Raw genomic sequence first — 56,101 nt, forward strand, 5'->3', positions numbered from 1 at the left:
CACCCCCCGGCGTAATCGCGGTGCGGCGGCGCCCCCGAGGGGCGGGGGGGCCCGCCGCCGTTTACTGCCAGATGCGCGCCACCAGGGCGGGCAGCTCTGCCAGCGTGTCGATGGTGTAGTCGGCCTCAGGGGCCCGGCCAAAGCCGTAGCGGGCGTGGATGAAGGGCACCCCCGCCCGGTGGGCGGCGTCGCAGTCCATCTCCGTGTCCCCCACGTAGAGCACCCGGGAGAGCCCCTCCCGCCGGGCCACCAGGGAGATGTTGTCCCACTTGGGCAGCCCGGTGTGGCCGGCGTTCTCGCTGCCGGCAAAGTAGTGCCCCAGCCCGTGGGCGGCGTAGAAGGCCTCGATATACCCCTCCTGGCAGTTGGAGACCACGTAGAGCGGCCAGCGCGCCGAGAGGGCGGCCAGGGTCTCCTCCAGCCCGGGGTAGAGGGTGCCGCCGGTCCGCTCGAGGTAGGCGTTCTCCTCGTCGCAGCAGCGGGCCACGATCTCGTGGGCCCGCGCCACCGATACGCCGGTGAAGAGGGCCTCGCCGATCTTGGGCAGGGTCTTGCCCATGACCCCCTTCATCTGGGCCTCGGTGATGGGGCCCACCTCGGGGAAGTGCCGCAGGGTCAGGTTCCAGGACTCCACCACCTGGGCCGCCGCGTCCCAGAGGGTGCCGTCCAAATCAAAGAGGATGCCGTCTTTTTGCACTGTCTCTCCCCCTATCTGCCCAGGTCAAAGCGCAGCTGCGGATTGTAGAGGTAGTCGTCGTTGTCGTAGGTAAGCTCCAGGTTCTGCGAGCCCTTGGGCACCTCGTAGCAGAGGGTGGTCTCGATGGTCCGCCCGGCGGCCAAGGTCTGGGTGGTGAAGAGCTCCTGGCGATTGCCCTGGCTGTCGGTGATGTAGGCGTCGTCGTCCTCGGAGAACTCGAAGAGGTCGTCGCCCCCCTGCAGGATGAAGTCGGGCCGCCAGAGCAGCCGGTCCTCCCCCGAGCGGTTGGTGATCTTGATCTGCACCACCAGGTACTCGTCGTCCTCGTCGGGGGTCAGGCCGTACTCGCTGCCGTCGCGCACCCCGGTGACGGTGAACTCCATCTCCTCCCAGCTGGCGGTCTGTCCCACCGCGTAGTGGGTGGCGTCGGGGGTCCGGCGGTTTTGGTGGTCGCCGCTGTTCCAGCCGCTGGGGGACTGCTGGTCAAAGTAGCTCCCGCCGTCTCCCTCGTCGCCGTAGTCGTAGTCGTCGTAGTTGTCGCCGTCGTCCCAGCCCCCCTGGTAGTGGTGATAGCCGTTCCCGTAGTCGCTGCCGCCGTCGTTGCGGGCGGCGCGAAAGACCGCCGCGATCGCCGCCCCGTAGCACAAAAACACCACCAGCACCGCCGCCACCGCCACCGAGGCCACGGCGATGATGGTGTTGCGCAGGTTTTTGTACTTTCGCTCCCGCACCGCCGCCACCGGGCAGCCGCAGCAGGGGCAGACCGGGCTGCCGGCGGGGATCCGGTTGCGGCACTGGGGGCAGCTGGTGGTGCCGTAGGGCTGGGTCGGGGGGGTGTAGTAGCCGTTCATAGAGAACTCCTCCTCATCGTCGGGGCGGCAAGACTGCCCGCCCTTCTCTCTCTTCTGTTTTAGTGTATCGGCCGGGGCCCGGTTTGTCAACGAAAAAGGTCTCATTTGCCCCGGTCTTCCCAGGCGTCGAATTGTGAAAAAAGTCGCAACAAATTGTAAAGAGAAGGTGGACAAGTCCGGCCCGGTGTGGTATCCTGAGGACAAAGTTGATAGAGGCGCGGTGCGGATGAGTAGCCGGTGGGAGGGGACACCCTGGGAACCCGGCAAAAGGCCAAACCGCCGAAACGGCTGGGCGGGTGCGCCCCGCTGTTGGGCAGGGGGAGAAGATCTCCCTGACTCCTGTTTTTTAACAGAGGCGCTATCGGTGATAACTTTGCTCGTTTGAAAGTTGCACTGATGGGGTGCAACTTTTTCTTTTTGTCCGCCCCGGCGGGCGGGACGACACCGAAAGGAGTTACACAGATGAATCAAACACCAAACACCACAAAGGCCCAGGCGCTGGCCTCTGAAAAGACCGAGCTCAAGCGGGAGGTCGGCCTCTTCGGCGGCGTGTCGGTGCTGGGGGGGATCATGATCGGCTCGGGCATCTTCTACCTGGGCAGCATCGTGCTCCAGCGCAGCGGCATGAGCATGGGGCTGGCCCTGCTGGTCTGGGCCCTGGGCGGGCTGGTGGTCCTCTTCTCCGGCATCTGCTATGCCGAGCTGGGGGCCATGATGCCCAAGGCCGGCGGCGGCTACGTCTACCTGCGGGAGGCCTACGGCGAGCGGGTGGCCTTTATGAGCGGGTTCTCCAACTTTATCCTCGGCTCCTCGGGCTCCATCGCCGCCCTGGCCGTGGCCTTCCCCGAGGCCATCGCCAGCCTGGTCCCCCTCTCCCCCCTGGCCTGCAAGGCCATCGCCATCGGGATGATCGTGCTCCTCAGCGCCATCAACCTCTTCGGCATCAAGCTGGGCAGCCGGATCCAGAACTTCTTCATGATCCTCAAGCTGCTGCCCATCGTCCTCATCATCGTCTGCGGCATCTTCATGGGCCAGCAGACCCCCAACCTCTCGCTGGTGCCCGACCCGGCCATCGCCGGGACCCCCTCCCTCTTCAAGATCTGCGGGATGGTGGCCTTTGGGGTGGTGGCCACCCTCTGGGCCTACGAGGGCTGGACCAACCTGAACACCATCAGCGAGGAGATCAAAAACCCCAAGCGCAACCTGCCCCTGGCCATCATCCTCTCCATCGTCGGGGTGATGCTCATCTACGTCCTCTTCAATTTCGCCATCTACCGCACCCTGCCCTATGAGACCATCACCGCCATGCTCGCCAGCGGCGACCTCTTCCTGGGCACCGCAGCGGCCAACACCCTCTTCGGCAGCGCCGGCAAGATCATCGTCGGCTCCACCATGATCGTGGCCATCTTCAGCGCCCTCAACGGCTGCGTCATGGTCTTCCCCCGCACCTACTACGCCATGGCCCGCGACGGCGCCTTCTTCAAGAGCGCGGCCAAGCTGCACCCCAAATACAAGACCCCGGTCTTTGCCATCGTCCTCTCCGGGGTGGTCTCCATCGTCCTGGTGTGCATGCAAAACCTCAGCCAGCTCACCAGCCTGGTGGCCTTCTGCGGGATGTTCTTCAACACCATGACCTTCTACGCGGTCATCCGGCTGCGCAAAAAATACCCCGATCTGGAGCGCCCCTACAAGGTGTGGGGCTACCCGGTGATGGTGGTGCTGGTCATCCTCATCACCATCGGCCTGCTCATCAACACCCTGGTGGAATCCCCGGTCACCTCCATCATCGGCCTGTCTGTGCCCGCCGTGGGGCTGCTGCTCTACGAGCTGGTGTTTAAAAAGAGCCGCGAGGCCGTGTTGGCCGCCCAGCAGGCGGAAGCCGAGGCCCAAGCCACCGACAACAAGGAGGAAGCGTAACATGGACAGCTGCGTCATCGTCAACGGAAAGGTCTACCTGGAGCGGGAGAGATTCGCCCAGGCCGTCTGCATCGAAAACGGGATCATCAAGGCCGTTGGCACCAATGAGGAGTGCCGGGCCGCCGCCCCCGCCGGCGCCCGGGAGTACGACGCCCAGGGCCGCACTGTGGTGCCCGGCTTCAACGACAGCCACATGCACCTCTACTTCGTGGGGGAGAACCTGGAGTCCATCGACGTGCACGGCTGCACCTCCATGGCCGAGGTCAAAAAGATCGCCCGCGACTTCATCGCCCGCACCCAACCGCCCAAGGGGACCTTTCTCCACGGCTCGGGCTGGAACCAGGACTACTTCACCGACGAGGCCCGGATGATGGACCGCCACGACCTGGACGAGATCACCACCGAGTACCCCCTGGTGCTGGAGCGGGCCTGCGGCCACGCGGTCAGCGCCAACTCTCTGGCCATCGAGATGGCCGGCATCACCAAGGACACCCCCCAGCCCGAGGGGGCCCACTTCGACGTGGACGAAAACGGCGAGCCCACCGGCATCTTCCGCGAGACCGCGGCCAACATGGTGATGGCCCTGCAGCACGAGCCCACCGTGGAGGAGATCGAGCACACCCTGCGCACCGCCATGGCCCACGCCGCCGAGTGGGGCATCACCTCGGTGCAGACCATGGACGTCCGCCCCGGGGGCTGGCGCGAGACCCTGCAAGCGTATGAAAACATCCAGTCCAGCCACCCCACCCTGCGGGTCTACCACCAGTGCAACTTCATGGACCCCGCCAGCTACCAGGCCTTTTTGGACGAGGGACACAAGACCGGCGCCGGCGACAGCTACAACAAGATCGGCCCCCTGAAGCTGTTTGTGGACGGCTCCCTGGGCGCCCGCACCGCCACCATGAGAAAGCCCTATGCCGACGACCCCTCCACCCAGGGGATCCAGACCCTGACCCAGGAGCAGACCGACGCCATGGTCAAGCTGGCCGACGAGAACGGCTGCCAGGTGGCGGTGCACGCCATCGGCGACGCGGCCATCGAGCAGGTGCTCAACAGCTACGACACCGTCTGCGACGGCAAAAACCCCCACCGCCACGGGGTGGTCCACTGCCAGATCACCGACGCCCCCCTGGTCGAGCGCTTCTGCGAAAACGACATCCTCGCCTACATCCAGCCCATCTTCCTGCACTACGACATGACGGTGCTGGAGAGCCGGGTCGGGAAGGAGCTGGCCTCTACCAGCTACGCCTTCCACACCATGAACAAGCTGGGCATCCACACCTCCTTTGGCACCGACAGCCCGGTGGAGGACCTGAACACCATGAACAACCTCTACTGCGCCGTGGCCCGCAAAAACCTGGACAAAAAGCCGGAGGGCGGCTTCTACCCCCACGAGTGCATGGACATCTACGAGGCCGTGGACGGCTACACCGCCGGCAGCGCCTACGCCAGCTTTGAAGAGGGCGTGAAGGGCCGCATCAAGCCCGGCTACTATGGCGACCTGGCCATCCTCAGCCAGGACATCTTCACCATCCCCACCGACGAGCTGCTCACCACCGTGGTGGACGCCACCGTCCTCGGCGGCGAGTTCGTCTACGAGCGCTAGCTCGCGCTCCCCCCGCAAAAAAGAGAGCGCCGGAACAGGACCGTCTTCCCTGTTCCGGCGCTCTTTTTCTTCTGCTCGCTTGTCCGCTGTCCCCTTCGCGCGAAAGGAGGCCTTTCCCCAGCACGCAGGCCGGGGCAGGCGCGCCTATTGTCCCGGGGCGGCAGGGCGGTGTGTCTCTCCCCAGCGGCACATCTCCCGCAGGAGCGGCAGCAGGGAGCGGCCCCGCTCGGTGAGACCATACTCCACCTTGGGCGGGATCTGGGGATAGGCGCGCCGGAACACCAGACCATCGGCCTCCATCTCCTTCAAGCTGGCGCTGAGGGTCTTGTAGGTGATCCTCCCCAACAGCCGCTGCAGCTCGTTAAATCGGATCACTTCCCCCTTGCCCAGGTTGTAGAGGATCAGCAACTTCCACCTGCCGTTGAACAGGGAGAGGGTGTAGCCAAAGGAGGTGTCCTCCGAATCGGCGATCTTGGGCAGCCTGTCCGACATCTTCACTATCCTTTCTGATAGTACCCATCCAACCGGTGCGTACTTCCTTTTTTTCACCTTTCATTGTAAACTCAAAACACAGCCTCTGTAAAGGGGCAGAGAGGAGACAGCACCATGAAGATCATTGCCCTGAACGGCAGCCCCCGCAAGGGGTGGAACACCCATCAGATGCTAGAGGCCTTTTTAGAGGGGGCCCGAGCCGCCGACGCCGAAACAGAGACCGAGCTGGTCCATCTCTTTGACCTGTCCTATACCGGCTGCCGCAGCTGCTTTGCCTGCAAGCGAAAGGGTGGTCCCTCCTACGGCCGCTGCGCCTACCCCGACGGGGCGCGGGAGCTGCTGGCCGCCCTCGCTGCCGCCGACGGGATCGTATGCGGCTCCCCTATTTATTTTCACGACATCACCGCCCAGTTGCGGGGACTGCTGGAGCGGCTCTTCTTCCCCTTTCACTCCTTCCGGGCCGGGGAGACCACCCTTGCCCCCAAGCCGCTGCGCTCGGCCATGATCTACACCATGAATGTGACCGAAGAGGAGATGCGGGCCGCGGGCTATCCGCAAAACCTGGCCACCACCGAGGGGTACTTTTCCTACACGTTCGGCCATCCGCCCGCCCTCCTCTACGCCTGCGACACCTGGGAATTTTCCGATTACAGCCTCTATGAGGCCAGCATCTGGGACGAGGCCGCCAAATGGCGGCGGCGACAGGAGCAGTTTCCCCGCGACCTGGCGGCGGCGCGGGCGGCAGGGATGGAGATGGTTCGCGCCATCTCCATCGACCACCCTGTCTGACGCCAACTCCGCGGGCTGAGGCACACAAAAAAGAGAGGGGAGCTCCCTCTCTTTTTATCTGCCCTATCTGCCCTCCCGCCAGGCGCGGGAGAGCGCTTCCAACTGCCAGGGGATATCCCCCCGGACCGCCCCGCCGTGGTGGCAGAGGACGGTCTGCAAGTCTAACCGGGCCAGGAGGCGGACCGTCTCCATCCCCTCTTCCATGTCCAGGGTGTAGCGGGGGTTGGGGCCGGCCAGCCGCCCCTCCTCTGCCGTGAGGGCGTCGCCCGCTATCAGGGTGCGCTCCTCTTTGCAGTAGAGGGCGATGTGGCCGGGCATGTGGCCCGGGGTGTCCACCACCCAAAGCCCCTCCCAGCCCGGGAAGGGGGCGTCTCCCTCCAGGGCGACGGCCTCGGGGACCGGGTCGTCCACCGGGGCGGGCCGCCCCGCGGCCACCGAGCGGGGGGAGGCCGCCTCCCCCGCCACAAAGGGCCGCTGCACCGCCGAGCAGTAGACGCCCAGACCGGGACAGCGCCCGGTCAGCTCCCGCGCCAGGCCCATGTGGTCGTGGTCGCAGTGGGTCAGCACCAGGGCCTGTAAGTCCCCCAGGGACGCACCCGCCCCGGCCAGGGCCTCTTCCAGCCGGGGCAGGGTCCCGGCGCAACCGCAGTCCACCAGCAGCGCCCGGCCCCCCTCTTCCCGCTGCAGCAGCACCGGCCAGATGGGGGGCGACCCCTCCCCCGGGCCCGGCAGCCGCAGCGGCGTGATCCTGTTCATCCGTGCTCCCCATCCTCTCTCCCCCGTTCAGGGGGCGTCGGGGCCGGCAGGCAAACCTAGTCGGCCCAGTGGATGACCCCTTCCCGCCGGGGGTTGGCTGCCGGGGTCTCGGCCGGGTGGCCCAGGGAGGCAACGCCCCAGACGATGTGCTCCGCCGGCACCCCAAAGCCGTTCAGCACGGCGCGGACGCCGGGCTCGTCGCTGGTCTCCTTGAGCTGGTTGATCCAGACGCTGCCCAGCCCCAGGGAGTGGGCGGCCAGGAAGATGTTTTGCAGCGCGCAGGCGCAGTCGGCCAGGCCGTTGCCGTTTTCCCGGTCGTTGGAGGCCAGGATCAGCGCTGCCGGGCGGTACATGTCATACCCCTCTTTGCCCATGGCCTTCCCCATGGCCTCGCAGAGGGCGGCGATCTTCGCCCCGTCGGTGACGGCGGTGAACTGCCAGCTCTGCTTCCCCATCCCGCTGGGGGCGTAAGAGGCGGCCTGCAGCAGGGTCTCCATCTCCTCCCGGGCAATCGGCTCCCCGGTGAATTTGCGGACGCTCCGCCGCTCCAAAATCGCTTTCAACACTTCGTTCACAGCAATTTCCTCCTTTGCCTTCTCGGCTTTTTCTACTATATTAGTATACTACCGCCGCCAGAGGCGGTCAAAGGGCAGTTTGTAAACTTTTTCCCTGCCCTCCCTCCCCCTGGCATTTTTCTCAAAGGTGTGCTATACTGTCCCAAATTTGGCCCGGGCACAGGGTCCGGGCCACCGGCCAAAAAAGGAGGGGATGCCTGTGTTTCGCCACTGGAAAGGGCTGCTGGCAGCCGGGTTGGCCGCGCTGGTGGGCGGGACCGCCTGCTGGGCCCGCTTTGGGGAGACCAGCCGCCTGGTGCTGCGCCGGGAGGAGGTCGCCCTTCCCGCCGCGCGCCCCTTTGCCATCGCCCTCTTTTCCGACATCCACCTGGGCCGCAACGGCGGCGCCCAGTTACTGCGCCGGGTGGCGGCGCTGATTGATGCCCAACAGCCCGACCTGGTGGTCTTTGCCGGCGACTTTTTCGACGCCTATCGCCGGGACCAGGAACTCCTGGACCTGGACGAGCTGGCCGCCATCCTGGCGGAGATCGAGGCGCCCTTCGGCAAATACGCCGTCTGGGGCAACCACGACCGGGGCGGCGGGGCCCACCGGGTCTACGGCGAATTGATGGAACGGGGCGGCTTCATCCTGCTGCAAAACCAGGCGGTGGCGCTGCCCGACCTGGGGCTGGTCCTGGGCGGGCTGGACGACGCCCTGCTGGGCCGCCCGGACTTCTCCCTCTCCCTGGAGGGGGAGGAGCTGCGCGTCCTCGTCGCCCACGAACCCGGCCCGGCGGCCGAACAGGTCCCCGGGGCCCACCTGATCCTCTCCGGCCACACCCACGGCGGGCAGTTGGGGCTGCCCCTGGTGCGGGACCTCCTCCTGCCCCCCGGCTCCGGCTCCTACGCCAAGGGGAGCTACCCCCTGGGGAAGGGCCGGTCCCTCCAGGTCACCAGCGGGGTGGGGGTCACCAAGGTGCCCGCCCGCCTCTTTGACCCGCCCGAGGTGGTGTTGCTGCAGATCGTCCCCGGCCAGAAAAGCCCCTCGTAAAGCGGGGGGCTTTTTTGCGTCCCCATCGGGCGAAAGCCCCCGTTTCGGTTGGAGGTCAGCCGCCCCGCTGGACATTTCTACCCCGCTGCAAAAGGCATCTTCTCCAATGGAGAGTGCGCCTTCGGAGCAAGGCTGCAGCGGCGAGCAATCGGCGGCAGGGGTATCCTCCCCCGACAACGGGTGGCCATCGCCTCCCGCTTTTGCGGCAAAACACTGTCCCCTCTTCCCCGTGGGACAGGGCGCTTTTAAAGGGGGGAGGCCCCCTGGATAAAGGCCGCGCGGGAGTTCCCCTGGGAGGGCACCTCTTTTCTCGGGCGCTGGCAAACAAAACCCTCGAACAGGCTGGGAAGCAGCGCTCCCTCTCCCCGGCCTGTCGGCGGGGCCCTCTCTTGGGTGCAGCCGACAGAGCCTCTCCCCTCGCCCGAGGCGGAGAAAAGGCCCGCCCGCAAGGCTGGCCCGCCCGGAAAAGCCGGGGGAGTGCGCTTCCCCTATCGGCGGCGCGGACCGGTTTCGCGCCGCCTTTTTGCGCCCTTTTTGATGGGGGCAAAGTGCTCTCTTGTCAGGCGGAACACCTGGGGGGAGAGCAGCAGCAGCGCCAGGAGGTTGGGCACCGCCATCAGGCCGTTGAGGGTGTCCGACAGCTGCCAGACCGGCCGCAACTCCACCGTGGCCCCCACCATGATCAGCACCAGAAAGACCACCCGGTACCAGAACACCGGCCCCTGCCGGCCACGGCTGAGATAGGCCATGGCGCTCTCGCCGTAAAAGCACCACCCCAGCATCGAGGAAACGGCGAAGAACAGCACCGAAATGGCGATAAACCCGCTGCCCCAGCGGCCCAGTACCGTGTCAAAGGCAGCGGTGGTGAGGGCCGCCCCGTCCAGCCCCGAGTCCCACATCCCGGTGGTGAGGATCACCAGGGTGGTGAGGGTGCAGGTGACAAAGGTGTCGGCAAAGACCTCGAACATCCCCCAAAAGCCCTGCTTGACTGGGCTGTCGGTCTCGGCCGCCGCGTGGGCGATAGGGGCGCTGCCCAGCCCCGCCTCGTTGGTGAACACCCCCCGGGCGACCCCGGTGCGCAGGGCGGCCTGCAGGGTGTAGCCCACCACGCCCCCCGCCGCCGCCCGAACGCCGAAGGCCGAGCGGAAAATCAACCCAAAGGCCGGGCCCACCTGGTCGCGGTGCACCGCGATCACCCAGAGGGAGGCGGCGATGTAGAAGATGCTCATCAGGGGGACAAATTTTTCGGTGAAGGCCCCGATCCGCTTGAGTCCCCCCAGCACCACCAGGGCGCAGAGGACCATCACCCCCACTCCGGTGGCCCAGTAGGGGATGGAGAAAGACTGGCGCAGCGACTGGGCGATGGTGTTGGACTGGGTCATATCCCCCATCCCGAAGGAGGCGCAGACACACAGCAGGCAAAAGACCCCCGAGAGCCAGCCCCAGCCCCGGCCCAGCCCCTTTTTGATGTAGTACATCGGCCCGCCCCGGTGGGTGCCGTCGGGGCTGGTCTCCCGGTAGTGCACCGCCAGCACCACCTCGGCATACTTGGTCATCATCCCGAAGAGGGCCGACAGCCACATCCAGAAGATGGCCCCCGGCCCCCCCAGGGTGAGGGCGGTGGCGATGCCGGCGATGTTGCCCACCCCCATGGTCCCGGCCAGGGCGGTGGTCATGGCGGCAAAGGGGGAGAGGTTCTGCCCCGTCCCCCCCTTCTTCTTTTGAAACAGGCTGCCCAGGGTGACCTTGAACATGTATCCCAGTTTGCGCAGCTGCAAAAAGCCGGTGCGCCAGGTGAAGTAGACCCCCACCCCCACCAGCACCGCCAGCATCACCGGCCCCCAGACAAACCGATTGACTGCTCCCTCCGCCGCCCAGAACCACGGCATTTGACCGTCCCCTTCCCGCGCCCACGGGCGCAGGAAATGGATATGCCAAAAAAATATGCCATATGCACAAGGGGCGCTTTTTCGCCCTGGCAGCACATAAGCTACGCGGGCCTTTCTTCGGCAAAAAAACGCCCTGTCGGCAAAAAATCACCGTCAGGGCGCCTGTCTTGAAATTATTTTCTCCACTTTTGGATGAACAGCCGCCCCAGTACACAAAGGACGATGCCAATGCCAAACACCCACAGGTATTTGTGTACCACAAGTTCCCAATTCACGTCGTACGCCGTGCTGAATATCGTCCATCTGCCCTTTGCCGGCTCTTCAAACATCTGTCCCGCAATGCCGTATCCCACTGCAATCATCAAAGGGATGGAGGTAGAGCGCAAAACAGCGATCAAAAAGTAGCACAACCCCCACATAAAGACAATTTGCACAGTGGTTTTCACTAGATAAACGCCAAATCTCCCATCGACCAAGAGCAGCAGCCCACCAACCGTCCAAAAATGGAGGAGATACCACACCAGGGTGGAAACATCGCACCAAGACCTTCTTCCCCTTTGCCCCATGTGTACAAAGAGCAATTCGCTTCCAGCCCCCTCCACCTCTTCTTTTAGGGAAAGGCAGGGCCACCAAACAGCAAACAGGGCCCCCATCTGCTCCACATATTCGGCGGCACCGAACAGGCCGGTAGCCGCGCCCTCCATCTGCTCATAGGACAGCCAGCAAAGCAGGGGGAGCACCCCCCACAGAGCCAGGGGCACCACAAAGTAGAGCTTTCCCATCGAGCGAAAGCGAAGGTATAAAAGCTTTCCCATCCCGACAGCCCCCTATACCCCTTTGATAATCGTCATGTATCCGTCTTCCACCGTAGGTTCTGCCGGTTCTCCCCCCTCTATGGGGGCCGAAGAGAGCACTCGCAGGCGAACGCCATCCCCCTCTTCCGACCGTTTCTCCACATAGCTCGCCGCCGGCAAGCTGGTATTTTCACAAACCCAAAACACCTTGTCTCGCGCCCCCTCACGCAGCCCTGAGTCTGTGCCCGAATAGGCGATCAGTCCTTCCCTCATCACCAGGATATGATCGCAGAGGGCCTCCACGTCCTCAACGATGTGGGTGGAGATGAGAATGGTCTTTTCCCGTCGAATGGAGGAGACGATATTTTTAAACCGCATCCGCTCCTCTGGGTCCAGTCCGGCTGTCGGCTCGTCAAACAAAATGACCTGCGGATCGCCCAAAATTGCCTGCGCGATCCCCATCCGCCGGATCATGCCACCCGAAAAACTCCCCACCCGATCGTACAGCCGGTCGCTGAGATTGACCACTTCAGCGCTTCGCTCGATTGCTTCCCGCTGCTTGCCTTTGGGAATGTTCTTTAAAGTCGCAAAATATTCCAGCATATTGTAGGCCTTCAGTTCCCTAAAAAGGCCAAATTTCTGGGGAAGATACCCAACCCGGTTCAACACTTCACTGTGCTTGGCCAGATCCATCCCGTCATAGGCAATTGTGCCGCCCTGCAGGCGGTAAAGGCCAACCATACAGCGCATCAAGGTGGTCTTGCCCGAACCGTTGGGGCCCAGTAGACCGTAGACTCCCTGGCCCAGCTCTCCGTTGATCCCTTTTAGAACTGTCTTTTTGCCAAATGATTTTTTGACCCCGTCCAGCTTGATCACCGTCTACTCCCCCTCCAACAAATCCTGCAAAAACACCTGCGCGCTTCGACTGTCCTTTGGGTTGGTAATATATTGGCCGGCTGCGCGGCAGAGGGCGTCCTCTCCCAACTGTTCGCTTGCCCGGATGAAAAGTCGGTATGCCTCCTCGTCCTCTCCCATAAAGCGCCAAGCCATCCCCATGCCGTTCCCACCGCCAAACTCCGAAATGAATATCTGCCGCATGGAGGGGTCAAAGAGGTAAGAAATCGCCGTCGCAACCGTCTGCTTTTCTGCATTGTCCCCTGCCAACATGGGGACAAACCGAAACACATTTCCTCCAAGCCTATTGCGCACAAGGACGTGGTCGCTCATCTGCACATAGGAAGAGTGCCCCAGGGCATTGCCAAACTGGCTGGTGTCTACACAAAACAGGGGAGTGCGCTCCAAATACCCCGCCAGATCCGTCCCCAAAGCCGCGTCTAGCTTTTCCACTGCCGCTGCATCCTCCTCACTAAACGAGGCCAATCCGTGGTGGTACAGGGGGCGCACGATTGAAACGCCCTCTTCTTCCGTTTCCTCCAAAAAGCCCGCCATGATGGTGGGGCCGTTGCAGAGACCGCTGTACACCCCCTCCTCCACCTGGGGCAGAGAGAGGTAGAGGGGGTGTTTGCCGTAGGCCAGCCGCACGGTAAACGGCTTTTCCTCATTCAGTAAGGGCGCATAGATGAAATCGCCCGCATTCATCTTTTCATCCGGCTGAATGGAGAGCAGCCGAAACCCCTCCACCGGGTAATAGGGCACGTCCCCCGGCAGGTAGATGCCTTGATTGTTGGTGTAAAAGGGTCCGGCGTTGCCGCTGTATTGCAGAGCGATCCGCTCTGTATCCATGGCTTTGGACTTGTCCACCGTCAAATAGTCGCCATCCTGCGCAAAGGGAAGGGGGGTTCCGTCTTCCGCCTGCACCTTTTTGACCCGATAGCTGTGGTAGAGGGTGAACTTCAGCTCCTCTTCCTTCTCTGCATCTGCCAGCCCGAGGGAGGCGGTCATCCTCATCCCGTCGCCGACATGCAGATCCAGGTCGTAGTCGGAGATGGAAAACGCGGCCTTTTCCTCTTTTCCCCTGTTGAAGTAGTAGTAGCTGTAGGTGCTTCTCCCATCGATTCGGCCGTCCTGGGGAACGTAGCCCTGTTTCCCCAAAAAGGCTACAAGGCAGAGGACGGAGAGAATCAGACACCCTCTCTTTACCCATCTTTTCTTCCGCGTTGCAACCCCCGCGGTGCCCAGATAGCCAAGCCCCAACAACAGAAAAAACCAAAAGCCCCATCTCGCGATCCGGTACCACTCTACGGGGAGGCCGTATATCCCATTGCTCAAAGACTCACCAACATCGGAAACGGCAATCACATCGCGAAGCCAGTACCCAATAGGCCCCATCGTCGCCTGTGCCATAAAAAGCGGTTTGTACAAAAGCTCGGATGCCAGGTACCCCCACAGGGTGATCACCGCATAGGCGGGCACCCGCCCAACGTACAGCGCCAGGGCAATGCCCAGGGCAATGGCCAGCAGACCCGGCAGCAGGAGATAGAGCAAGATGGCTGCTACAATATTTCCAAAAATCGCAAGATCGACGCCCCCCACCAAATAGATGCCGTAAAATATGTACCCACCCACATTGATGACCGAGAGCGCCAGTACTCCCAACAACACCAGGGCCTGGCTGCCCAGGACTCGAAGGGTGCCGCCAGGCATAGCCCGAAATGTCTCTAACAGGTCTCTGCTCTTATTCCTCACAAAAAACTCATAGGACAAAAACGCCATGAACAAAAAGCAGATGGTCGGCGTTTGCCTAAATACAGTGGCCGCATATTGAAGAACATCTCCAGTCAAGGTCAGGTCTTCGAGAAGAAAGGCGATGCGCGGCGAGAGGATGGCGTGGGGAAAGACGAGGATTGCGGCAAGGCCGACCCACATGAGGGGAAAGCGAAAAAAGGCGGTCAGTTGATTTTTGTATAGCGACTTCATACTGCGCTGCTCCTTCCGGTTTTGAGCGCTATTGAAACAAACGACTCAAACAATAGGAACGTCCTCGCTTTAAATAGATTGAGAACAAATGGGCCTGGCAGAACCAGGCCCATTCCTTTTTCTTACCTACCAGGAAGCAATAGTACCGTAGCCAACATTATAATCTAACAGACAAAGTCGATACGCATCTGTTCTAACTCCTTGTGGGGGAAACTTTCCTACTTGACCCACACCCAGATAGCGCGTATAAATGGGCTCTAAATAATTAAACCCATCTACATAAACGAACATTAGTCTACCACTAGGGCTGCTGCCTTGTCCTGTACATTCACTGTAAACTTCCAAATTATCATTTGGATTCAAATAATCTTTTTTTACCTGCTCACCAGAGGTGGCTTTATATGCTGTATAAGTCGAGAACGACCGTGGCTGCACCTGTGCCAGTGCCACTGCTGAAACTGTCAACACCATCGCAAACGCCAAAAGGCCTGAAAAAACCTTTTTAAAACCGAACTTCTTCATTTTTTCCATCCTTTCCTCTACGATACCCGTCAGCCTTCTCCTACAGCCGACCTAGGCCATTGGAGACACCTCTTCATTTATTTGTATCTGCCATTATTTTACTATAAATTTCTTCTTTGTAAATACAATTATATGCATATCTACTTAGTTGATAGTTTTAAATATATGATTTATACAACTTTAACATTTTTGATAGTTTAAAAAATATTCCTATATAATAATTTGATTGTTTTTCTTTATATGCTATACTAAAATTATACAGATAGCTGCTTTCACTTGCGAAAGGGGGGCTTTTCCATGGATAAGAAAAGGATACGCATCTGTATTCTAGCTGTTTTTCTCGCAGCCTGCCTGATTGGCGTCGGCTTATTTCTTCTAAACAAAAAGAGTACCTCCCCTCTCAGGCCCGGCGAGGCAAAGTACGACTTTGCCCCCAGTCGGGAGCACTGGGCCCAACTGATGGCTGAAACGGAAGGTCGCCCCGTCCACTCCGCTACCGGCCTTATTCTCGGAAAGGGCGGATTTGGCGGGCCTTTTTCAGTGGCGATTGACGCTCGCTTTCAAAAGAGCAGATATACCGATGAGGATTTAAAAATTATGGAGCAGCTGTCAGAAAACGACCACAGCTTTGTGTATTCCACACTCTTTTATACCGATATGGAAGAACTGAACGGAGAACCGCTCTTTTACCTGGACCCCTGTCTGTTCAACCTCTATTATTTTACCTATGCCAGCGAAAACACCCCCGTCACCGTCCACTGGGTGGACGACGACCGAGGCAATCACCTGCTCCTGGAAATCGAGTCCCCCGAGATGGAGGAGGCCTACCGCGCCTTCTGGCTGGAGCAGAACGAAAAGAAGGGTGTCCGCCCCGAGATCGACGAGCTGAACATGGGCCTCAAGGGAGACATCATCGACGAATAGCGGCCGCACAACAAGAGCGCGCGCCTTTTCGCACCGAGCGAAAGGACGCGCGCTCTTTGGCGGTCTCTCAATTCAATATTGTCCCTACCACTCGATGCGCTCCACCAGCCGCACCCCGTTTGCCTGCATCGAGGCGGCGAAGACGGCGTTGTAGAAGTCGCGGCCGTGCACCCCGGGGATGTCAAAGGTGTCCACACAGTCCAGGGGGACCACCACGTCCAGCTCCCGCCCCTCGGCGTTGGCGTAGGCCTTGCAGGTGGTCGCCAGCTGGTAGACGCAGATGTCGGTGACACAGCCGGTGACGATCAGGTGCCCCACCTCGTAGCGGTCGAGGAGCTCCTTGACGTACCAGTTGAGAAAGCCGTTGGTCGAGGCCTTCTCCACGATCTTGATGCCCGGCACCGCGGCGATCTGCTCCACCACCTTCTCCTCCCCGCTGCCCTTGACGCAGTGGGGCGGGTAGGCGGAAAATTCGGGGGAATCGTCCCGGTGGCAGTCGGTGTAGGCCAGGGTGTAGATCTGTCTCTCGGCGCAGGCGCGGGCCAGGGCCGCCGCCCGGGGGACCACCGCATCGGCGTAGGGGCTGGCCAGGGCCCCCTGGCGGCAAAAGCCCACGTTCAAATCCACCACCGCGCAGACGGTCCCCTCGGCGGGGAACTCGTCAAGGTGGGCGGTGGGCAGGTCGCGCAGGCTCCCCTCCACCTGTTTGGCGGCCTCGGCAAAGGCGGCCTGGTAGTCAATGGCGTGCAGATCCATGGGGCATTCCCCTTCCGTTTTTTCTTTTCAGTATACCCCTTTCACCTCCGCTTTTCAACCGACTGCGCGCCTGCGCCGACCGACTGCGCAAAAGCGGTGGACGGCCCCGTCCCGCCAGGGTATACTGGTACCAGAACAAAAAAGGAGGGATGGCCGTGGAGGTGGAGATCAAATTGCAGCCCGGTCTGGCAGGGCCCCGGGCGGTGATCTACTGCGGCGAGATCACCCCCGAGGTGGAGGCGGCTGCCGCCCGCCTCGCAGGCGCCACCCGGCGTCTGGCGGGCCGGCGGGAAGGGCGGGTCTACCTGCTCGACCCCGGGGAGATCACCCTCGTCACCGCCGAGGGGCAGCAGGTGTACGCCCTCTGCCAGGGGGAGCGCTACCTCCTCAAAGCCCGGCTCTACGAGCTGGAGGCCCAGTTGGCAGGCAGCCGCTTCGCCCGCATCTCCCACTCGGAGATCGCCAATTTCGACTGGGTGGAGAGCCTGGATATGTCCACGGCCGGCACCATCCACCTGCGCTTCAAAAAGGGGGGCGGGGCCTTTGTCTCCCGCCGGTATGTGGCCCGCATCAAAGAGCGGCTGGGCCTGTGAGAGAGAGGAGGGCTTGTCTGTGAACTGCGCAAAAAAAGCGGCCGGCCGGGCCGTTGTCGGCTTTGGCTGGGGCGTCTGCACCTCCACCGCCATCTGCTACTTCATCTCCCTGGGGGTGGGGGAGTACTGGCCGGTGACCCCCGAACTGCTGGCGGCCTTCGGGGGCGACCTGTTGGCCGCCGTGGGGCTGCAACTGCTCACCTCCGGGCTGCTGGGGGCCGTCTGCGCCGCCATCTCGGTCTTTTTTGAAATCGAGCGCTGGAGCCTGGCCCGGCAGACCGCCCTGCACGGCTGCTGCTGCGCCGCCGCGGTCATCGGCACGGCGGCCGTCAACCGCTGGGTCACCTTGAGCGCCGCCGGGCTGGCGAGCTACCTGCTCCTCTTTCTGGCCATCTACCTGGTCATCTGGCTGGCGCTGGCCCACCACTGGCGGCAAAAGCTGCGGGCCATCAACCAAAAACTCAAGGGGCTTTAAGGGCCCCAGATGCAGAGCGGGGCTGTCGGGCAGCCCCGCTCTTCTTCTGTTTGGGGGAAGGGGAAGCGAGCGGATCAGGGCCTTTACCGAAAAGTTTGTCCCCTTGATGAGCATCTTCTACATCACCGCCTCTCTCTGGGTGATCGCAGTGCACCGCGACCAGGTGGGCCCAGTCTTTGAGTTGATTTTCCGCTCGGCCTTCGGTGTTCGGGCAGCGGCTGTTCGGGGTGTGGCGGCGAGACGAGGGCCGCCTACCCAGCGCTCGAATTGCCTCGAGCGCCCCCAAGCTGAGCGGGGACAGGGTCTGGCCCGACAGGTCCGCTGGGTCCACGGCAACCCCTCGGTTCCTTCGCCCGCCGACAGGCAAACAAGGCCCTCCCCCGCCTTCTCAGGCGATTTGCCCGGCGGCCCGGCTCCCGCCGATCCACTGACGGCGGCGGGGCGATAAAGGCATGACCGAAGAGGTGCAGCGCGCTGTCGGCAACCTGTCTGAAAAGGAGAATCGGATTGGCAGCGATACCCTTTGGCCAAATCAGTTCAGAAATCGTATTACTGGCCGCTCCCAGGCATCGCCGCAAGCTCGCGGTACATAACTCGGCGGCGGCCCGCGCGAAGTCGCCTGCCCCCAGTCGATTCCAGCCGAACAATTCTGAAAAGTCGTTTGGACAGATGGGCCATCCCCGCCCTGTCGCCCTGCACCGCGCCCAGGTTGCGCCAAAAAGCCCTCGCCCATTCCTGCAATCTGCACGAACGGGCGAGGGACATTTTTCCCTTGGCAACAGCACTTTCAGCACAGCGGCACAGAACTAGACCCGGCCGCCCCCCTCGTCGTCCCCGAAGGGGAAGAGGCCCAGCTGCTCATCCCGCTTGCCCACGGCCTTGGGCGGCTTGCGAAACCGGCTCAGGGCCACCAAAATCAGCGCCACCACGGCAATCACCGCGACAAAAATCAAACCGTACTTGATCCACAGAGCAACACTCACAACAGTTCCTCCTCTCCGCCGCGCTGGGCGGCAGTCAACCCCGCCGCTGGGCTGGGCCCAGCAGGCGGGCGATGGCATAGCCCAAAAAGAGGGCCATGACGATGAGTCCCGCCGTCACGTACCAGCGGCCCAGGGGGGCGCCGAAGGCGGCGGCGATGACGGCCGGGGCAAAGACCGCCGCCACCGCGGCCCGCAAGATGACCGCCGCGTCCATCCGCCGGACATAGTAGCCCCAGTCGCTGTTTCCGTCGTAGCGCAGGGGGGTGCCCCAGAGGGTCAGCTCGGGGCGCTGGTAGATGGGCTTTTGGGGCTTGCCCTCCGGCTCGGGGTGGGCAAACACCGCCGTAAAGCCCTGAAAGACCGTCAGCGCCAGGTAGGCCACCCCGCCGATGCGGGCGGAGGTGGGCAGCCCCTCGGCCGCCACCCGCTGCCAGTTTATCCCCAGGCAGAGGGCGCAGAGCCCGAGACAGGCGAGGCCGCCGGCCTCCCAGATGCGCTGAAAGCGGTTGTAGCGATAGCGGATGCGCACGGCCTCCCCTCCTCTCTCTGTTTCGTCGGGCGGGCTAGTGGGCGCCGCCGGGCTTTTGCCCCCTCATCTTTTTGAGGGTGCGGTCGATTTCCCGGTCGGTGGGCTCCTCGTAGTTGGGGCCGTAGAAGAGCTGTTTGCCCGGCCGGTCTGTCCGGTCCAGCGAGCGGGGCGCCCCCTTGCCGACCCGGCCGATCAGGCTGGGCAGCAGCACCAGGGCCACCAGGGCCAGCACCAGCACGGCGAGGTAGAACCACTCCTTCCCGCTCAGGCCGGCAAACCAGGAGAGGGAAACCCCGCCCTCCCCCAGGAGCGCCGGCGCCAGCAACAGCCCCACCCCGAAGAGGAAGCAGAGCGCGATGGCCGCCGTCTTCAATGCCTTTTTCATTTTGAGCCCTCCTTTTTTTCCGGTCTCTTCTCAAAATGGGGTCTCCCCCTATTTTGTCTCTCCACCCGCCCGGGCGCATAGCTGTCGTACCCGTAAAAGGACCAGCCCTCGCCCTTGGCGGCCTTGCCGGCGGGCAGCTCCCTGCCCTGGGTGGCCCGGCCGATGAGCCCAGCGATGACCAGCAGGAGGAGCAGGATGCCGCCGATGCCCGCCACGATCCCCAGCAGGCACCGCCACTGCTCCCCGCTCAGGGGGACGCCGCGGTTTTCCTCCAGCTGCACCGTGTAGAGCAGGTAGCCAAAGCCCGTCAGCGCACCCAGCGCCACCAGGGCCAATGCCGACCGAACGATCCACTTTTTTGCCTTCATCGCGAAACACCTCCCGCCAATCTGGGCAAGCTGCTGTTGTCCGTGGGTTTCTAGCTTCAGTATATACCCATTTTTTCCAAAAGGGTATCTCTTTTGCCCCGAATCAGCGCTTTGTCCTGAAGGGGTGTCACAATTTGTCGATTTTGCCGACACTGCCGCTGTCCGCACCCAGTTGCGGCGCGGGCGCACAGCCGCGCTAGCCCCCCTGTCGCCCGGCGTGGGCCGCCAGCGCCAGCAGGGCCAGCAGCAGCCCGGCCCCGATCGGCTGCGCCGCGGCGAGGGACAGGGGGAACAGGCCGCCCCCCAGCCGCCAAAAAAGCAGGGCCGCTCCCCCGACCCTGGCGCCCCAAGCCAACAGGCGGTGCCCCCTCTTTTTCATCCGTCCATCCCCTCCTCGACCGGCACCAGGCCCTCTCTGGGGAGAGTTTGTCCCCTCCGGCGGCAATCATACCCCGGCCAAAGGGGGGCAAGCTATCTGCAAAGGCCGCCGCAGCACCCGTCCAAAACGGCGGCCTATTGGCGGAGAGGAGGTGAGAGCATGACCGAGAGAGAGCGGGAGGAGCGGCGCAAAAAGGCCGCCCAAAGCCGCATCATCACCGACCCTCAGGGCTCCTGGACCGGCGTTCCCCTGAACCCGGACGAGATACCGGTGCAGGACGCCGACGACCTGTAATAGAGCACTATCACTAAATCAAAATGTATTTCTTTAGCTCTTTTGTGCATATACAATACCCCGCAAATTTGCTATACTACAGATGCAGAAACAGATTCCGATGAAACGGAATCCTCCTATTTCTCACCTTCTTTTCATACTTTTATCTTTTCATCCCACAGGGAAAAAGGCCCCACTCCGCGGGGCCTTTTTCCTTTTGTTTTTTCTCCGCCCCCTCCGGCGGGGAGCGCAGACGCCCCCCCCCACACAGGGTCTGGGGGCACCCTTTTTGGGGGAACGGCTTTCCACCAGCTACCACAGCACTTCGCCGCCCCTTCCAGAACAGAGGCCGGCTGGTTGCCGCCCCCGCGGCGCACGGCAAAGGCCAATCCGTCTACCCTCGCCTCCCCGGCCAGGACCAGCTCCTCCCCGCAGGGGGGATTTTACCGCCAGAAGCTGCCGACGGGAGACACGCGATTTGAAGGAGTGGCCCTACACCAGGTACCACACCCAAATCCAGCACTTCACTGCCCCTTCCAGAACAGGGGCCGGCTGGATGCTGCCCCCGCGGCGCACGGCAAAGGCAAGGCCGTCTTTCCCCGCCTCCCCTACTAAGGTCAATTCCTCCCCGCAGGGGGGATCGCACTGCCAGACACCGCCGATGGGGGCCGAACGGGGGGGCAGGGGCAACCCGGCGAGCCGGAAGCCGGGCTGGCAGTCATCCAGCTCCACCTCCCCGGCCAGGGCCACAAAGTCCCCCTGACGCCGCCAGATGCAGGACTGCCCGGTCACCCGGCAGCCCTCCCCCGCAAAGGCGCAGTCGCCCCCCGCGGCCGGGGCGTAGTCCACCCCCGGCCGGGCCGGGAGGGGGACGCCGGCGGAAAACCAGGCCAGCCCCTCCACGTCCGCCCCCAGGGCGGTCGCCCGCCGCGCGCCCTCCAGCACCGGCCCCTGGGGTCCGGCGCCCCAGGTGTAGGGGTAGTGCTGCAGCTTCTGCAGCCACTGGGCGGCATCCAGGCCGGCGCAGTCCGCCGGCACCGCGAAGAGGAGGGCGCAGTCCAGGTATCCCCGCCCCGACACCACCGTAAAGGTCAGGGGGGCAGCCGCCGCGGCCTCCAGGTGGAGGAGCCCGGCGTAGAGGGTGAACTTGGCGTTGATCCGCCCCATCTCCACCTGGCAGTCCCCCGCGGCGGCAAAGAGCCGTCCCACCCCCCGGGCCACCGCCGTCACCAAATAGTCCCCCGGCTGCCAATCCAGGTCGGCCGCCGTCTCCAGGGTGTGCCCGATCCCCACCGCCGCCCCGTAGCGGCCGTGCAGGGGACTGGGCTGCTCGCTGCGCTCGGTGAGCGTCCAGCCCTCCTCCCCCTCTTCAAAGCTGGGGTTTTGCAGCAGATTGCCCGGCAGGACCCTGCCCTGAACCAGGGCCCCGGCGGCGCTTTCGGCGGCGGATGCGGCGGTGCAGGCAGCGGTGGCCGCCGATTGGGCAGCCGCTGCGTCCGTCTGGGCGGAGTTGGCGCAGAGCTGGCTCTGTTCGGCCGCCTCGGCGCAGTTCTGGGCGTCGGTGGCCGTCTGGGTCTTCGCCGTCTGGGCCGCCTGGGCGGCGGCCACCACCTCCTGCCGGTCGTCGGCGCAGAGCTGCTGGTACTGGCGGGCCTGGTTTTCGCTCTCGGCGGCGCGGGCGGCCGACTGGTTGGCAAGACTGCCCACGTTCGCCACCGCCTGCTTGGCGTTCTCGGCCTCCAGCGCCGAGAGGGAGGCCGCCTCCGCCGCCGTCTCGGCCCGGCGCTGGGCAGCGCTGACAGACTGCAAAAAGCTCTCAAACAGGCTCTCCCCCGCCTGGGCGATGGCCTCGGTCCGCGCCCCGGGCACAAAGCGCAGGGCGGTCTTGCGGGTGGCCAGCACCCGCTGCCCGTCCCGCCCCTCCAAGGAGAGGAGCACCTCATCCCGCAGCCCTTCCAAAGAGCAGTTCAGCTCCAGCACACAGCGCACCGCTCCCTCCACCCGCTCCGAGCGGGCGGCGGCCAGCTTGTGGCAGCCGGCGGCGCTCTCCAGGTTGGCGGTGAAGGAGAAGTCGTCCAGCGCCATCCCCCGGTAGGGGTCGGGCAGGGTGAATACCAGCCGGTCCACCCCCTTCTCCCCCTGGATCAGGGGCGGGGGCGTCCCCACCTCCAAGCCCTTGTCCTCCCGCACCGCAATTTGGTAGTCCATCTCGTCTCCCCTTCCCTTTCCCCTGTCTGCAACTCAGTAGAGCCGTCCCAGGGCCTCTTCACTGGTATAAGCTGTCGGTATTTTCAGGTAGTTTGCCAGGGCCCTCGTCTTCTGCGGGTCCCCGTCCACCTGGGCGTAGAGCCAGCGCACCTGTTGCTGGTAGCCAAAACTCCTGCCCCGCTCCTCCCCGCCGCTCTCCTTTCCGCGGCTGTAGCCCAGCAGGTACTGCTTGTGGCTCTCGGCGGCCAGGGAGCGAAACTTGCCGCTGGTCTCGTCAAAGGCGGCCGGCGCCTTTTGGCCGGCGCCGGAGCCCTTCTTGGCGGCGCTGGAGCCGGCACTCTTCTTGGCAGAGCCGGCCCCCCCGCTCGACGAGCGGCCGCTCTTTTTGCTGGCGGCCAGCCGGGCGGCCTCCACCTTGGCCTGGGCGCGGATGCGCTCGATTTCCAGCTTGTTTTCCTCCTTGATGCGCAGTTCCTCCTGGCGCTGGGCCTCCTTTCGCGCCCGCTCCTGGGCGGCGGCCTGCTCGGCGGCGGCCTTCTGCTCCTCTTTGAGCACCTTGTCTTTCAGCCCGTCGCGCTCCTTTTCCAGCCCGGTCACCCGGGCGTCGTAGGCCTTTTTGGCCTGCTGGCCGTACTGCTGGCGCAGGGCGCTGTCCGCCTCGCCCCGCTGCCGCTCCAGATAGGCGCGCATGGCCCGGCCGTAGCTGGTGTCCGCCCCGGCGGCCCGGGCCCGGTCGTCGGCGGTGGCCCCGTCCTGCCGGGCGGCGGTCTGCTCCTTGCCCGCCTTTCGCCGGCGGATGTAGGCGGGGTCGTCGTCCACCGCATAGGTGAACTTGGTCTCCTCCAACTGTTTGAGGACCCGCTTCAAATCCTCTTTATATCCCATCTTCCATCACCTCGACGATCCGCCCCTCCTCCACTCGCAGCCGGGTCCCGCCCAGCCGCAGCTCACCGGTGTATCCGGCCGCCTCCGCCGCGCGGGCGGCCGCCCAGTTCACCGGCCCGCCGTTTAAGGTCTGGGCCAGGGTGGGACTCAAATTCCCCGCATCTAGGTTTTGCAGGGCGTACTCCAGCTCCTTGCGCAGCCGCAGCACCGTGTTTTCCAGGGCGGCAATGCGCTCCTCCGCCCCGCCGGAGGAGAGGCGCGCCGGCGACAGGTTCACCATCCGCTCTCCCCCCCTTTGACCTCTACGGCCAGCCCCGCCACCTCGGCGTCGGGGCCGCAGCGCAGGGTGAAGAGCCCCGGCTCCCTGCCGCCCCGGGCCACAAAGCAGCGCAGCAGGGCAAACTCCCGGCTGCGGCTCTCGCCCAGGGGGCGGCCCTCCCAGGCGGCGGCCACCTCGCCCCGGCACTCCACCCGGTACTCCTCCCAGCTGCCGCCGACAAGGCCGGTCTTGACCCCGACTTCGTAGGCCTGCCGGGGGCCGGCGAGAAACTGCCAGCAGACCCCCTCGCCCCAGTCCAGGCCGTAGACCTGGCCGCCCTCACAGGAGAGCCGGTCGCAGTGCAGCTCCTCCTCCAGCTCCAGCAGACAGCCGTCCTGCCAGAGGTAGACGCTCTCCCCCGCGGCGATGAGCAGCCCCCCGCCAAAGGCCTGCAGGGCGCAGTCCTCAAACCGCCAGCCCAGGTGTCCGAGCAGGTCGCTGACCCCGCCGCCCTGGTAGAGCCAGACGCGGTTTTGGGAGAAGAAGTAGAGCCGGTCGTCAAAGGCCGTCAGGTGCCGCGGCTCCTTCACCCCCAGCCCCGCCACCTGGGTGAGGGCGAAGTTGGAGGGGCGGGTGCCGTAGAGCTCGAAGAAATCCCCCTCCCGAAAGAGCATCAGGTGGTTTTGAAAGGGGAGCAGGGCGGTGAAGGGGGCGTCCTGCAGCGTCAGAGTAAAGGCGCCGTTTTCCTTGGGGGATCCGTCGGGGTTTTGAAAGTCGTCCCAGCAGTTCTCGTTGCCCACCGAGCTGGCCAGCAGGGTCCCCCCGCGGATGCCGAAGACCCGGTTTAAAAACACCGTTGCCCAGTCGATGGCCGGGGCGTTGAAATTTCCCGCCTCCACCCGCACCCGGTCGATGTAGACCCGGTCGGGGAAGAGGAGCAGCCGGTCGCCAAAGGGGACCACCGACTTCTCCCCGGCGGCGATGGGGGCGGCCAGGTCGACGCCCTGCCAATAAAAGCGGTTTCGGGCGATCATCCACCCCTCGCCGCACTGGGTCAGGCCGGGGGCCCGGCGGGCCTCCACCTTTCCCCTGGCCCCCACCAGGTGCCCCTGGGGAGTGATCTCGCAGCGGCGGCAGCGCTGCAGGTACCCCCCGGTGGGGGCCAGGGCGCTCAGCCCCCGAAAGGGCCGCACCGCCCGCCGCTCCCCCGAGAGGGGGCGCAGATGGGGCATCCTCATCCCTCACACCTCCGACACAAAGCGCTGCCGCGACCCGCTGAGGGTCTGCATCGCCGCCCGGGTGTACTGCCCGGTCAAACTCTCCAGCAGGGCGCTGTAGTTGTTGTACCCGCCGATGTTGCCCCGCCAGAGTTCCAGCTTGGCCAGGGCGTAGTAGAGGTAGCACCCGGCGTAGCCGTCGTCCAGGGTGAGCTCGCTCTCGGGCGCAAGGGTGGGGGGTGGGCGGCGGTAGACCACCCGGGCCCTCTCCGCCCGCCGCCCCGCGGGGAGAAAGACCCCGTCGCTCGACTTGCAGGCCCGGCCGGTGCCGGGGGTCAGGGCCAGGGGGAGGCCGTCCACCTGCTGCACCATGTAGGGGCGCACCCCCGCGGGCAGCTCCACCCGCCCCTCGCCGTTTACCGGCAGCCACTCGCAGGCGATGCGCAGGGGGTCCTCGGCGCAGAAGCGGGCCTCAGCCTCCTGCAGCAGGGCGAGGATGGCGCTGTCGGGCAGGGTGGAGGGGTAGGCCTCCTTCACCCGGGCGATCATCTCCCGCGCCGTCACCGCAGCGAGCCCTCACAGCGGCCCATCAGCGCCCGGGCCGCCTGGCGCTGCCGCTCGGCGTCGCGCAGGGCCAGGGCCACGAACCGGGGCACCATCACCGGCTCCCCCCGGCGGATGATCCAGGTCTTGCCGTTGACGATCACCACCGCGTCGTCCCGGTACTCCCCCCCGTCCCGAAAGAGGGTCACCGGCACCAGTTCCCGCAGAAAATCCCGCTTTGCCATCACAGCATCTCCCCTTCCCTGGCGGCGGAGGAACAGCTCTCCACCCGCACCAAAAAGGGCTCGCTGAGGATGGCGGCGGTCTTGGTGGCCTTCCAGCCCACGGTGGCCCGCTGGTCCAAGGGGTCGGCGCTGCCGGCGCTGCCCAACTGCTTGATGATGGTCTGCAGGCCGCCGCCCTCGACCTCGGTCACCCCGTAGGCGTTGGCCCCAAAGATGAGGGTGGCGTAGACGTCGGCCCCGCCGGCCCCGGCCTCCCCGCCAAAGACGGGGGCCCCGGCCGCGGCGGTGCAGGCCCGGTCCAGGGTGAGGGCGCTGCCGCTCTGGGAGCGGACGGTGTAGCACTCCCCCCCGACGAGGATCTGGCGGCCGGTCAGGTCGTCAACCAGGCTCTCCTTGACGGTGAGGGCGGTCCCGCTGGCGCTGGCGACTTCCAGCTGCTCGCGGCCGTCCAGGGGCGGGGCCTGAAAAACCTTGGCCTCGGTGGTCTCCACAAACCGCACCCCAAAGAGGCGGCCGATCTCCCCGTCGTAGAGGTCCTTGGGGTCGTAGCTCTTGACCTGCTCCCAGAGGGGGTCGGCGGTGAGGTCGTGGGCCACGTTGGGGTGGATGATGGCGATGTAGCTGCCCTGGATGGGGGCGGCCAGGTTGTTTTTCAGGGCGGTGACCGCCCGCTTCACGTCCTCCACTGTGAGGTAGTCGTTCCCGCTCTCCGCCCCGCTCACCAGGGTGTGGCGGGCCAGCTTCTTCCCGGCGTAGAGGACGTTGTGCCCCCCGCAGATGACCTCGCGGGTGATCTGGTCCAGGGTGCGGCCGGCCTGGTCGCCCAAGATCTCCTGCGCCTCCAGCAGGTTCTGGTCGATGGCGGTCAAATCCAGCATGTCCGAGACGCTGACGTAGTCGCCGTACTGGCTCACCGTGGCCGAGAGGGTGGACCAGTCCAGCTTCTGCCCCGCCGGGGTGACCCCCTCTTCCAGGGGCTTTTTGGCCGGGGGAAAGGGGTTCAGCTTGCGAAATTCCACCGTCTTCCCCCGGTTCTGGGGGATGGGCTTTTTCTGGGCGAACTGGTCGTGCACCAGCCGCGGCTTGGCGTTGCGAATGAGTTCTTTGTCGTAGTAGATCTTCATCTGGGCCGAGAGGATCTCCTGGCCCTCCCCGGTCTGCGCCGTGGTGTTCACATGTTGCTCCATGTCGTCTTCCTCCTCGTGTCTGGGCGGCTGCCCGCCCGGTTGTCGTTCTTCCCCCCTGCGATCTAGATGGCGCTCCCCTCCCCTCCTCAGTCTCGGCAGGCGCTAGAGGCGGATGCGCCGCCCCCGCTTCACCGCCCGGCTGATCTCCTCCAGCCGCTCATCTGTAAAGGCGGCGACATCCTCCCCCAAGACCCCGGCGGGGTCGCCCTCCAGGGCCCCCTCCCGCGGGCGGGTCGGGGGCTGTATCCTCTCCAGCACTCGCTCGGCGTAGCAGGCCAGATAGCCCGCCAGGGGGGAGAGTCCCTGGGCCAGCAGGGAGACAAACTGCCGGTTGCCCGCCAGCTCCTCCAGCCCCACCCCCTCGGTGAGGGCGGGGGCCCGGCGGCAGACGGCCTCCCACTCGCCGGCAAAGGCCTCCTTGAACTCCTCCACCAGCTGGGGGCTGGGCAGTTCCAGCACCTCGTCCAGGCTGGTCACCCCCAGGTGCCGGGCCACCTCCTCCCCCCGGGCGGCCCACTGGGCCCGCTCCTGCTCCAGGGCGGCGTCCACCTCCTTGGCAAACTCCTCCTCGCTGCCAAACACCCGGTAGGGGGCGGCACTCCCCTGCAATCCCTCCTCGGCATTGCCCTCCGGGGCCGCCGTCTGGGTCACTCTCTCTTCGTCCATCTTCTCCTCCTTCTCCCCCGGCCCGCCGCACAGGGCGGGACCGGGGCTCTCTCTGTCAACGTCCGCCGGGGCGGGCTGGGGCCCAGCGCAGGGCCCGCTTTTTCAGATGCCCCACCTTCTCTCCCACGGATTCTTCCCACACCCTCCGGCGGGCCTCTCCCCCGTCTGCCGGAGGACGAGGGGCACGGGGTACACTATCCCAGGCGGGGCGCTTTTTCTTTCTCTCCAGCCTCTTTCCCCGCCTGTTGCCAGGACCTTTCCCCCCGTCCGCCAAAGGGCGGGAGGCGCTGGGCACGCTCCCTCGAATGGGGCGCTCTCTTCCCCCTATGGTCCTCTCTCCTCTGACTGCCGTCAGAGCCCCCCTCCGCCTGCCGGAGAGGGTGGGGTGCCTTCTCTCATCTGACCTTCTTCTCCGCCTGTTGCCAGGGCCTTTCCCCCCACCCGCCAAAGGACGGGAGGCGCTGGGTACACTCCCTCAGATGGGGCGCTTTCTTCCCCCTATGGTCCTCTCTCCTCCAACTGCCGTCAGAGCCCTCTCACCGCCCGCTGGGGGGCTCGGGGCACAAGGCACACTTTCTCGGGCACTATGCCTTCTCCCACCCCCCGACCTCTTCCCTCGTCCTCCGTCAAAGCCCCTCACCACCCGCCGAAGGGGCGAGGGGCAGGGAATGCGCTCTCTCGGGCGCTGCGCCTTCTCTCTTGCAGCACCCTTCCCCCGTCCGCCGCCAGGGCCTTTCACCTGCCTATCGAAGGGGGTGGGACACAGGGCACGCCTTCACGCGCACTGCGCTTTCGCCTTCTTCTCCCTGCCCCTTTTCCCATTTGTCGCAGGGTCCTCTCCCCCCGCCCGCCAAATGGCGCAGAGCGCGATCAATCCCCAACAGCTGTTTTCCGCACCGGACAAGGGCCCTTCCCCGCCTCTCTGCCCCTCTTTTAAGAAGGGGCCAAGAGACACTAGAGGGCAATTTGCTCCTCAGCTGATTCCTCCGGGGCCGGGGGCGCATCCGCCGCCCCCAGCCCATCCAGCGCCTGGAGGATGGCCTCCTTCCCCTCCAGCGCCAAAGCCCGCACACAGGCCTTGGCCCCCTCGGCCCGCCCGGCCTCAAAGGCCCCCTGTTTGTACAGGTCCAACACCAGCTGGTTGTGGGCGGCGGTGGTGAAGGGATTTTTCTTCTGGGCGGTGATTTTGATGTCCAGGTGGGGGGTCACCCGGGCCCCCTCCAGGGTCAGAAAGGCCCCGCCCACATAGAACAGCCGGGGCCCGGTGTAGAACTGGCGGATGAGCCAGACCATCTGCCCGATCACCTCCCGAAAGGCGCGGTAGCTGCCGGCGATCAGGTCGCGGGAGAGCTTGCTCCCCGCCTCCTGCAGGGCGACGATGGCCCCGTAGGCGGTCACCCCTCCGGCGACCCCGCCGGTCATAAAGTCTTTGTTGCCCAGCACATCCTTGAGCTCGGCGATCTTCTGGTCCCGGTGGGCCTGCACAAAGCCGGGCAGCGGGGCCGCCTGTAAGGGGCGCACGGCATTGTCGTCCACCGACAGGTCGCAGCCGATGAAGTTGCGGGAGAGGTCGGCCAGCGCCCCCTCGTCCACCCCGGCCCCGTTTTTTACCAGGAACCGCTGCCGCCCGGCAATCAGGGCGTTCTCCTCGATGAGGTAGTCCAGCCGGTCGATGTAACTCTGGGTGGAGCGGCCGATCTCGGCCATCCCCATCCCCAGGGGGGTGCCCGCTCGGGGGATGAAGGGGTCGAGCACAAAGGGGTACTGCCCGTGGTCGTAGAGCCCCCGCCCCCGGTAGGCGGGCTCGTCCTCCGAGCAGTAGAGCAGCCGCTCCCCCGAGAACTTGGCCAACTGCACCGCTGTCTTTCCCCCCGGCAGGGGGCGCTTGTAGTAGCAGTCCACCAGGACCACCTTCCCCTCCAGCTCCCGCTGGCCCTTGCCGGCGAAGTAGTCCCGGCAGGTGAGGGCGGACTGGGGCCACTCCCCCCCGTAGCGGCGCTGCGCCTCCTCCCGGGGCAGCAGCGAGAGGCAAAAGAGATAGGGCGAGTCCTGGATGCTGGCCGCCCCCGGGGCGAAATAGAGCCGCATCAACTCGATGTTTTTCACCTGGATCTCCTCGCGCTCGGGATCCCAAAACACCCCGTAGCAGCCGGTGCCCTGCTTGAGCTTGTACCACCACAGGTCGCTGTACACCCCCTCAAACCCCAGCTTGTCCAGCAGCACCGGCACCACCTGGCCCAGCAGTTCAGCGCCCTCCCTGTCCTCCGGCCGCCGGGGCAGAAAGAGGGGCACCGGGTAGTTGTCCATGGCGTCGGCGTGCTTGTTCCAGATGGCGTTGAGGAGGAAGGGGGTCTTGGGCTCCCGCCCGCTGAGCTGCCCCCTCTTGATGTACTTCCAGTGGTTGCCGCAAAAGTAGTCCTCGTTGACCAATACCTCCCGGTGAAACCCCTCCAGGCCGTCCCGGTACCGGCGCAGCGCCCTGCGCATCTCCTGCAATCTCTCCAATTTCTCCGTTCCTCTCCTCTTTCTCGGCCCACCCGGTACCCGGAGGGACGTTTTCATCCGTCAGCGCCAGCCGCCCTCGTCGCGGGAACGGGTGGGGATCTCGGCACCGGCAGAGGGCCGCCTCCTCCGCTGTCAGGCGTCAGCCCCGCCCCAGTGATTGCGGCAGGACCGACGCACCCCGCCGGCAAAACTTCCCCCCATCGAGACAACCTCTCGTCCGCCAGCCGGCCCAGAACCACCCTTTGCAGGTCCGCCTTTCCCTACCAAGCTGGGCGGTCCGCCCGGCAAAAGGGACCTCCGACAAGGTACATCCTCATCACAGAGCCGTTTCCCCACCGCGGCGACCTTCCCCTCTCCACAAGGGCATCGCGCACCTGATATCAGCACCCGCAGAGAGCGCCTCCCGCGCCGGGAAGGGCCGCTCTGTAAATGTTCTCTCTCAGCGGAGGGGCCGAGAAAATCGCCCCCCCACCCAACCCGGCGGCAGACAGGACCTATCCAATATTGAAAGACAGCATCCACTCTGTCCTCTCTCGCAAAAAGGGGTGTTCAGGGCCGCTGACAGCGAAGACAGCTCACCTCCACCATTCGGCCCGCCGCACACACAGCCCACTGAAAAAAACTCGCCTCTCCGCAGGAGAAAAGGCAGCTGTTGACCCCCCAAAGGCAGACAGCCCACCATCCCCTTTTCCCCGCAGCGCCGGCAAAGAGACGCGGTCAATGCCCTCCCACACCGCGCTGCTCCCACCGCGGCCGACACTACCCCGGCCAGATCGGCGTCCCGCCGATCATCATCGCGTCGTAGGGGCTGTTTCCCCGCAGCGGCGCGGGGTCGATCTCCAGCGGGCCGCCCCCCGGCAGATTGGGAGCAGCGGGGGGCGGCGGGGTGTAGAGGGGGTTTGCCATGCAGACATACCGCGCCTCGTCGTAGACGTGGTCCTCCTGGTCGCTGTCCACGTCCTCCGGCCGCAGGGGGTCGTAGCAGAGGGCGGGCAGGGTGCGGATAAAGGCCCGACAGCAGGAGAAGACATAGAGCCCCGCCAGCCCCTGCTCGTCGAAGCGGAGCCGGGCGTGCAGCTGCATCTTCCCCGGCAGGCGGCGGTTGTCCCCCTTTTCAAAGTAGAGACCCTCCCTGGCAAAGAGGGCGGCCACGCACCCGTCCTCCCCCCGGCTCTCGTCGAAGATGCTGGGGTCGGCCACCCCCACCATCCGCCGCCCCGCCAGGTTTTCCCGCTCAAAGGCCGCCACCTGCCGGGCCACCGTCCGCGGGTCCATCCGCAACCCCCGGTCCGCCTCCCCCGGGCGGCAGCCGTAGATCTCAAAGAAGCGGTAGAGCACCCCGTCGGGGGACTTGGCCCAGTACCCCACCGAAAAGGGGCGGGTGTACCCCCAGTCAAACCCCCGGTAAATCGGCCAGTCCGCCGGCAGGTCGAAGGGGTCGATGACGTGGCTGAACCGCCGGCTGCGGTACCCCGCTGCGTCGTCCCGAAACTCCTCGAACACCTGGCCCTCAAAGGCGTTCCAGTCCCCCAGCAGGAGGGCCCGCCGCAAAGCCGGGGGCTTTTGCTCCAGCTCCTCCCGGTATCCGGCGGCCAGGTGGGGGTTGTCCGCCACGGTGGCGGGGATGTACTGGCGGGTCTGTCCCGCCTGCCCTCGCCCCTCCTTTCCGCCAAAGGCCCGCACCTCGCCCGGGGACATGGGGTCGATGAACCGGGCCCGCACCTAGGCGTGCCCAACTCCGCCGGGGTTGGCGGTGCACCGCACCCGGGGGGAGACCCCCAAGCTGGCCTTGGCCCGCAGCCGGGTCTTCAGGTAGTTGTACTCCCCCTCGGTGAAGTGGGTCAGCTCGTCGATGTAGAGGCGGTTGATCTCCGCCCCCTGGTAGCGGTAGCAGTCGGCCATGCTCCGGCAGTGGCGAAAGTGGAGCACCGAGCCGTTTGGCAGCTCCAGGTCGTGGGTGGTCTGCCGCAGGTTGCCCATCCCCGGCGGCAGGGACTCCATCACCTCCCGCAGCAGGGTGTCCCGCAGCTCCGGGTAGGTGCGCCGAAAGAGGTAGCTGTGCACCCCCGGGTGCTCCAGGGCGTCCACCAGGGCCTCCATGGCGATGGCCTTGGTCTTTCCCCCGCCCGCCGCGCCGCCGTAGAGCACCTCAAAGGCAGCCGAGCGGTGAAAGGCGGCCTGCTTGGGGGTGGGGCGGTAGTCCAACGTCAGCTGCATTTCCCCTCCTTCGGCCGGGGCACCTGGTGGACCACCTCCACCCCGCCCGGCCGTCCCCCGCCGCCGAAGAGGTCGGGCAACAAAGCCCCCAGCAGAAAGGTCGTCATCTTCTCGCTGGGGGGCAGGTACCGCCGCTGCCGGACAAGCTCCACCCGCTCCCGCTCAAAGGCCTTCTTGCCCCCCTCGTACTCCACCTCTTTCAGGGTCACCGGGCGCTCCTCCTCCACCCAGCGGCCGGTGGCCTGCTCCATCGCCGCCTGAAAGAGCCGCCCCTCGGCAGTGCGGCGGTTCTGCCGCAGGGCCTCTCCCAGGGCGGCGTCCCCTCTCGCTCGGGACCGCAGGGCCTTCTCCCCCACCCCCAGGGCACGGGCGATCTCCCCCAGCGTCGCCCCCCGACTGGCCATCCCCCAGACTGCCCGCAGGTCCATCCCCTGTCCTTCTGGCGCGTTCTCCACTGCGTCCCCTCCTCTGTCCACTGCAAAACAAAACCCATTCGATTTATTGCCGATCCGCAACTTCCAAAAGGCGTCTTTCCCCGGGCGAAAAAGGGTCTCTTCCCCTCTTCTCCAAAAGACGGCGAGGGCTTTTCAAGGTCCGTCCGGCGCCCCGCAAAACCCGCTGTCCGGCCGCCCAGACCGCTCCTCCATCTGTCTGCCCCAATGCGCCTTCTCTCTGGTAGGCAACAGCGATCCACTCCAAGAAAAGGGGCCGATTTGTTCGCGATCCCCCAAGAGAAGCGCACGACCCGCAGAAAAAGCTATTTCCCCCGCAGGGCAACCGCACCAGCCTGTTCCACTGCACCTTCTTTCCGGTGGGCAGCGGCATCTCGCTCTGAAAAAGGGATCCGCTTATCCGCGATTTCCCCGGGCAAAGCGCACCACCCGCAGAAAAACTGCCCTCTCCCTTTCTCGAGTAGCTGTGTCGACCCCTTCCGCCGGGACTTTCCCGCCGCTGCCATATCTCCCTGCCGCGCCGTTCAGAGATTATATCCACCACAAAACGGGCGGCCTTTCCCAGCCGTGTCCCAATCGCCGCGCGCCCCTGCAAAACCGGCCGCCTTCTTTTAAAGAGAGCCGCAGTCTCTCCGCACCGAACGGCTCGGCAGGCCCTTTTAAAATAGCCTGTACCTCGCCCCTCAAAAGCCAAATAGACGGATAAGGCGCAAAGGTGCGCTCCCTCCCCCTCTGCGTTCCCTCCTCCATCTCCTCGACGGAAAGCGCATAGTCATCGCCCGCCCACACCTATACTCTCTGCCGCCTTGGAGTGGCAATATCGGCCATCCCAACCGCAAGGGCCTCTCATTTTTGCAAAAAGGGAGGATGCCCCTGTGTTGAAAAAATGCTTTTTCCCCGCCCCCACACCAATCCCCCGCCCGCCAATCCCCCAACAAAAAAGCCCGCAAAAACCGACCTCTCGCCCCTCCCCCCAGAGTCACCCTCTGAAAACCGCACCGTCGCCCCTTTCGCACCCAGCTCGCAACTCTCCACCTTCACAAAAGGGGGGCGCCTTCACCTGCCCCACCACCCCGCCGCAGCATCTCCATCCCCGCAACAAAAACCAAAAGTTTAATTCTTTTAAGCAACTATATTATCCCATTATCGTTTCTTAAAGTCAACGATTCGGAGAGCATTGGACGCCCTGCACCGCTTTCTCCCCCTGTAAACCCGTCCCCCTTCCCACTTCGTTTCGCTTTTCTGCAAAAACATGCGAAAAATCGTTGCATATTTGCAAAAAATCTGCTACACTGTGGGTATCCTGGGGGAATTGAAAAAAGCGTTCCCCTCATTCCCGGCGGGCTTTGTTCCCGCCCTTGGAGGAGTGTCCTATGACCATCAACGAAAAAATCAAAAACCGGCGTCTGGAACTCGGCCTCTCCCTCGAGGATGTGGCCCAGAAACTGGGCGTCGCCAAGAGCACCGTCTACCGCTATGAGACCGAGGAGATCAAGAACATGGGCGCCGACAAGATCGCCGCCCTGGCGCGGGTCCTGCAGCTCTCCCCCGGCTATCTCATGGGGTGGGAGGGCAAAGACAGCAACCTCTACTACCACTTCAAATCCATGACCGAAGATTTGGACCTGTCCGAGGACGACATCGACTTTCTCGTCACCATGGCCCAGAAGATCGCCCGCAAAAAGGGCGAGGGTGGCGGCGATGCCGGGGCCTGAGGCGATTCGCGGCCGCCAGAGCCTCTACCGCCGGGTGGACGAGATCCGCAGCCAACTCCCCGCCGGGGACCTGCTCTACACCGCCCAAACCCTCATCCCCGTCTACTTTCACCCCTTTGACGGGCGCTGTCTGGGCGCCATGATCATGGGGGAGGACTGCATCCTCGTCAACTCCTCCTACCCCCGCACCGCCCAGCGGTTCTCTCTGGCCCACGAAATGATCCACCTCTTCCTGCACATCCGCCCGCACGCCCCCCGCAGCCGGTGGGACGAGTGGCAGGCCAACGAGGGGGCGGCCCAGCTGCTGGTCCCCTACCAGAGCTTTCTGCCCGAGGTGGCCCGCCGCCGCATCCTCTACACCCAGGACCGCCCTGGAGCGGCTGCTGGCAAAGCGCTACGGGGTCAGCCCCACGGTGATCCGCAACCGCTTTTCCGACCTGCGCGCCCCGCTGGAAAGCCATCTGGCCGGCTGCCCGCTGGAACAGGTGTTTGCCCCCTGTGGCAGGGCGCTGCGGCCCGCCAGCGGCAATATCGACGTCTACCGCTGACCCCCCTTTAAAAGAGGGCCCGCCCCGCCAGCGGCGCAGCCAATCGCCCCGACAACACCCACCGCCAGTGCCGGCCCGCACACCGGCCCCAGAGGGGAGGAGACCGTCCCGTGACACCGTCCATCGACCGCGCCGAAGCGGCGGCCTTTTCCGGCTACCGGCCGGAGAAGTTCCCCTTCCCCTACACCCCCGACAGCCCGGCCTACCGCGCCCTGCGGGAGGGCCTCTACCGCGCCGTGACCACCGCCTGTCAAAAGGGCCGGCGCACCTTCCTCTGCGGGATGGCTGTGGGCTTTGACACCCTGGCGGGGCTGCAGGTCCTCAAGGCGCGGGGGGCGGGGTATGGGGCGCAGCTGGTCTGCGCCGTCCCCTATGCCGGGGTGGCCGACCACTGGCCCCGGCCGGACCGGTACGCCTTTGACCACCTCTGCCGGGAGGCAAGCGCGGTCATCACCCTCTCCCCCCGCTACTTCACCGGCTGTTTTCACGCCCGCAACCGCTGGCTAGTCGACCACGCCGGGCTGCTCATCTGCTACCACTGCGGGGTGCCCGGCGGCACCGCCTACACCGTCCGCTACGCCAATAGCAAGGGCGTCCCCATCCAAAACCTGGCCGAAGAGGGGCCGGAGCAGCTGCACTTTTAGCACCGGACCCGGGCATCGGCAAAAAAGGAGCGATTGCGGATGCACCCGTCCTTTGTTGGGCCGCAAACGGCAACAACCGCGCTGCCTCCCCAGATGGCGCTGCCCCCCTCACCGGGCTGGCTCTGCCCCGCCTGTAAAAGGGGCAAAAGGGCAGGGGCGCCAATCGGATTTCCGATGTAGCCTTCTTCGGCGCGCGGCGCCGGTGTCGACCGGGCATTTTTCCGCTGTCCTTTCCCCCTTTTGTAAGCTCCTCTCTCATCAAATGCGCCCCGATCCCCGTGCCCCTCCCTCCGCCAAAGTCGAGTTGGGCGCAGGGGGCTTTGGCATCTCCGCCAGTTGTGCGGACAGTCACAGAAAAGCCCAAGCTCCCCCTGCCCTTCTAGCACTCCGCGGGCCAACCGGACCAACACCTTCGCTGTTTTCGTCTGCAAAGACACCATTTCACCCCTTTGTAGACGCGTGTCCCCCCCTTTCCCCTGTGGAGAGCAGCGGCGATGTGGGCACAGCCGCGGGAGGGGGGCAACACAGGTCATTCCCGCGCAGCCGGTGCAAAGGCGGACCGGTGGTCGCTCCCCCCATCGCAGAGGGACCGTTCTCCCGCCCGAGACAGCGTTCTGTCCATTTTCGCTCTGCCGGGTCGGGCGAAAACCTGTTTCTCCCGCAGTCCGCAGCGGAGAGACTCCCCATCTGGCTGGCTGGTCCTCCTCTTCCCCAACCGTCGGACCGCTCAAAAGACGTTCTGTCCGTCTAACCCCTCCTGCCCCGCAAAAGAGAGGGCCCTTCCCACTGGGAAGGGCCCTCTCTTTTTTTGTTTTCTCCCTCTACTCCAGCTCAAACTGGCCGGTGTAGAGCTGATAGTACTTGCCCTTTTGGGCCAACAGCTCGTCGTGGCTGCCCCGCTCGATGATCTCGCCGTGCTCCAGCACCATGATGCAGTTGGAGTTGCGGACGGTGGAGAGCCGGTGGGCGATGACAAAGACGGTGCGCCCCTGCATCAACCGGTCCATCCCCTTTTCGATCAGGGCCTCGGTGCGGGTGTCGATGGAGGAAGTGGCCTCGTCGAGGATCAGCACCGGCGGGTTGGCCACCGCCGCCCGGGCGATGGCCAGCAGCTGCCGCTGCCCCTGGGAGAGGTTGGCCCCGTCGGAGTGGAGCATGGTGTCGTACCCCTGGGGCAGGTGGCGGATGAAGCCGTCGGCGTTGGCCAGCTTGGCCGCCTCCTCCACCTGCTCGTCGCTGGCGTGGAGGTTGCCGTAGCGGATGTTCTCCCGCACCGTGCCGGTGAACAAGTGGGTGTCCTGCAGCACCATGGCCAGGCTGCGGCGGAGGTCGGCCTTCTTGATTTTGCCGATGTTGATGCCGTCGTAGCGGATCTTGCCGTCGGGCACGTCGTAAAAGCGGTTGATGAGGTTGGTGATGGTGGTCTTGCCCGCGCCGGTGGAGCCCACAAAGGCGAGCTTTTGCCCGGGATTGGCGTAGAGGCTCACGTGGTTGAGAACGGTCTTTTTCTCGTCGTAGCCAAAGGTCACGTCGTCAAACTGCACGTCCCCCCGCAGCCAGGTGTAGGTCAGGGTGCCGTCGCCGTGGGGGTGCTTCCAGGCCCATTTGCCGGTGTGGTGGTCGCACTCCACGATCTCGCCGTTCGGCCCCTCCTCGGCAAAGACCAGCTGCACATAGCCGTCGTCGGCCTCGGGCTCCTCGTCGATGACCTCGAAGATCCGCTCGGCCCCGGCCAGGGCGGCGAGGATGACGTTGAACTGCTGGGAAATCATGGTGATGGGGTGGGAGAAGGAGCGGGTGTACTGCAGGAAAGAGGCCACCGACCCCAGGTCCATCCCCCCGGTGATCACCAGGAACGCGCCCACCGCGGCGGTCATGGCGTAGTTGACGTAGGAGAGGTTGCCCATGATGGGCATCAGGATGTTGGCAAAGGTGTTGGCGTTGGTGGCCGCCTGGCGGAGGTTCTCGTTGCGGCGGGCAAACTCGTCCTTGACCTCCTCCTCGTGGCAGAAGACCTTGACCACCTTCTGGCCCTCGATCATCTCCTCGATGTAGCCGTTGACGCTTCCCAGCTCCTTTTGCTGCAGCTTGTAGAAGTGGGCGCTGCGCTTGGTGACGAACCTGATAACCAGAAACATCACCACCAGCATGGCCACGATCAGCAGCGTCAGCAGGGGGCTGAGCACCAGCATCATGGTGAAGGTGCCCACCACCGTCACCGTGGAGGTGATGAGCTGGGTGACCCCCATGGTGAGGGCCTCCCGCAGGGTGTCCACGTCGTTGGTGAAGCGGCTCATGGTCTCGCCGTGGGTGCGGGTGTCAAAGTAGCGGATGGGCAGGTCCTGCAGGTGCTCGAACAGGTCTCTGCGGATCTCGTTGAGGGTGCCGGTGGAGACCAGCATCATCATCCGGTTGGTGGCAAAGGTGCAGGCCGCCCCGCAGAGGTAGACCACCCCCATGGTGCACAGCAGCCGGATCAGAGGGCCGAAGTTGGGGTTGGCCGCCCCGATGAGGGGGATGATCCCCTCGTTGATGACCGGCTTGAGCAGGTAGTTGCCCACCACCCCGGCCCCCGAGCTGACGGCCACGGTGAAGAGCACCAACAGCAGCATCCACTTGCGGTGGAGCATATAGCCGAAGATGCGGCCCAGGGTCTTTTTGGCGTCTTTGGGTTTTTGAAAATTGGTGCGCGGTCTTGGCATCCTAGGCCACCCCCTTCTGCTGGGACTCGTAGACGTCCCGGTAAATGTCACTTGTCTTCATCAGTTCGTCGTGGGTCCCCACGGCCGCGATCTTCCCGCCGTCCATGACGATGATCTGGTCGCAGTCGCAGACCGAGGTGATCCGCTGGGCGATGATGATCTTGGTGGTCCCCGCCAGATCGGTGGCGAAGGCCTGGCGGATCCTGGCGTCGGTGGCGGTGTCCACGGCGCTGGTGGAGTCGTCCAAAATGAGGATCTTCGGCTTTTTCAGCAGCGCCCGGGCAATGCAGAGGCGCTGTTTCTGCCCGCCGGAGACGTTGACGCCCCCCTGCCCCAGATCGGTGTCGTACCCGTCGGGGAAGGACTGCACAAAGTCGTCGGCCTGGGCGGCCCGGGCGGCGGCCACGATCTCCTCGTCGCTGGCCTCCCCGTCGCCCCACTTCAGGTTGTCGCGGATGGTGCCGGAGAAGAGGACGTTTTTCTGCAGTACCATCCCCACGGCCTGGCGCAGATCGGCGATCTTGTAGTCGCGCACGTCCCGGCCGCCCACCAGGATGCGGCCCTCGCTCACGTCGTAGAGGCGGGGGATCAGCTGCACCAGGGTGCTCTTGGCGCTGCCGGTGCCGCCGATGATCCCCACCATCTGCCCGGAGGAGATGTGGAGGTCGATCCCTTCGAGCACCTTTTCGGCGGCGTCTTTATTGTACTTGAAGGAGACGTTTTCAAAGTCGATGGAGCCGTCGGCCGCCTGCACCTCGCCGCTGCCGTCCCGGATGTCCGGCTCCTCGGCCAGCACGTCGGAGATGCGCTGCAGGGAGGCACGGCTCATCACCAGGCCGACAAAGACGTTGGCGATCATCATCAGGGACATGAGGATCTGGTTGACATAGCTGACAAAGCTGATGAGCTCGCCCGTCTGCATGCTGCCCACCACGATCTTCTGCCCGCCGAACCAGAGGATGGCCACGATGCAGCTGTAGATGGTCAGCTGCATCACCGGCATGTTCCAGTTGAGGATCCGCTCGGCTTTGCGCTGGGCGGCGGTGAGGGCGTCGTTGGCGTCTTTGAACTTGCCCTTTTCAAACTCGGAGCGGGCGAAGGCCTTCACCACCCGGATGGCGATGAGGTTTTCCTGCACCGAGCCGTTGAGGTTGTCGTAGCGGTCGAGCATCTTGCGAAATTGGGGGTAGGCCTTGACGGCGATCAGGGCCAGCAGGCTGGCGAGGATGGGGACGGCCACCAGGAACACCAGGGCCAGCTCCCCGTTGATCTGCACCGCCATGATGGTGGCCCCCACCAGCATCACCGGGGCGCGCACCAGCATGCGGATGGTCATCATAAAGGCCATCTGGATGGTCTGCACGTCGGTGGTCAGCCGGGTGATGAGGGAGGCGGTGCTGAATTTGTCCACGTTGGCAAAGGAGAAGGACTGCACCTTCTCGAACAGCCCCCGCCGCAACTCGCTGCCAAAGCCCATGCCGGCCATGGAGGCAAAGCGGGAGCTGGTGGCCCCAAAGCAGAGCCCCAGCAGCGCCATCAGCACCATCATCCCCCCGGTGCGCAGCACGTAGTCCATGTCGCCGGTGCCAATGCCCACGTCCACGATTTTGGACATGTAGTAGGGGATGCGGATCTCCAGCAGCACCTCGAAGATGACCGAGATGGGTGCCAGGATCATGTATAACAGATATTTTTTCGTGTAGGGTGTCAGTTGTTTAACCATCCTTTTCCTCCTCTTGTTGTACTTGGTGGCGCAGGGAGCGGGCGGTGTCCATCAGCTCCCGCCAGGGGCGGTCGCGGTACTCGCTGCCCAGGTTGTCGATCATCCGGTCCAAATGGCCCTGCAGCTCCTCCAGCTCCTGCGGGGTGAAGCCGGCAAACAGCCGCTCGTCCACCTGGTCAAAGGCCGCCCGGCTGGAGGCGGCGTAAGCCCGCCCCTTCTCGGTGACGTGCAGCCGGGTGCAGCGCAGGTCCTCGGGGTCGCTGCGCTTCTCCACCAGCCCGTGCTTTTGCAGCCGCTTCACCGAGGTGGCGATGGAGGGGGCGGAGATGCGCATCCACGAGGCCAGCTCCTTCTGGGTGCAGAGGTCGTGGTCCATGATGTTTTCGAGGATGGGCAGCTGCCCGAAGTAAAGGCCGTTTTCCAGCGCGGCCCGGCTGAGGTAGATGCGGTGGAGCACGTGCAGCCGGTTGATCCGCCAGACAATGTTCCTGAGTTCGTCTCCCATGAGTCTCCCCTTTCCTGGCAGAGCGGCCGCCGCCCCTTCAGCCGATGGAAGAAGGGGATCGCCGCGCCGCCACTATTTTGCCAGCTAAATATAAATCAGTTAACCATTAACCAACTAATTATTAGTTTATGCGCGATCCTCCAAAATGTCAACCGCTTTTTGTCGCTCTTTTTCCCCTCTCCCCACCAGAATCGACAAAAAGAGGGCCAAATTTTTGGAGACCCTCTCCCCTCTATCTGTGCTATACTGTTTAGGAATATGAACCCAATCTCCGCCGCTGCCCGGCGGAATTTTTAGGAGGTAACGCCACCATGGACAGAAAACAGTACGACAGCGCCGGCGCACGCCAGAGCCGCTACACCCCCGAATTCGGCAGAGTGATCCTGCAGAACATGGCCGCCCCCAAAATCAGCGAGGTCATCCCCGCGGAGGAGCTGTTGGCCGTTCACAGGGTCTACATCACCGGCTGCGGCGACTCCTACCTGGCCGGGCTCTCGGCCCTGCCGGCCTTCCAGGCCCTGTCGGGGGTCAAGTGCACCGCCATCAAGGCCACCGATTTTGCCCGCCACCTCCCCGCCGAAAAGATCGAGGGGGCCCTGGTCATCGGCATCAGCATCTCGGGCACCGTCAGCCGGGTGGCCGAGTGCCTGCAGCGGGCGGTGAAGCACGGCGGGGTCGCCCTGGCCATCTCCGACAACCCCGAGTCGCCGGTGGCCACCTCTGCCAACTACGTCCTCCCCCTGGGGATGCCCCAGCTCGAGCCCGCCCCCGGGGTCTGCTCCTACGTGGCCTCTACCCTGGCGCTGTTCTGCCTGGCCCACCACATCGGCCGGGTCAACGGCTCCAACGACCTCACCCACGAGCAGTTCACCGCCTGCATCACCGCGCATCTCGACCAGGCGGCCGCCGCCCTGCCCGCAATGGAGGAGGCCTGCTTCGCCGCCGCCCAGGACCTGCAGGACTGCCGCGCCTTCGACTTTGTCTCCGACGGGGAGAGCCGCTCCACCGCCGTCTTTGGCCAGGCCAAGATGGTGGAGTTCTTCGGCGGCCTCGTCACCGGGGACGACTGCGAGGACTGGTGCCACATCAACTACTTCACCGAGGAGCCCTCCACCCTGGGCACCTTCATCACCATCTTCGCCGACTCGCCCTCCCTCTCCCGCACCAGGGAGCTGGTGCAGTGCGCGGTGAACATCGGCCGCAAGGTCTATGTCATCACCGACTGCGCCCCCGGCACCTTTGCCGAGGGGGCCCACATCATCGCCCTGCCCACCCCCGAACACACCTGGGTGCGGCCCATTGTCAGCCACCTGCCCTACGACTTCATCGGCGCCTTCATCTCCGAGCTCAAGGGCGCTCCCCCCTTCCGCGCCTACGAGGGGGCCGTCTGGCGCACCCCCGAGGGCTCTTCCCACATCCGCGACAGCGAGATCGTGGTGCTGTAACCCCTTCTTTTAAAATCGACCGCCGGCACAGGGCGGGCCTCCGGGCCCGCCCTGTGCCTTTTTGTCCCCTTTTTCACTGGCAAAAAGCGAAAAATTTCAAAAGGATAGGCAGATGCAAACAGGGGGGCGCAGACGCCCCGAATGCGCGCGAATGGTTTTTGTTTGGCAACCCCCTTGTCAACTTTTGGCGAATCTTGTATACTATATAAAAAGTGTGCTTTTTCGTTTGATGTATTTGGGCGAAAATCCACAAATAAGAGGGCAAAAAGCGACCAAATGTCGACCGGGCCAGTGGATCGGCCGATCCATTGGGCAATTTTTTATGCCCCCTGGCACGAAATGGGGAAAGATGACCGTTTCCCACAGCCTGGCTGTGCGGCCGCTTTCCCCCTGTATTTAAAGGAGGATACCTCACGTGAAACACGCGCGCCTCACCCTGCGGCACTGGACCGGCGCCGCAGGGGCTGCTCTCGCCCTATTGGCCCTCGCCGGCATCCTGTGGCTCTCGCCCCTGGCGGCAGGGGATGAAATCCCCCTCACCCCCGAGACGGCCACCCTGACCGCGGGGAACACCTACCTTGTCCCGGCGGGCGAGCGGGTCTCTCCCGTCGGCCCTGTCACCGTCGAAGAGGGGGCCACCCTAGTCGTGCGGGGAGAACTGGTTCTCGAACAGGCAATGACCTGTGCCGGCACCCTCACGGCCGAAGGAAATGGACAGATCCTCCAGCAGGGCGGCAACTTTACCCTCACCGGTCAGCTCAACCGAATGACCGTGCAAAACGAGACGGCCACCTTCACCTGCAAAGGCGGTGCAAAGGCCGAAGAGGTGTCGATCCACTCTGCCAATCTCGTCAACAGCGGACATATCGCGCGCTGCACCTTTGAGGCAATGGATGCCGCCGCCCTGCAAAACATCCGCTTCTCCTGCTCCGAGAGCGGCTCTTTTACCGCCCTCACCTTCCGCTCCTGCGGCCAGATCCCCGATTTCACCTGTGCTGCCGGCCGCATCGACAACCTGACCCTGCTGCCAGGCAACTACTCCTTCTCTCTGGGCAGTGCCAGTGTCCACACCATCGCGGGCACTGTGACGATCAAAGGGGAGGAGGGTGCCCGTCCCACCCTCCGCATCGCCGATTGGCCGGTATCCGTCGCCCCCGCCACAGCGGTCCTGCTGGTGGACGGGGGGAACTTTGAATGCCCCCAGACCAGCAGCTGTCAGGTGCAAACAGCTGTGCTGATGGGCGCTTCCAGCGCCAAAGGCCTGCAGGCGGCCGAACTGTACCTCGCCGCCGCCGGGGAAAACCAGCCCACGGTAGAGGGGTCCGACACCGTCGGCGCGGTCTACCGCCGGGTAGAGCGCACCGGCGATGCCGCCCAGGCGGTCACTCTCTCTGCCCCGGCGGGCAAGTATATCTCTGGCCAAGGGGGCTTTAACGGTCTCTACTGCAAAGAGGGGGATCAGGTCACTCTCACCGCCACCGGCAGCGACTCCCTTAACATCACCCGCAACGGCATGTACCTAGCTTTCTCAAATGGCAGCGCCACCTATACCGCCTCTGCCGGCTTTGACCTGCTGCGGGTGAGGTATGCGCCCCCACTGTCGATAGGCATGACGCATACTGCCGGAACGGGGCAGGCCCAGTATACCTATGACCCTGTCTCCCACGTCCTCATTCTCGAGAACAACTGTCGGCTCGGCGGGCCGGCACAGGGAGATGTGTACATTAAAGTTACGTCCGGGGCCGGATATATAGAGCTGAACAAAGTTGACCAGGGAGAGCACTGTGTCACGTTGGAACCCCTTGTCCGCCAAGAGGGGGAGACAGTCGACATTTTTATTGGTCTTGATGGGGCAAGTCATCTCACCACTCTGTCCAGCAGCGCGGGTTCCCTATTCCTGGTAAAGGAATCCCATGCCTTGGAGAATGGCTTCTTGACGGTAGATGGGGACCTAGCCGCTGTCGATTCAATCAATGTGACCAATATTCAGAACCTGACTTGCAAAAAAATCTCTGCTCCAAGCGTCAATTTTAATAACTGTACCGTCCTTTGCGACGGGATCGAGTCGACCAACGGCGGCATAGGCCTCCGCAATGGCAGCGATCTCACGGCAAACGGGCCCATTGTCCTTCACTCGCAAGACGAAAGCCACCAACTCTCCATCGACTCCTCCCGCTTGAACGTCTGCGCGGTGGGAGAAACGCCCATCCAGTCAGACAAAAAGATCGTCGTCTCAGGCGATTCCTGCGTCACTGCCCGCGCCCTTCCCGTCAAGGGGGAGAACACCCCCATCCCCGCCGTAGTCACCAGCGGCGACCTCCTCCTCTTCGACGGGACACACCTCTCCTTCGGAAAGAACCGGTTCTTTTACGCCCTCTCCTGCAGCGGCGCCCCCGCTGTCCGGGTGGGCGGCGATATCGACTTCTCGCTGAAAACAGCCGACACCCCTCTCCCCACCATTGCCCGCCCCCAGGGCGGGGCAGTCATCCCCCTGGAGGGCGGCGGCCACACCTTCGGCGTCGGCAATCGGCCCGCCACCGATGTGCTGGTCTCTGTCGAGCCCGCCCTCTACACCCTCACAGTGGAGGGTGGGTGCGGCTCGGGCAGCCAGCTCATCGGCCAGCCCGCCTACCTCACCGCCGACCCGGCCCCCGAGGGGATGGTCTTTGACCGCTGGGAGCTGGTGTCGGGCGAGGGCCAATTTGCCGACGCCACCGACGCCAACACCGCCTTTACCGCCAGCGCCGAGGCCACCGTTCGCGCCCTCTACCGCGAAGCCCCGGTGGAGCCCGACCCCGATGACCCGGTAACACCTGAGCCCGACGACCCAGCGCCCCCCGCGCCCGACGATCCGGTGACCCCCGAGCCACCGGCTGACGACACCCCGCCGGCCGGGGACGACGGCGGGCAGACGCCCCCGACCCCGGCCCCGGAGGAGGGCGACCCCTCTGGCAGCGACGCCGCGCCCCCGGCCCAGGGGCCGGAGGACGGCGCTTCCCAGACAGGGGACGCCTCCGCTCTGCCCACCTGGCTGGCCATCCTCGCCACCTCGCTCCTCGTCGCCGCGCTCTGCAAGCGCCACTTTGCCGACTGGAAGCACCTGCAGCGCTAACCGGTGATGGCGAAATAGGGCCGCAAATAAACCCATCTCCCCAAAGTCAAAAAGGAGCCGCCCTTTCGCGGCTCCTTTTTTGCGCCTGCCCTTGCCAAAATCCGCCCCTCCCGCTATACTCGTTTTAAAAAGGCGGCCTGTGTCCACCCGAAAGGAGCGTTTGCCGTGCACCCAGTGAATCGAGCGGCCATTTTAGCGCGCGCCAGGGAGCGCTACGGCACCGAGCCGGAAGCCCTCTGGGCGCGCTTTCCCAACCACCTGGTGCTGCGCCACCGGGGGAACCGGCGCTGGTACGCCCTCCTCATGGAGGTGCCGGCGCGCTCCCTCGGCCTCCCCGGCGAGGGGCGGTTGGACATCCTCAACGTCAAGTGCGACCCGCTGCTCGTCGGCTCCCTGCGGCAAAATCCGGGCATCCTCCCGGGTTACCACATGAACAAGGACCGCTGGATCAGCATCCTCCTGAACGGGTCGGTGAAAAAGGAGGCCGTCTTTGACCTGTTGGAGATGAGCTACCGCCTGACCCAGGGGCGGCGCTGACAGCCCCGCCCGGCAAGAGCGCGGCGCGCCCTCTCCCGACCGAGACCCTGTGGACTCTCCCCTCCCCAAAAGTGCCTTTATCATCAGCAGGCCCCCCTCTCCAGCGGCGAGGGGGTACCGCTTGCCGCCGGGTCCGCCGGACAAATCGCCTTCTCCCCGCCGCCAAAACCGACCACGGTTGAAAATGCCGCTGCTCTCCTGTCGCCAAAGCCCCCCTCTCCCCCGCAAATCGGCGCCGCCCCCTCTCTTTGGCAAGCTGGCGGCGCGGCTTGACCTGTCGTTTGGCGACAACAGGGGTTCCAATCCCCGACATCTTTTCCCCCGCCCGTCAGCAGAAACCCGGCTGGCAGCAGGTACCCCCATCTGCCCACCGCCGTTGCTGCGCCGCTTCAACCCCCGACAGGCGCCTTCCCCTGGCCCACAATTCCAGGGGCTCGAGAAAGCCCTAAAAAGGGCATAATGCCGACAAGTCCCTCAAGGGGCACCGAAAAATCTTCCCCTTGTATCCCTTCTCCCTTGCCCTTTGCCCCTCAGCCCGCAAACAGACAATTGCGCCCTGAGAACGTGTTTCGATGTGGCGTGATCCCCATTCGTTCCCCGCTTCGCCTGATGTCTAAGTCTAAAGTTTCTTTGCCCTCCCCGGCTTAGTCGGGGGTCGCCGTTTCACGAAAGCGTATCAAACAGACAAAAGAGAGCCGCACCCTGCGGCTCTCTTTTCACCTGTGACTGGGCAACACGACGGCCCCCTAGAAAAACAGGGGCATGCAGGCCCCCACAATGGCCCCCAGGCCCAGCAAAATCGCCAGGGCCAGCGCCCCCACCTGCACCCATCGCTTGGACTTGTTCATCCTCTTCGCCCCCCGCGTCTTTTTTCCGGTCTATTTTACCACCGATTCGCCCGGTTGTGTGACCGCCCTGTAAATTTTTTGCCCACCAAAAATTTTTCGCCCCGCCCCGCCGAAACGTGGTATACTAAAACCTGTTTGACATACAGCCAACAGAAAGGAGGGCGCTTTCATGCCCCGAACTCCCAAACCCTCGTCCCTCTCCCGCTCCGAGCAGACCAACATCGTCATGTCCGGCCACATCAACGGCGCGGGCCGCCTCTTTGGCGGGATACTGGTGGAGTGGATCGACGTGGCTGCCGCCGTGGCCGCCCGCCGCCACAGCGGGCGGGACGTCACCACCGCCGCCATCGACAACCTGCAGTTCAAGTCGGCCGCCTACGCCGGGGAGATGGTGGTCCTCATCTCCCGGGTCACCCACACAGGCACCACCTCGATGGAGGTGCGGGTGGACACCTTTGTCGAATCCCTGGACGGGCAGCGGCGTCTCATCAACACCGCCTACCTGGTAATGGTCGCCCTGGACCAAGAGGGAAACCCCACCCCAGTGCCCCCCCTCTTGGTAGAGAGCGAGGAGGAGCAGCAGGAGTGGCAGGCCGCCGAGCGCCGCCGGGCCCTCCGCAGCGAGCGCCGACGCCAGGCCTACTGAGCGCACAACAAAGACAGCACTGCCCTCCCCCTTCTGGGGAGGGCTTTTTGCTCTTTCACCTCCGCGGCGAGGCAAAGAGAGCCCTCACCCCAAGTTCTCCCCTCTCTCGGTAGAGGGCGAGGAGGAGCAGCCAGAGTGGCAGGCCGCCGAGCGCCGCCGGGCCCTCCGCAGTGAGCGCCGACGCCAGGCCTACTGAGCGCACAACAAAGACAGCGCTGCCCTCCCCTTCTGGGGAGGGCTTTTTGCTTTTCACCCCCGCGGCGAGGCAAAGAGAGCCCTCTCCTCAGTTCCCACCCTTCGGTAGAGAGCGAGGAGGAGCAGCCAGAGTGGCAGGCCGCCGAGCGCCGCCGGGCCCTCCGCAGCGAGCGCCGACGCCAGGCCTACCGATTGCACACCAAAGACATCCTCCCCTTCTCCTGCGCGGGGAGGGATTTACGCTTTTTCACCCCTATGGCGCGGCGGGAACTCAATTTTTCTTCCTGTCCGTCCACCCGGCCGCCGCTGCCACCGCAGCCGCCCGGCGGGCCAGCTCCCTGCGCACCGAAGCGGGGGACTCCACCAGACATCCCTCCCCAAAGGAGAGGAGGTAGCTGTACAGCCACTCCCCCTCCGGGAAATCCAACTCCACCACCGCACCGCCGTCGGCCTGCCGCTGCAGCTGGGAGGGGGCGAACTCCTCCGCCAGGCGGAAGGCGGCCGAAGGGGCAAAGCGCAGCCGCAAGGAGACAGGGCGGCCAAAGCCGTCCGGCTCCACCTCGGCCAGTTCGGGCGGGGACGGGCGGGGGGAAAAGGGCTCGCCGGTGTCCCGCACCCCCTCCATCCGCAGCAGCTTGAAAAACCGCCAGTCTTCCCGCTTGCGGCACCAGGCCCAGAGGTACCAGGCCTGTCCCTTAAAGACCAACTGCCGGGGCTCCACCTCCCGCTGGGTGGCCTCCCCCCGGGCGCTGTAATAGCGAAAGGCCAGCACCCGCCGGCCCAGGATGGCCTCCTTGAGCAGGTAAAAGGTCTCCTGCGCCGCCCGGTCCCCACCCCAGGGGGAGAAATCCACCGCCAGCCAGTGTTCCTCCTCTTCCCCCCGGGCAAAGAGGGCCGACAGCTTGTCCAGGGCGCTGGCCCCCTCGGCCCCGGCGGCGGCCGCCCCCTGCAAAGCCGCCAGCACCGCCCCCTGCTCGGCCTCGGTCAACAGGGTGCGGGGCAGGGCAAAGCCTGGCAGCAGGGCCACCCCACCGCCCCGGCCCCGCTGGGTGTAGACCGGGATGCCCGCGCCGCTCAAGACATCCATATCCCGGTAGATGGTCCGCGGCGCCACCTCGTAGAGGCGGGCCATCTCCTCGCAGGTGACCCGCTCCCGCCGCAAAAGCAGGCAGAGCTCTGAAAATAGTCGCTGTATCTGCACGGCGATCCCCTCCTTTTTTTGCGGCGGACAGCGCCCCATCGGACAGTTGTCCCTCTTTTTCCGCGCGCACGGCGCAGGCGCAGTGCAATCGGGCCCAGTTGCCCGCCTATACCGCAGCGCCATGGCCGTTTGCAACCAGTATACCACAATTGCCGCCCCTTTGTGGGCCCGCCTCTCTCCTTTCTCGGCGACATCCGGGCCCCGGTAAGCCAGGTTGCCCTGCCTGGAGCATTCTCACAGGCAGGGCGGCAAATGGGTGCAAGGAGCAGGTGCGCTACACTTTCACGGCCGACCGCACCCCGCCGCCCTCCATTGACTCCTCAAAAAAGCTGATAAGGCGTTTTTTTAAGTTCCCTGCCCTCCCCTTTTGCCCTACTCGGTAGTGCCCTCTCGCACCTCTCCTCCTCCCTTTTTCTCCCCTCTGCCCCGCACACCCCCTCTCCAAGCCCAGCGAAGCAGTCCTCTTTTGAAGCCCTCCTGCGCTCCTCTTCTCCTCTACCCAGCAGTACCTCTCCCGGTGTCCCCCTTCCACCCCGCCTGATCTCCCCCTCCCAAAGCCCAGCGGAGCGGCTCTCCTTTTAAAGTTCCCCTCCCTTTTCGCCTTACTCGGCAGCGCCCCTCCCGCATTTCCGTTCCCCCCTTTTTCTCCTCTCCGTCCCGCATCCCCCTAAAATCCGGCAGGTCAGCCCCCTTTTGTAATCCCCTCCTCCGCCCGCCCCGCGCGACAGCGCCCCTCTCGTATCTCTCCCCCTCCACGTGGCCCCAAGCCGGCGGGACGCCCTCTTTTTTAAAGTGCCCCACTCCCCCTTTTCCTCCCCCCGTCCCGCGCAGGCTCCCCACCCATCGGGCAATCCCTTGACAATTTTGTATTATATAATATAATACAAATAATACATAGACTGTGCCACCCAACGCGAAAAGGAGGGCATTCCCTTGATCGTTCAACTCAACCTGCAGTGCGACGTCCCCCTCTACCTGCAGCTGCGAAACCAGATCGTCCTGCAGATCGGCGAGGGGCTGGCCCAGCCGGGGGAGCGGCTGCCCACCGTGCGGGAGCTGGCCGCCCAGCTGGGGGTCAACGCCATGACCGTCAACAAGGCCTACGCCCTCCTCAAGCAGGAGGGGTACCTGGTCCAGGACCGGCGGGCGGGGACCGCCGTGGCCGAGCACTTCCCCGCCGCCGCCGACTTCACCGCCAAGTTGGAGCGCGACCTCTCCCTGCTGACGGCCGAGTCGGGGTTGCGGGGGATCGACGAGGAGACCTTTCTGGCCCTCTGCCGCAAGCAGTACCGGCGCTTTGGCGCGGGGGCCAGAACAGCAAAGGAGGGGTCGGGATGCTCACTCTGATTTTCGGCCTCACCTACCTCATCCTCATCGCCACCACCTATGCAAACGCCCGCCGGGTGGGCAAAGAGGGGCGGCTGCTGGGGGCCACCCTCTCCCGCGCCCGCTGGGACGACGCGGAGGTGCAGGCCATCCTCCGCCACTACCGCCGGCAGATCGATCTCCTCTTCCTCCTCACGGCGTTGGCGGCGGCCCCCTTCTTTTTGCTGGAGCGCTGGCCCTCCCTCCTGCTGCTGCAGATGGCTTTGGTCTACGGCTGCTGCCTCTTCCTCACCTCCCGGCTGCGGGTGGGGGCCTTTCAGTCCCTGCTGGCACTGAAGCGGCGGCGGGGCTGGTGCCTGGGTGCGCCCGTCACCCTGCCGGTGGACCTGCGGGCCGTCGCCGCCCGCCGAGAACTGCCCCTCTCCCCCCTCTGGTTCCTGCCGGCGCTGGAGCTCTGTGCCGCCCTCTTTCTCCTCCTCCCCCTGGCGCGCCCCTCGATGCGCCCCGCCGCGGCCTCGCTGGCGGCACTCCACCTGGCGACCTGCCTCTTCTGCCTCTGGCGCTCGGGCAAAGGGGCGGGGCGGGTGCGCACCTACTGCGCCGACAGCGAGGTGAACCTGCGCTGCAACCGCCAGGTCTACCGGCTCTGGTCGGCCTTTTGGACAATCACCGCCTTTGGAGAGGGGGTGCTTTTCCTCCTCCTCTTCTTCGCCCTCTTCCCCTCGCAGCCCCTCCGCTTCCCCCTCTGGGTCTTCTTCCCCCTCTTTGCCCTGGCGGGGGCGGGGTCCGCTCTCTTTTTTCAGGCCCGGCTGGAGCAGGTGCAGCAGGCCGCGACGGCGGAGGTGGGGAGCCCCTTCCTCGCCGATGACGACGAGTACTGGGCCGCCGGCTATTACTGCAACCCCCGCGACCCGAGGGACCGGGCGGAGGAGCGCGACCCCTTCCTCTCGCCCTACAACCGCGCCCACCCCAGGGGTCGGTGGAAGGCGCGGGCGCCCTACCTCTTTTTGGCCCTCATCCTCATCCCGGTCTTTGGCCTGCTGCTGCGGCTGGACTTCACCCCTCTGCGGCTGCAAATCGACGGCGCGCAGGTGCGCATCGCCGCCCCGGCCTTTGGGTACCGCTTCGACGCCGCCGAGCTGGAGTCCGTTGCCCTGGTGGATGAAATCGAGGGCAGTGCCGTGCGGACAGGCGGCGGCAGCACCAGCGAATACGACATGGGCAACTACTCCTCCACCGTGTACGGCCAGTGCAAGTTCTACATCTACAAGAAAAACCCGCCCTTCATCCAGATGGTGGTGGGCGGGAAGTACGTCTTTTTAAACGGCAAAACCCAGGAGGAGACGATGTCCTACTACCGGGCGCTGGAGGCGCTGACAAATGGATAAAAGGACAGAGGCCGCCCAAACAGGCGGCCTCTTCTCTATTCCATCACGGCGACCTCGCCAAAGGTCACCCGCTCGCAGTGGGGGTGGGTCCGCTCAAAGTTGCGCGGGCGGGCGGTCTCGATGACCAGCCGCCCCTCCCCCTCCCGCCGGCAGGAAAAGGCGTAGTAGAGGTCGTCCACATAGGCCACCGCATAGCACTGCTCTTCACCGGTTGCCTCCTCGGCCTCGCGGTCGTACAAAATGAGGTAGGTCTTCTGCTCGGCCGCTTCTTCCAGGCCCCTTCCGTACTCGAAAATACAGAGGACTCCGGCAAACATCGCCGCCACCAGCACTGCCAGCGGGATGAGCAGGCGCCTGTTGACGGTGGCGTCCATCTCCTGATAGATGAGCCAGCAATACCCCGCCACGACCGAGGGGAGCGAGGCAAAGGAGAGGGCCGTCTTCACACTCCACCCCAAGCCGGCAATCTCTGAAAAGACACCAAAGGGAAAGAGATAGGCGGCAAAGGAGAAGAGAAACACCAGAACAAAGGCCAAAAGGGTGCGCACCACCTTCTTTTTCTTGCCAAAAAAGAGGCGGTACAGCCTGACCGTCCACTGCCTTCGCTCATTGTACTGGCTCTGCACCTGCCTGCAAAAGGCATGCAGGCAGGCCCAAACCACCCAAAAAACCACAAATCCCAGCGCAAACGCACCCAGGGTCCCCCAGAATACGAAGCGGTCACCCAACAGAAAAGAGAAGTGGGACAGACTGTTTTCCAGCCCGTAATAGGAGGCCCTTCCAAAGCTGCGAAAGAAGGACAGCCCCCCGGCAAGGGTGATCGCCACCGGCACGACGGCGGCCAGCGTCTTTAACATGTCCTTCCACTCCGTCCGCTTTTCCTGTCTCTCCACGATTTTCCATCTCCTTTTGTCCCCATAGTAACACGCCGCCGGCCTTTTGTAAAAGGCCCTGTCCACCCCCTTCCCCCGTTTGAACTCCCCCTCCCAATATGGTAAAATAAAGATAAAAAAACGGGCCGCCGCGGACCTGCCCGCCCGGCCCGGCACCATAGAAGGAGCGTACCGCCATGTCCATTTCCCTGCTTTCCACCGGCCGCTATCTGCCCCCCTTCACCGTCGGCAACGAGGCCTTTACCCAGTTTTTGGACACCAGCGACGAGTGGATCGTCAGCCGCACCGGCATCCATCAGCGCCACATCGCCCAGGAGGAGACCACCACCGACCTGGCCACCAAGGCCGCCGCCCAGGCGCTGGAGCGCAGCGGTCTCGCGCCGGAGGAGATCGGCCTGGTGGTCTGCGCCACCGTCACCCCCGACACCTCGGTCCCCATGGTGGCGGCCAACGTCAAGCGGGGGCTGGGCATCGAGCGGGCCGCCGCCTTTGACGTCAACGCCAACTGCTCCAGCTTTCTCTACGCCCTGGCCGCCGCCCGGGGGATGATGGAGACCTGCGGCTTTGCCAACGCCATCGTGGTGGGGGCCGACTGCAACAGCCAGCTCATCGACTGGAGCGACCGCTCCACCTGCGTCCTCTTCGGCGACGGGGCCGAGGCCGTCGTCCTCCACCGGGGGGAGGAGGCGGGTCTCCTCTCCTGCTATGTGGACTGCGTGACCGACACCGACCACGTCCTCACCTGCCACTATCCCCGCAAGAACACCCCCTTCTGCAAGGCCGGCGCGCCCCACAACACCGACCTCTACATGAAGGGCAGCGCCGTGATGCGCTTTGCCGTCAAGGCCCTGGCCAAGGCGGTGCGGGCCGCCGCGGCCGAGGCCGGGGTGGCGGTGGAGGACATCGCCTACTTCGTCCCCCACCAGGCCAATCTGCGGATCATCCAGTCGGCCTCCAAACTGATGAAGATCCCCATGGAGAAGTTCGTGGTGGACATCGACCACGTGGCCAACACCTCCTCCGGCAGCGTGCCGGTGGCGCTGGACATCCTCAACTGCTCGGGGCAGTTGAAAAAGGGCGACCTGGTCTGTCTGGTGGCCTTTGGCGGGGGGCTCTCCTCGGCGGCCTCAGTCATCCGCGTCTAACCGGCCCCGCCCGCGCCGGGGCCAACCGCCCGCCGTCGGCATATTGGGAGGGCTCGCGGGGGGTCGAGCCCCCGCACCCGAATGGGGCGCGCCCCTGTTTGTGGGGTTTAAACGGAAAGGCCGCGCCCATTTGCCCCTGTGCGCCCGCACGGGGCGCGGTGAGACATCCTCAGGCGCTTCGCCCGCCCCCTTCCCCCGCTTGAGTCCCCGCGCCCAAATGAGATGCGGTCTCCATTTTTGGCGGCGGTGACGACCCCCTCACCGTATCCCATCCCCACACCCAACATGGGTGCGGAGATGTTGCGGGGGAACGGCACAGATCCCGCACCAGTTTCAATCGAGCTCCCACCCGCACACCCGCGCCGGGCCCCGCCCGAGCGCGCTTTTCAAAAGGAGGGTTTTCCATGTCTCTCTACCCATCTGTCCCCCGGCCCCAGGGGGTGGCCACCGCCACAGGCGGGCGGGTCTGTCCCGCCCCGGCGGCCCATGGGCGGCTGCTCCTGAAAGGCGGCCACCTGGTCGACCCCAAAAATGGGCGGGAGGGCCCCTTTGACCTGGCCCTGGAAGGGGACCGTGTCGCCGAGGCGGCCCCCCACATCGACCCCCGGCCCGGCGACCGGGTGGTGGACTGCCGGGAGCTGCTGGTGCTGCCCGGCCTCATCGACATGCACCTGCACATGGGCGACCTCTTCGAGGTGAGCACCGCCCCCATCCGAAACGCCGTCTGCCACGGGGTGACCGCCGCCTTCACCCCCGGGGCGGGCAACACCTTCATGGCCCCCGCCCTCTTTGGGGGGGAATTTGACCGGGGCCTCCCCCTCAGCGGGGGCTGCTACCTGGGGGCGGCCAGCCTGCTGGCCTGCCAGTTGGACGACGATGAGTTGGCGGCCTACTTCGCCGGCGACCTGCCCTGGGACACCGCCCTGCAAAAGCTCTCCCGCGCCCCCCTGACCGCCGCCACCGGGGCGCTGGTGATGGGGGTGAAGGACCACATGGGCCACCTCATCCTCTCGGACGCGCAGATCGAGCGGCTCTTCGCCGTCACCTCCCGCGCCCGGCTGCTGTTGATGAGCCACACCCAGGACCCCGCCCACGCCGAGCGGATGGCCGCCCTCTCGAAAGGGCGGCCCCTCTACCTGGGGCACGCCTCGGCCGCCGGCTGCGGCACCCACGCCGGCGGGGCGGAGGGGATGCGCCGGGTGCTGGCCCTCTGCCGCCAGCCAAACATCACCGGGGAGCTGGTCTCCTCCATGCTGCGGCCCGGCCGGGGCAACCGGGAGGGGCTGCGCATCGACCCCCAGGCGCAGGCGCTCTGCTTTGAGGCCCTAGCCGAGGGCACCGTCTCCATCCTCTGTTCCGACGGACAGGGCGACTGCACCATGAAGGGCTTTGGCGACACCCGGGACAACCTGCCCGCCATCCTGGAGCTGGCGGAAAACGGGGTGCTCCCCCTCTCGCGGGCGGTGGCCACCATGACGCAAAACCCCGCCGCCTACTTAAGCGAAATCACCGGCGTCCCCTTCTTCGCCGAGAAGCTGGGGCAGCTGGGAGTCGGGGCGCGGGCGGATGTGGTGCTCTGCGACCAGGGGGCCAAGCGGGCGGTCTGTACCATCGTCAACGGCGAGATCGCCGCCTTTGAGGGGCGGTGTGTCCGCAGCGGGGCCGGGGCCGGACGGTTCCTCTCCCACCTGGGGGAGGCGCACCCCTTTGGGGTGGGGAACCTGCCCCTCTGGGACAGGGCGGAGTAGAGGAGCCGCCTCTGCCGGCCCGCCGTGCCCGGCGAAAATCCCCCTTTTCCGTCTGACAGGTCAAATCACTTAGAGCCACGCAGGAGCATTTTTTGCGCGGGGCGGAGCAAGGCGGGAATGGGCGGACGCCCTGCCATCGAGAAGAGGGCCAACACCGTTCCCCCCTGCTCCCCACCCCAGCGCCCAGGCCAAAACGCGGCCGGGCAGGAGCGCCGCTCTCCCCCGCTCCCCCGCAGGGCGGCGAGCCCGCCCCCGCCGAATGCGCCGAATGCTCTCCCCCTGCCGTCCCGACCCGCAAAAAGGGCGGGCCAATGCACCCGCCCCCCTTTTCCCCAAAACCCACACGCGCCGGTCCCGCCCCTCTGCCGGGGCCGCGCGCCAACCGAGAGGAGCCTTTGCCCATGGAAATGCAGGAACTGAAAACCCTTTTGAGCGAGCTCGTCCAAATCCGCTCGGACGGGCAGAACGAGGCCGCCGTCTGCGACCGCATCGAGGCGTGTTTCACCGGCCTGCCGGTGGAGGTGCGCCGCTACCCCCACGGCCCGGGGCGGGACTCGATGGTCATCACCCTGCCGGGCAGGGATCGCAGCCGCGCCCTCTGCCTGGTGGGGCACCTGGACACCGTGCCGGTGCCCGACGCCCCCCTCTGGCAGCGCGACCCCTTTGGGGGCGCGTTCGACGGCGCCTATCTCCACGGCCGGGGCGCGGTGGACATGAAGGGCGGGGCCGCCGCCATGGTCGCCGCCGCCCTCGCCTTTCTGCGGGAAGGGGTCCTCCCCCCGCTGGACCTGCGCCTCTGCTTCACCGCCGACGAGGAGACCAGCGGCATGGGGGTCTGCCTGCTGCGGGACGAGGGGGCCTTTGCGGGCGCGGTGGCCGCCGTCATCTGCGAGCCCACCGGCCTGCGCCCGGGAAGCTGCGAAAAGGGCTGCCTCT

The 56,101-nt window shown here is 64.9% G+C and carries 54 protein-coding genes and 1 riboswitch (1 of these 55 cut by a window edge); of the genes, 21 read left to right on the forward strand and 33 right to left on the reverse strand.

Going from position 1 to position 56,101, the window contains the following annotated elements; all coding sequences use genetic code 11:
* Positions 1-61 precede the first annotated feature (61 nt).
* Both ACTNAU_RS08065 and ACTNAU_RS08070 read right to left on the reverse strand, forming a co-directional pair.
* Positions 62-697, reverse strand: a complete 636-nt coding sequence (locus ACTNAU_RS08065) for an HAD family hydrolase (RefSeq protein WP_441098098.1) — start codon at positions 695-697, stop codon at positions 62-64.
* An 11-nt stretch (positions 698-708) separates the two neighbouring features.
* Positions 709-1,548, reverse strand: a complete 840-nt coding sequence (locus ACTNAU_RS08070; RefSeq protein ID WP_441098099.1) for a DUF4352 domain-containing protein — start codon at positions 1,546-1,548, stop codon at positions 709-711.
* A 202-nt stretch (positions 1,549-1,750) separates the two neighbouring features.
* A riboswitch (Lysine riboswitch) is annotated at positions 1,751-1,917 on the forward strand.
* Positions 1,918-2,010: 93 nt separating this feature from the next.
* On the opposite strand from ACTNAU_RS08070, the gene ACTNAU_RS08075 reads away from it, so the two are divergent.
* Together ACTNAU_RS08075 and ACTNAU_RS08080 are read left to right on the forward strand one after the other, a co-directional pair.
* Complete coding sequence (locus ACTNAU_RS08075; RefSeq protein ID WP_185914666.1) at positions 2,011-3,465, forward strand: APC family permease; 1,455 nt, start codon at positions 2,011-2,013, stop codon at positions 3,463-3,465.
* Position 3,466: 1 nt separating this feature from the next.
* Complete coding sequence (locus ACTNAU_RS08080; RefSeq protein ID WP_441098100.1) at positions 3,467-5,071, forward strand: amidohydrolase; 1,605 nt, start codon at positions 3,467-3,469, stop codon at positions 5,069-5,071.
* Between the two features lie 144 nt (positions 5,072-5,215).
* Here ACTNAU_RS08080 and ACTNAU_RS08085 read toward each other — a convergent pair whose 3' ends face one another.
* On the reverse strand, positions 5,216-5,563 hold the full coding sequence (locus ACTNAU_RS08085; protein WP_441098101.1) for a winged helix-turn-helix transcriptional regulator: 348 nt from the start codon (positions 5,561-5,563) through the stop codon (positions 5,216-5,218).
* A 114-nt stretch (positions 5,564-5,677) separates the two neighbouring features.
* Here ACTNAU_RS08085 and ACTNAU_RS08090 point away from each other — a divergent pair, with 114 nt between their 5' ends.
* On the forward strand, positions 5,678-6,352 hold the full coding sequence (locus tag ACTNAU_RS08090; RefSeq protein ID WP_441098102.1) for a flavodoxin family protein: 675 nt from the start codon (positions 5,678-5,680) through the stop codon (positions 6,350-6,352).
* A gap of 63 nt (positions 6,353-6,415) precedes the next feature.
* Here the strand turns inward: ACTNAU_RS08090 and ACTNAU_RS08095 are convergent, their stop codons facing one another.
* Both ACTNAU_RS08095 and ACTNAU_RS08100 read right to left on the reverse strand, forming a co-directional pair.
* On the reverse strand, positions 6,416-7,108 hold the full coding sequence (locus ACTNAU_RS08095) for an MBL fold metallo-hydrolase (protein WP_441098103.1): 693 nt from the start codon (positions 7,106-7,108) through the stop codon (positions 6,416-6,418).
* Positions 7,109-7,164: 56 nt separating this feature from the next.
* Positions 7,165-7,683 carry a nitroreductase family protein gene (locus ACTNAU_RS08100; RefSeq protein ID WP_441098104.1) on the reverse strand — a complete coding sequence of 173 codons (519 nt, stop codon included), beginning with the start codon at positions 7,681-7,683 and terminating at the stop codon, positions 7,165-7,167.
* Positions 7,684-7,882: 199 nt separating this feature from the next.
* Between ACTNAU_RS08100 and ACTNAU_RS08105 the strand changes: the two genes are divergently transcribed.
* Positions 7,883-8,713, forward strand: a complete 831-nt coding sequence (locus tag ACTNAU_RS08105) for a metallophosphoesterase (protein WP_441098105.1) — start codon at positions 7,883-7,885, stop codon at positions 8,711-8,713.
* A 488-nt stretch (positions 8,714-9,201) separates the two neighbouring features.
* Here ACTNAU_RS08105 and ACTNAU_RS08110 read toward each other — a convergent pair whose 3' ends face one another.
* The 5 genes from ACTNAU_RS08110 to ACTNAU_RS08130 form a co-directional block, all read right to left on the reverse strand.
* Entirely contained in the window at positions 9,202-10,602 is a 1,401-nt protein-coding gene (locus ACTNAU_RS08110) for an alanine/glycine:cation symporter family protein (protein ID WP_441098106.1), read from the reverse strand.
* Between the two features lie 173 nt (positions 10,603-10,775).
* Entirely contained in the window at positions 10,776-11,417 is a 642-nt protein-coding gene (locus ACTNAU_RS08115) for a hypothetical protein (protein ID WP_441098107.1), read from the reverse strand.
* A 12-nt stretch (positions 11,418-11,429) separates the two neighbouring features.
* The gene (locus tag ACTNAU_RS08120; protein ID WP_441098108.1) at positions 11,430-12,272 is read right to left on the reverse strand and encodes an ATP-binding cassette domain-containing protein; all 843 of its coding nucleotides are present in this window, start codon (positions 12,270-12,272) and stop codon (positions 11,430-11,432) included.
* A 3-nt stretch (positions 12,273-12,275) separates the two neighbouring features.
* Positions 12,276-14,273 carry a hypothetical protein gene (locus tag ACTNAU_RS08125; protein WP_441098109.1) on the reverse strand — a complete coding sequence of 666 codons (1,998 nt, stop codon included), beginning with the start codon at positions 14,271-14,273 and terminating at the stop codon, positions 12,276-12,278.
* Between the two features lie 126 nt (positions 14,274-14,399).
* Positions 14,400-14,804, reverse strand: a complete 405-nt coding sequence (locus tag ACTNAU_RS08130) for a hypothetical protein (RefSeq protein WP_441098110.1) — start codon at positions 14,802-14,804, stop codon at positions 14,400-14,402.
* 648 nt (positions 14,805-15,452) lie between these two features.
* Between ACTNAU_RS08130 and ACTNAU_RS08135 the strand changes: the two genes are divergently transcribed.
* Complete coding sequence (locus ACTNAU_RS08135) at positions 15,453-15,719, forward strand: hypothetical protein (protein WP_441098111.1); 267 nt, start codon at positions 15,453-15,455, stop codon at positions 15,717-15,719.
* Positions 15,720-15,803: 84 nt separating this feature from the next.
* On the opposite strand, the gene ACTNAU_RS08140 is transcribed toward ACTNAU_RS08135, so the two are convergent.
* Complete coding sequence (locus tag ACTNAU_RS08140; protein ID WP_256136562.1) at positions 15,804-16,475, reverse strand: cysteine hydrolase family protein; 672 nt, start codon at positions 16,473-16,475, stop codon at positions 15,804-15,806.
* A 155-nt stretch (positions 16,476-16,630) separates the two neighbouring features.
* Here ACTNAU_RS08140 and ACTNAU_RS08145 point away from each other — a divergent pair, with 155 nt between their 5' ends.
* From ACTNAU_RS08145 to ACTNAU_RS08155, 3 genes are read left to right on the forward strand one after another with little or no spacing between them, the layout of a single operon-like run.
* Positions 16,631-17,068 (forward strand): LytTR family DNA-binding domain-containing protein, encoded by a 438-nt coding sequence (locus tag ACTNAU_RS08145; RefSeq protein ID WP_044993031.1) that lies wholly within the window; start codon positions 16,631-16,633, stop codon positions 17,066-17,068.
* A 19-nt stretch (positions 17,069-17,087) separates the two neighbouring features.
* Complete coding sequence (locus tag ACTNAU_RS08150; protein ID WP_185914653.1) at positions 17,088-17,543, forward strand: DUF3021 domain-containing protein; 456 nt, start codon at positions 17,088-17,090, stop codon at positions 17,541-17,543.
* A 46-nt stretch (positions 17,544-17,589) separates the two neighbouring features.
* Positions 17,590-17,991, forward strand: a complete 402-nt coding sequence (locus ACTNAU_RS08155; protein WP_441098156.1) for an alanine:cation symporter family protein — start codon at positions 17,590-17,592, stop codon at positions 17,989-17,991.
* Positions 17,992-18,349: 358 nt separating this feature from the next.
* On the opposite strand, the gene ACTNAU_RS08160 is transcribed toward ACTNAU_RS08155, so the two are convergent.
* The 5 genes from ACTNAU_RS08160 to ACTNAU_RS08180 all read right to left on the reverse strand — a co-directional run bounded on the left by ACTNAU_RS08160 (position 18,350) and on the right by ACTNAU_RS08180 (position 20,187).
* Positions 18,350-18,526, reverse strand: coding sequence for a hypothetical protein (locus ACTNAU_RS08160; RefSeq protein ID WP_021660474.1), 177 nt, complete (start codon positions 18,524-18,526; stop codon positions 18,350-18,352).
* Positions 18,527-18,560: 34 nt separating this feature from the next.
* Positions 18,561-19,055 (reverse strand): hypothetical protein, encoded by a 495-nt coding sequence (locus tag ACTNAU_RS08165; protein WP_441098112.1) that lies wholly within the window; start codon positions 19,053-19,055, stop codon positions 18,561-18,563.
* Between the two features lie 34 nt (positions 19,056-19,089).
* Positions 19,090-19,440, reverse strand: coding sequence for a hypothetical protein (locus tag ACTNAU_RS08170; protein ID WP_185914651.1), 351 nt, complete (start codon positions 19,438-19,440; stop codon positions 19,090-19,092).
* Positions 19,437-19,808 carry a hypothetical protein gene (locus ACTNAU_RS08175; protein WP_441098113.1) on the reverse strand — a complete coding sequence of 124 codons (372 nt, stop codon included), beginning with the start codon at positions 19,806-19,808 and terminating at the stop codon, positions 19,437-19,439. The genes ACTNAU_RS08170 and ACTNAU_RS08175 overlap by 4 nt, the downstream gene beginning before the upstream one ends.
* A 196-nt stretch (positions 19,809-20,004) precedes the next feature.
* On the reverse strand, positions 20,005-20,187 hold the full coding sequence (locus ACTNAU_RS08180) for a hypothetical protein (RefSeq protein WP_441098114.1): 183 nt from the start codon (positions 20,185-20,187) through the stop codon (positions 20,005-20,007).
* Positions 20,188-20,346: 159 nt separating this feature from the next.
* On the opposite strand from ACTNAU_RS08180, the gene ACTNAU_RS08185 reads away from it, so the two are divergent.
* Positions 20,347-20,481 (forward strand): hypothetical protein, encoded by a 135-nt coding sequence (locus ACTNAU_RS08185; protein ID WP_256136559.1) that lies wholly within the window; start codon positions 20,347-20,349, stop codon positions 20,479-20,481.
* Positions 20,482-20,952: 471 nt separating this feature from the next.
* Here the strand turns inward: ACTNAU_RS08185 and ACTNAU_RS08190 are convergent, their stop codons facing one another.
* The 12 genes from ACTNAU_RS08190 to ACTNAU_RS08245 form a co-directional block, all read right to left on the reverse strand.
* Positions 20,953-22,668 carry a hypothetical protein gene (locus ACTNAU_RS08190; RefSeq protein ID WP_441098115.1) on the reverse strand — a complete coding sequence of 572 codons (1,716 nt, stop codon included), beginning with the start codon at positions 22,666-22,668 and terminating at the stop codon, positions 20,953-20,955.
* Between the two features lie 33 nt (positions 22,669-22,701).
* On the reverse strand, positions 22,702-23,553 hold the full coding sequence (locus tag ACTNAU_RS08195; protein WP_441098116.1) for a hypothetical protein: 852 nt from the start codon (positions 23,551-23,553) through the stop codon (positions 22,702-22,704).
* Complete coding sequence (locus ACTNAU_RS08200; protein WP_441098117.1) at positions 23,543-23,833, reverse strand: hypothetical protein; 291 nt, start codon at positions 23,831-23,833, stop codon at positions 23,543-23,545. The genes ACTNAU_RS08195 and ACTNAU_RS08200 overlap by 11 nt, the downstream gene beginning before the upstream one ends.
* Complete coding sequence (locus tag ACTNAU_RS08205; RefSeq protein ID WP_441098118.1) at positions 23,827-25,050, reverse strand: hypothetical protein; 1,224 nt, start codon at positions 25,048-25,050, stop codon at positions 23,827-23,829. Before ACTNAU_RS08205 ends, ACTNAU_RS08200 begins: the two co-directional genes overlap by 7 nt.
* 3 nt (positions 25,051-25,053) lie before the next feature.
* Positions 25,054-25,593 (reverse strand): phage adaptor protein, encoded by a 540-nt coding sequence (locus ACTNAU_RS08210; protein ID WP_441098119.1) that lies wholly within the window; start codon positions 25,591-25,593, stop codon positions 25,054-25,056.
* A complete protein-coding gene (locus ACTNAU_RS08215) occupies positions 25,590-25,817 on the reverse strand; it encodes a hypothetical protein (RefSeq protein ID WP_021660552.1) in 228 nt (75 codons plus the stop codon). Before ACTNAU_RS08215 ends, ACTNAU_RS08210 begins: the two co-directional genes overlap by 4 nt.
* Positions 25,817-27,004, reverse strand: a complete 1,188-nt coding sequence (locus ACTNAU_RS08220) for a N4-gp56 family major capsid protein (protein ID WP_441098120.1) — start codon at positions 27,002-27,004, stop codon at positions 25,817-25,819. Before ACTNAU_RS08220 ends, ACTNAU_RS08215 begins: the two co-directional genes overlap by 1 nt.
* Positions 27,005-27,106: 102 nt before the next feature.
* Positions 27,107-27,670, reverse strand: coding sequence for a hypothetical protein (locus tag ACTNAU_RS08225; protein WP_441098121.1), 564 nt, complete (start codon positions 27,668-27,670; stop codon positions 27,107-27,109).
* A 954-nt stretch (positions 27,671-28,624) separates the two neighbouring features.
* Positions 28,625-30,175 (reverse strand): hypothetical protein, encoded by a 1,551-nt coding sequence (locus ACTNAU_RS08230; RefSeq protein WP_441098122.1) that lies wholly within the window; start codon positions 30,173-30,175, stop codon positions 28,625-28,627.
* A gap of 759 nt (positions 30,176-30,934) precedes the next feature.
* Positions 30,935-31,897 (reverse strand): hypothetical protein, encoded by a 963-nt coding sequence (locus ACTNAU_RS08235; RefSeq protein WP_441098123.1) that lies wholly within the window; start codon positions 31,895-31,897, stop codon positions 30,935-30,937.
* Positions 31,898-32,392: a phage terminase large subunit gene (locus ACTNAU_RS08240; protein WP_441098124.1), complete on the reverse strand. Its 495-nt coding sequence runs from the start codon at positions 32,390-32,392 to the stop codon at positions 31,898-31,900. It lies immediately after the preceding gene.
* Complete coding sequence (locus ACTNAU_RS08245; RefSeq protein WP_441098125.1) at positions 32,383-32,847, reverse strand: hypothetical protein; 465 nt, start codon at positions 32,845-32,847, stop codon at positions 32,383-32,385. Before ACTNAU_RS08245 ends, ACTNAU_RS08240 begins: the two co-directional genes overlap by 10 nt.
* Positions 32,848-34,217: 1,370 nt before the next feature.
* Here ACTNAU_RS08245 and ACTNAU_RS08250 point away from each other — a divergent pair.
* The 3 genes from ACTNAU_RS08250 (at position 34,218) to ACTNAU_RS08260 (ending at position 35,751) form a co-directional block, all read left to right on the forward strand.
* Positions 34,218-34,559, forward strand: coding sequence for a helix-turn-helix domain-containing protein (locus tag ACTNAU_RS08250; RefSeq protein ID WP_021660563.1), 342 nt, complete (start codon positions 34,218-34,220; stop codon positions 34,557-34,559).
* Positions 34,546-35,118, forward strand: a complete 573-nt coding sequence (locus ACTNAU_RS08255; protein ID WP_441098126.1) for an ImmA/IrrE family metallo-endopeptidase — start codon at positions 34,546-34,548, stop codon at positions 35,116-35,118. The genes ACTNAU_RS08250 and ACTNAU_RS08255 overlap by 14 nt, the downstream gene beginning before the upstream one ends.
* A 99-nt stretch (positions 35,119-35,217) precedes the next feature.
* Positions 35,218-35,751: an SLOG family protein gene (locus ACTNAU_RS08260; RefSeq protein ID WP_441098127.1), complete on the forward strand. Its 534-nt coding sequence runs from the start codon at positions 35,218-35,220 to the stop codon at positions 35,749-35,751.
* Positions 35,752-36,572: 821 nt separating this feature from the next.
* On the opposite strand, the gene ACTNAU_RS08265 is transcribed toward ACTNAU_RS08260, so the two are convergent.
* From ACTNAU_RS08265 to ACTNAU_RS08275, 3 genes are read right to left on the reverse strand one after another with little or no spacing between them, the layout of a single operon-like run.
* Positions 36,573-38,453, reverse strand: a complete 1,881-nt coding sequence (locus ACTNAU_RS08265; protein ID WP_441098128.1) for an ABC transporter ATP-binding protein — start codon at positions 38,451-38,453, stop codon at positions 36,573-36,575.
* 1 nt (position 38,454) lies between these two features.
* The gene (locus ACTNAU_RS08270; protein ID WP_256136278.1) at positions 38,455-40,176 is read right to left on the reverse strand and encodes an ABC transporter ATP-binding protein; all 1,722 of its coding nucleotides are present in this window, start codon (positions 40,174-40,176) and stop codon (positions 38,455-38,457) included.
* Positions 40,169-40,681, reverse strand: coding sequence for a MarR family winged helix-turn-helix transcriptional regulator (locus ACTNAU_RS08275; RefSeq protein WP_185914622.1), 513 nt, complete (start codon positions 40,679-40,681; stop codon positions 40,169-40,171). The genes ACTNAU_RS08270 and ACTNAU_RS08275 overlap by 8 nt, the downstream gene beginning before the upstream one ends.
* A gap of 311 nt (positions 40,682-40,992) precedes the next feature.
* Between ACTNAU_RS08275 and ACTNAU_RS08280 the strand changes: the two genes are divergently transcribed.
* The 4 genes from ACTNAU_RS08280 (at position 40,993) to ACTNAU_RS08295 (ending at position 47,269) form a co-directional block, all read left to right on the forward strand.
* Positions 40,993-42,126 (forward strand): SIS domain-containing protein, encoded by a 1,134-nt coding sequence (locus tag ACTNAU_RS08280; RefSeq protein ID WP_441098129.1) that lies wholly within the window; start codon positions 40,993-40,995, stop codon positions 42,124-42,126.
* Between the two features lie 415 nt (positions 42,127-42,541).
* Positions 42,542-45,238: a hypothetical protein gene (locus ACTNAU_RS08285; protein ID WP_441098130.1), complete on the forward strand. Its 2,697-nt coding sequence runs from the start codon at positions 42,542-42,544 to the stop codon at positions 45,236-45,238.
* A gap of 174 nt (positions 45,239-45,412) precedes the next feature.
* Positions 45,413-45,775 carry an MmcQ/YjbR family DNA-binding protein gene (locus tag ACTNAU_RS08290; RefSeq protein WP_441098131.1) on the forward strand — a complete coding sequence of 121 codons (363 nt, stop codon included), beginning with the start codon at positions 45,413-45,415 and terminating at the stop codon, positions 45,773-45,775.
* A gap of 1,017 nt (positions 45,776-46,792) precedes the next feature.
* Positions 46,793-47,269 carry an acyl-CoA thioesterase gene (locus ACTNAU_RS08295; RefSeq protein WP_441098132.1) on the forward strand — a complete coding sequence of 159 codons (477 nt, stop codon included), beginning with the start codon at positions 46,793-46,795 and terminating at the stop codon, positions 47,267-47,269.
* 466 nt (positions 47,270-47,735) lie between these two features.
* Here the strand turns inward: ACTNAU_RS08295 and ACTNAU_RS08300 are convergent, their stop codons facing one another.
* The gene (locus tag ACTNAU_RS08300) at positions 47,736-48,665 is read right to left on the reverse strand and encodes a helix-turn-helix transcriptional regulator (RefSeq protein WP_441098133.1); all 930 of its coding nucleotides are present in this window, start codon (positions 48,663-48,665) and stop codon (positions 47,736-47,738) included.
* Positions 48,666-49,598: 933 nt separating this feature from the next.
* Between ACTNAU_RS08300 and ACTNAU_RS08305 the strand changes: the two genes are divergently transcribed.
* Both ACTNAU_RS08305 and ACTNAU_RS08310 read left to right on the forward strand, forming a co-directional pair.
* On the forward strand, positions 49,599-50,012 hold the full coding sequence (locus ACTNAU_RS08305) for a GntR family transcriptional regulator (RefSeq protein ID WP_185914613.1): 414 nt from the start codon (positions 49,599-49,601) through the stop codon (positions 50,010-50,012).
* Positions 50,000-51,379: a hypothetical protein gene (locus tag ACTNAU_RS08310; protein ID WP_441098134.1), complete on the forward strand. Its 1,380-nt coding sequence runs from the start codon at positions 50,000-50,002 to the stop codon at positions 51,377-51,379. Before ACTNAU_RS08305 ends, ACTNAU_RS08310 begins: the two co-directional genes overlap by 13 nt.
* Positions 51,380-51,414: 35 nt before the next feature.
* Here ACTNAU_RS08310 and ACTNAU_RS08315 read toward each other — a convergent pair whose 3' ends face one another.
* Positions 51,415-52,272, reverse strand: a complete 858-nt coding sequence (locus tag ACTNAU_RS08315; RefSeq protein WP_441098135.1) for a hypothetical protein — start codon at positions 52,270-52,272, stop codon at positions 51,415-51,417.
* A 176-nt stretch (positions 52,273-52,448) separates the two neighbouring features.
* On the opposite strand from ACTNAU_RS08315, the gene ACTNAU_RS08320 reads away from it, so the two are divergent.
* The 3 genes from ACTNAU_RS08320 to ACTNAU_RS08330 all read left to right on the forward strand — a co-directional run.
* Positions 52,449-53,417: a beta-ketoacyl-ACP synthase III gene (locus ACTNAU_RS08320; RefSeq protein WP_441098136.1), complete on the forward strand. Its 969-nt coding sequence runs from the start codon at positions 52,449-52,451 to the stop codon at positions 53,415-53,417.
* Between the two features lie 404 nt (positions 53,418-53,821).
* Positions 53,822-55,165 carry an amidohydrolase family protein gene (locus ACTNAU_RS08325; protein WP_441098137.1) on the forward strand — a complete coding sequence of 448 codons (1,344 nt, stop codon included), beginning with the start codon at positions 53,822-53,824 and terminating at the stop codon, positions 55,163-55,165.
* 401 nt (positions 55,166-55,566) lie between these two features.
* On the forward strand, positions 55,567-56,101 hold the start of the coding sequence (locus tag ACTNAU_RS08330) for a M20 family metallopeptidase (RefSeq protein ID WP_441098138.1). It continues 599 nt past the right edge of the window; the window shows 535 of its 1,134 coding nt (coding positions 1-535); its start codon is at positions 55,567-55,569; its stop codon lies beyond the right edge, outside the window.

It is taken from the genome of Bittarella sp. HCP28S3_D9, assembly GCF_052065655.1.
Lineage (GTDB): Bacteria > Bacillota > Clostridia > Oscillospirales > Ruminococcaceae > Bittarella > Bittarella massiliensis.

Bases quoted from the DNA above. Each gene is read 5' to 3' on its own strand.
- ACTNAU_RS08080 (WP_441098100.1), top strand. From the start codon at position 3,467: ATGGACAGCTGCGTCATCGTCAACGGAAAGGTCTACCTGGAGCGGGAG.
- ACTNAU_RS08090 (WP_441098102.1), top strand. From the start codon at position 5,678: ATGAAGATCATTGCCCTGAACGGCAGCCCCCGCAAGGGGTGGAACACC.
- ACTNAU_RS08110 (WP_441098106.1), bottom strand. From the start codon at position 10,602: ATGCCGTGGTTCTGGGCGGCGGAGGGAGCAGTCAATCGGTTTGTCTGG.
- ACTNAU_RS08320 (WP_441098136.1), top strand. From the start codon at position 52,449: ATGTCCATTTCCCTGCTTTCCACCGGCCGCTATCTGCCCCCCTTCACC.
- ACTNAU_RS08095 (WP_441098103.1), bottom strand. From the start codon at position 7,108: ATGAACAGGATCACGCCGCTGCGGCTGCCGGGCCCGGGGGAGGGGTCG.
- ACTNAU_RS08200 (WP_441098117.1), bottom strand. From the start codon at position 23,833: ATGGTGAACCTGTCGCCGGCGCGCCTCTCCTCCGGCGGGGCGGAGGAG.
- ACTNAU_RS08135 (WP_441098111.1), top strand. From the start codon at position 15,453: ATGGAAGAACTGAACGGAGAACCGCTCTTTTACCTGGACCCCTGTCTG.
- ACTNAU_RS08140 (WP_256136562.1), bottom strand. From the start codon at position 16,475: ATGGATCTGCACGCCATTGACTACCAGGCCGCCTTTGCCGAGGCCGCC.
- ACTNAU_RS08175 (WP_441098113.1), bottom strand. From the start codon at position 19,808: ATGAAGGCAAAAAAGTGGATCGTTCGGTCGGCATTGGCCCTGGTGGCG.
- ACTNAU_RS08325 (WP_441098137.1), top strand. From the start codon at position 53,822: ATGTCTCTCTACCCATCTGTCCCCCGGCCCCAGGGGGTGGCCACCGCC.
- ACTNAU_RS08295 (WP_441098132.1), top strand. From the start codon at position 46,793: ATGCCCCGAACTCCCAAACCCTCGTCCCTCTCCCGCTCCGAGCAGACC.
- ACTNAU_RS08115 (WP_441098107.1), bottom strand. From the start codon at position 11,417: ATGGGAAAGCTTTTATACCTTCGCTTTCGCTCGATGGGAAAGCTCTAC.
- ACTNAU_RS08310 (WP_441098134.1), top strand. From the start codon at position 50,000: ATGCTCACTCTGATTTTCGGCCTCACCTACCTCATCCTCATCGCCACC.
- ACTNAU_RS08215 (WP_021660552.1), bottom strand. From the start codon at position 25,817: ATGGCAAAGCGGGATTTTCTGCGGGAACTGGTGCCGGTGACCCTCTTT.
- ACTNAU_RS08280 (WP_441098129.1), top strand. From the start codon at position 40,993: ATGGACAGAAAACAGTACGACAGCGCCGGCGCACGCCAGAGCCGCTAC.
- ACTNAU_RS08075 (WP_185914666.1), top strand. From the start codon at position 2,011: ATGAATCAAACACCAAACACCACAAAGGCCCAGGCGCTGGCCTCTGAA.
- ACTNAU_RS08180 (WP_441098114.1), bottom strand. From the start codon at position 20,187: ATGAAAAAGAGGGGGCACCGCCTGTTGGCTTGGGGCGCCAGGGTCGGG.
- ACTNAU_RS08225 (WP_441098121.1), bottom strand. From the start codon at position 27,670: ATGGACGAAGAGAGAGTGACCCAGACGGCGGCCCCGGAGGGCAATGCC.
- ACTNAU_RS08250 (WP_021660563.1), top strand. From the start codon at position 34,218: ATGACCATCAACGAAAAAATCAAAAACCGGCGTCTGGAACTCGGCCTC.
- ACTNAU_RS08085 (WP_441098101.1), bottom strand. From the start codon at position 5,563: ATGTCGGACAGGCTGCCCAAGATCGCCGATTCGGAGGACACCTCCTTT.
- ACTNAU_RS08190 (WP_441098115.1), bottom strand. From the start codon at position 22,668: ATGGACTACCAAATTGCGGTGCGGGAGGACAAGGGCTTGGAGGTGGGG.
- ACTNAU_RS08070 (WP_441098099.1), bottom strand. From the start codon at position 1,548: ATGAACGGCTACTACACCCCCCCGACCCAGCCCTACGGCACCACCAGC.
- ACTNAU_RS08125 (WP_441098109.1), bottom strand. From the start codon at position 14,273: ATGAAGTCGCTATACAAAAATCAACTGACCGCCTTTTTTCGCTTTCCC.
- ACTNAU_RS08205 (WP_441098118.1), bottom strand. From the start codon at position 25,050: ATGAGGATGCCCCATCTGCGCCCCCTCTCGGGGGAGCGGCGGGCGGTG.
- ACTNAU_RS08185 (WP_256136559.1), top strand. From the start codon at position 20,347: ATGACCGAGAGAGAGCGGGAGGAGCGGCGCAAAAAGGCCGCCCAAAGC.
- ACTNAU_RS08240 (WP_441098124.1), bottom strand. From the start codon at position 32,392: ATGCAGCTGACGTTGGACTACCGCCCCACCCCCAAGCAGGCCGCCTTT.
- ACTNAU_RS08195 (WP_441098116.1), bottom strand. From the start codon at position 23,553: ATGGGATATAAAGAGGATTTGAAGCGGGTCCTCAAACAGTTGGAGGAG.
- ACTNAU_RS08220 (WP_441098120.1), bottom strand. From the start codon at position 27,004: ATGGAGCAACATGTGAACACCACGGCGCAGACCGGGGAGGGCCAGGAG.
- ACTNAU_RS08275 (WP_185914622.1), bottom strand. From the start codon at position 40,681: ATGGGAGACGAACTCAGGAACATTGTCTGGCGGATCAACCGGCTGCAC.
- ACTNAU_RS08265 (WP_441098128.1), bottom strand. From the start codon at position 38,453: ATGCCAAGACCGCGCACCAATTTTCAAAAACCCAAAGACGCCAAAAAG.
- ACTNAU_RS08255 (WP_441098126.1), top strand. From the start codon at position 34,546: ATGCCGGGGCCTGAGGCGATTCGCGGCCGCCAGAGCCTCTACCGCCGG.
- ACTNAU_RS08130 (WP_441098110.1), bottom strand. From the start codon at position 14,804: ATGGAAAAAATGAAGAAGTTCGGTTTTAAAAAGGTTTTTTCAGGCCTT.
- ACTNAU_RS08270 (WP_256136278.1), bottom strand. From the start codon at position 40,176: ATGGTTAAACAACTGACACCCTACACGAAAAAATATCTGTTATACATG.
- ACTNAU_RS08170 (WP_185914651.1), bottom strand. From the start codon at position 19,440: ATGAAAAAGGCATTGAAGACGGCGGCCATCGCGCTCTGCTTCCTCTTC.